Source organism: Curtobacterium sp. MCBA15_005 (genome assembly GCF_001864855.1).
In the GTDB taxonomy this organism is placed as follows: domain Bacteria; phylum Actinomycetota; class Actinomycetes; order Actinomycetales; family Microbacteriaceae; genus Curtobacterium; species Curtobacterium flaccumfaciens.
This window is the reverse complement of record NZ_MJGL01000013.1, coordinates 19,581-71,264: the sequence shown is the minus strand read 5'-3', so window position 1 is coordinate 71,264 and position 51,684 is coordinate 19,581. Positions and strand designations below refer to the sequence as shown.

Below are 51,684 nucleotides of genomic sequence, written 5' to 3'. Positions count from 1 at the left end.
TCGGGCGCGACCGGCGCCGCTCGTCAGGCGCGCTGGCTGAGTGCCGCGATCGGGCCCTCGCCGGCGCGGAACGCCGCGAGCACGGCCGCCGCGTCGTCGTACACCTCGACCGCGCCGGCACCGCGGAGCTCGTCGCCGCCGATGCCGCCGGTCATCACGCCGACGCACTGCACCCCCACCTTGCCGGCGGACTCGACGTCCCACATGGCGTCCCCGACCATCACGGCGTCGTCGGCCGAGACCCCGGCCTTGTCGAGTGCGACCCGGATGATGCCGGGGTCCGGCTTCGCCTGCTCGACGTCCTCGGAGCTGGTCTCGGCGGTGACCCACTCACCCGCGTCGAGCAGGTCGCGCAGGCGGGCGAGTTCGTGCTCGGGCGCGCTAGTCGCCAGGACCACGGCGTGCCCCGCTTCGGCGACGGCCTGCAGGAGCTCGCGTGCACCCGGCAGCAGCCGGAGCCGCGGCATCTGCTCGGCGTAGTAGGCGGTGTGGAACTGCTTCACGGTGTCGCGGGTCTCCTGGGACGCGTCCGGCAGCAGCGTCTCGAGCAGCTTCGCCGAGTCCATCCCGATCGCGCGGTGGATGCGCCAGGCGTCGACGGACTCCCCCGCCGCCAGGAACGCCCGCCACCACGCGTCGATGTGCGCGTAGTTCGAGTCGGCGAGGGTGCCGTCGATGTCGAAGAGGACTGCTGTCGTGGGTGCGTCGGCCATCCCACCATGCTGCTCGGGAGGCCCGGATCGCCTCCCAGGGGCCGCCCGCGTCCGTCAGACGGTGATCGTCTCCCCCGCCGGCAGGATCAGGACGGGCACCGGTCCGAGACCGTCCGGCCCGAGGAACCGCGCGGCGGACTGCTGGCCGAGCTCGCTCAGCATCGCCTCGTGGATCTGCACGGCCCGCTCCGGCGCCACGGCTCGCACGTAGTCGACGGCCTGGGCGGTGTTCGTCCACGGACCGCTCGTCGGCAGCAGCAGGGTCGGCACCGGGACACCGGGCTCGAGGTACGCGTCGCCCGGGTGGAACACCGCGTCGTCCACCAGGTAGCCGACGTTCGCGGTGGACGGGATGTCGGGGTGGATGACCGCGTGCTGCTCGCCGAAGACCCGGACGGAGAACGGTCCGACGGTGATCGTGTCGCCGGCGTGCACCGCTTGGACCCGGCCGTGGTGTTCGCCGAGCTGCTCGACGACGGTCTCCGGACCGCGGACGACGAGGTCCGGGTTCGCGGAGAGTCCCGCGCGCAGGGCGTCGATGTCGAAGTGGTCGGGGTGGTCGTGCGTGACGAGGACGCCCGCTGCTCCGCGGACGAGGTCGACGGCCTCGGGCGTGAACACCCCGGGGTCGATGACGAGGGTGACGCCGTCCTGCTCGAGGACGACGGTGGCGTGGTTGTACTTCGTCAACTCCATGCGCACAACTGTACAGCCGTGTTGTACTTCTCGGGCTCCCGGGAAGGTGAGGGAGCGTTCAGTCGGCCCGACGCGCAACCCGCTCGAACAGCTCGGGCAGACGGCGCAGCAGCGCACGCTCCTCGGCGTCGGTCTCCTCGCGGATCGCGTCGGCCAGCCAGTCCGTGCGGGCGTCCATGTCCCGCTGCAGTGCGGCCCGGCCGGCGTCCGTGATCCGGATGACCGACGCTCGGCGGTCGGTGTCCGACGCCGTCCGGTCGACGTAGCCGAGCTCGGCCAGTTCGCCGACCGTGCGGGACTGCCCCTGGTGCTTCACCCCGCGGCGGCGCGCGAGTTCCGCGATCGTCATCGGACCCTCGCGGTGCAGGAACCCGAGGGTGGTGGTGTGGGTGGCCGGCAGCGCGTCCGCCTCGCGTCGTGCGGCACGCACGACCCGGCCGATGGACTGTCGGAGCTCCGCAGCGAGCTCGTCGATCGGGTCCATGCCCGGAACGCTACCGCGTCAAGGACAGGAGGCGCGGTGCCAGCTGGCACCGCGCCTCCTGTCCGTCACGGGGTTCCGCTCAGCTGCTGCGGACGTCGTCCGCCGCACCCTGCGCGCTGTCCTTGACGTCGGACGCGGCCCCCTGTGCCTCGCCCTTGACCGCCTGCGCGGCGTCCTGCGCGGTCCCCTTGAGGTCCTGCGCGTGCTCCTTCGCCACGTCGCCGAGCTGCGAGCCGACGTCCTTCGCCTGCTCCTTGACCTCGTCGACGAGTGGTGCAGCCTTGTCCTTCAGCTCACCGGCGAGCTCTTCTTCCTTCTCGGTCGTCGGCAGGAGCGACGACACCAGCCAACCGGCACCGAACGCGATGAGGCCGACGGCCAGGGGGTTGCCCTTCGCCTTCTCGACGCCCTTCTGCGCGACGTCCTTCGCCTGGCCGGTCGCGCCCGAGGCGGAACCGGAGGCGCTCGAGCGGGCCGACTGGGCCGCGCCCATCACGGACTCGCGGACGTCCTGGAACCGGCCCTTCACCTTCTCGCTCTGGCGGTGGGCGATGGACGACGGGCTGACCTTGTCGGCGAGGGCGTCGACGTCGGAGCCGAGTTCGCCGCGGGTGCGCTCGATGTCGGCGCGGATCTCGTCTGGGGTGCTCATGGCTTCCTCCCGGTGTTGGGCTTGAGTGTCTCGGGGACTTCCTTGGCGGTCTCGACCGTCTGCGGGGCGCCCTTGATCTCCTTGATCTCCTTGCGCCCGCGGACGGCCAGGATCGCGGCGACGATCGCGTAGACGACCGCGATGATCAGGGCGGACCAGGCGTTGCCGATCAGGTAACCGAGGCCCCACCACGCGGCGATCGACAGGAACAGCAGGGCGAACACGGCGGTGAGTCCGGCGCCGCCGAACATCCCGCCCGCCTTGCCGGCCTTCTTCGCGGAGTCGGTCAGCTCGGCCTTCGCGAGGGCGACCTCCTGCCGGAACAGGCTGGAGAGGTCACGCGACACGTCGGACAGCAGCTCACCGAGCGGTGTGGTCGCAGCGCGCTCCTCGGGCGTCGGTTCGCCCAGGGGTGTCGCGCCGGGGACGGACTGGCTCATACGCCACTCCCCGATCCGGTCGTGCCGTCGCCGGCCTCCTTCTCGTGCTTGACCTCGGTCGCGAGCGCCTTGGTCAGGCGGCCGGCCAGCAGGCCCGCGCCCGCGGCGATCGCGATGAAGGTGCCGGGGCGCTTCGCGGCGAAGGTCTTCACCTCGTCGAGCAGCGAGCCCGGGTCGCGGTTCTCGAGGAACCCGGCGGCGGAGGTCGCGCGGCCCGACAGGTCGCGGACGACCTTCGAGGCCACACCCTGCTCGTCGTCGTTCTCGGCCATGCGCCCGAGCTGCGCACCGAGGGAGCGGAGTCCTCCGGCAGCGCGCTGCTGCTGCTCGCCGGCCTGCTGCTTGAGGTTCTCGGACGCCTGGCCGTAGAGCTGCTTGGCGTGGTCGGTCGCCTCGGAGGCGACCTTCGACGCCTGCTCCTTGGCGGTGCCCGCGACGTTCGCGGCCTTCTCCTTGGCGTCGCCGGCGACGTCCTGCGCGGCGCCCTTCGCCGCATCGGCCTTGCCGGAGCCACTGCCATCGCCGCTGGAGCTGCCAGCGCCGCTGGAGCCGCTGACGCTGCCGGCGGACGCGGCGGACGGGACGGCGGGGAGCTGCTCGTCGGCCGGGACGGCGTCGAGGGGCGCGTCGAACGGCACCTCGGCGGCGCTGTCGCCGTACGGGTCGTCGGTCCGGGGCGCACCGGGGTCGGTGGGTCGCGCGGCGGGGCTACCGCTGGCGTACGACGGCACGCTCACGCCGGGGGCGACCTCGTGCCCCTCGGAGGCTGCGGTGCGGTCGTGGATGGGCGTCCCGGAGTCGTTCCCGGGTGGGTTCGTGGTCATGGTCGGCCTTCCGGTTGTCGTCGCCCCCGGCGTGCACCGGGGGCGTTTCGCAACGAACCTGCGCCGTGCCCTCTTGGGCCTGTCCCAGGATCACCGGGAAACGCGGTCCGGCAATCCGCACAGGCGACAGTCGGTTGGATCGACGGGTGCCCCGTGTCTCGGTCGTGATCCCCGTGCGGGACGATGCCGTGCACCTGCGCCGGTGCCTCGCCGCCCTCGCGACCCAGACCCGGCCGGCCGACGAGGTCGTCGTGGTCGACAACGGCAGCACCGACGACAGCGCGGCGATCGCCCGGGACGCCGGCGCGGTCGTGGTCACGGAGCCGGTGCGCGGGATCGCCCGGGCCTCGGCGCGCGGGTACGACCGGGCGTCCGGCGACGTCGTCGTGCGACTCGACGCCGACTCCGTCCCACCGCCGTCCTGGATCGCCGACGCCGTCCGCCTGCTCGCCGACCCCGAGGTCGTCGCGGTCACCGGTCCGGGCCGGCCCCGGAACGGCGGCCCCGTGGTGCGCCGACTTTGGGATGCCGTGTACATGGGCCCGTACTTCGTGCTGATGTGGAGTGCGCTCGGACACCCACCGTTGTTCGGGTCCGCCATGGCGATGCGCCGGTCGACCTGGGCCGCGGTCGGGGGGCGAGCGCACCGGGACGACGCCGAAGTGCACGACGACGTCGACCTGAGCATGCAGCTCGACCCGGCCTGGCGGGTGGTGGCCGACCCCGTGCTCACGGTGCAGGTGTCCGCGCGACCGTTGTCGGGCCTCCCGTCCGTCTGGGTGCGGACGCGACGCGCCTTCCACACGTTCCGCGTGAACGGCCGGAGGGCCAACCCGGTGCGCCGGTGGGCACGGCGGCTGCGATCGCGGTCGCGGTCGCGGCGGTGGTGGCGCAGCCGCTGACGACGGCTTCGGTCAGCCGGTCACCGAGCGGGCCGGGACCGCACGTGCGCCCGCTCGCCCTGCGGTCCGTACAGGCACAGCACCTCGGTGACGGAGTCGGTCACGTTGCCCATCCAGTGCGGGGTGTGGGTGTCGAACTCGGCGACCTCTCCGGGACCCAGGTCGAGGTCGTGCTCCCCCAGCACCAGCCGGAGCCGTCCAGATAGCACGTAGAGCCACTCGTAGCCCTCGTGCGTCTTGAGCGACGGTTCCCCACCCGGGGTGTTCGGCGGGAACAGCTGCTTGAACGAGCGCACCCCGCCGGTCCGCTTCGTCAGCGGCACGACCACGCGGCCGCCGTGCACCTCGGGCTTCATGTGCACGCGCGGGTCGCCGGTCTGCGGTGCGCCGACCAGATCGTCGAGGGGTACCTGGTACGCCCGCGCGAGGGGCAGCAGCAGTTCCAGCGTGGGCTTCCGCTGCCCGGACTCGAGCCGCGACAGCGTGCTCACCGAGATCCCCGTCTGCTCGGACAGTGCCGCGAGCGTGACGTCGCGGTGGGCGCGCAGCGCGCGGAGTCGGGGGCCGACCCCGTCGACGACGTCGGCCGTCGTGCGCGCGACCGGTCCCGGGGTGCTGTGTGCCATGCGGGCCATGTTGCCACATCGGCAAACTTCGTTGCTGTTCACTCGTGACCGGCCGCATGATCAGCGCATGCCTGGACACTTCGACGTCATCGTCATCGGCGGCTCGGCCGCCGGCCTCTCCGCCGCCCTGATCCTCGGCCGTTCGCGGCGCTCGGTGCTCGTCGTCGACTCCGGCGAGCCCCGCAACGCTCCGGCGGCCGGCGCACACAACTACCTCGGACACGAGGGCGTCGCGCCCGCCGAACTGATCCGCATCGGTCGTGACGAGGTCGCCGCCTACGGCGTCCAGGTCATGGCCGGGAGGGTCGTGGCCACGTCCGCCACGACCGGTGACGGTCACGACCCGGTCGGCTTCTCGGTCACGCTGGACTCCGGCGCGGTCGTCACGGCCCGCAGACTGGTCGTCGCCTCCGGCGCCGTGGACGTCCTGCCCGAGGTCCCGGGCCTGGCCGAACAGTGGGGGCGCGGGGTCGTGCACTGCCCGTTCTGCCACGGCTGGGAGATCCGCGACCAGCGGATCGGGGTCCTCGTCACGACACCGAACGCCGCACACCACGCGCTCATGTTCCGGGCGCTGAGCGATCGGGTGACCGCGTTCCTGACGGATCCAGCACTGATGGACGACACCGCCCTGGCCGGTTTGGCGGCCCGCGGCATCTCGGTGGTTCAGGGTCCGGTCGCCGAAGTGGTCTCCGAGGGTGACCGGCTGACCGGGGTCCGGCTCGGCGACGGTTCCTTCGTCGAGCTCGATGCCCTGGCCACGGCGAGCCGGCCCGAGGCGCGGGTGGACTTCCTGTCCGGGCTCGGCCTCGTCGCCACCGACCAGTTCATGGGCGACCACCGCTTCGCGACCGCGCTGACCGTGGACGCCGCCGGGCAGACCGAGGTGCGCGGGGTGTCGGCGGCCGGCAACGTGACGGCCCCGATGGCGACGGTCATCGCGTCGGCGGCTGCCGGCACCCAGGTGGGTGCAGCGGTGCACGGCGACCTGGTGCAGGCCGACCTGGCCGCGGCGCTGGCCGGGGTCGGCGCTGGCGCTGTTTCGGGCGCTGTTTCGGGCTGAGCGACAGTTCGCGGGGCCGGTCGGGCGTGCAGTGTCGGTGAGCGCGAAACTCGGCGTGGGTCAGTCGACGCGGTAGCCGGCCTGCGCGGCCAGCAGCGGAGCGAGCGTGTACAGCTGGTCGGCGCCGATCGTGGCCCCGCGGAACCCCTCGAGCCGCTCGACCCGATCGAGGTCCGCTCCGCGCAGGTCCACGTGGTCGATGCGGGTGTTCGACCCCTCGGCGGCGCGGATGCTGCTGCCGTCGAACGACACCCGCAGCAGCTTCGCATCGGCGATGTCGAGCTCGTCGATGACGCAGTCACGGAACACCACGTCGGTGATCGTCGAGCCACGCAGGTTCACGAACCCGAACTTCATGCCGACGAACTCGACGCCGTTCAGTCCGGAGTCGTACAGCTCCGCCGAGCCGACCCGACCGCCGGAGACCCGGACCTCGCGCCACGAGCTGCTCGACGCCCGCAGGATCGGGGCGTCGAGCGAGTCGATGACCGATTCACGGACCCGGAGCCCACGGAAGTCCGCATCGTCGCCCCGGAACGTGTCGATGACACACTCCTCGATCTCCAGGTCGGGCAGCCGCTCGCCGGCCAGGTCGAGGACGTCGATGCGCTTGCCCTCGAGGCGGTCCCCCGTCAGGACGTCACCGGGAGCTGGCGCCCAGTCCTCGAGGTTCGTCGGTTCGGTCAGGGTGATGCGCGGGGCGTCGGTGCCGGAGGAGCGTGCCATGCCCCCAGTCTGGCGGTGACCGCCGACCCTGCGGGTCACGACCGCGGTCGGGTGAGGACGCTGTCCAGCCGGTAGTCCTTCGCCGGACCACGCGCTTCCCACCGCACCATCCAGCGGTCTTCGTCGCCGTCGAAGGCACCCGTGTAGTCGTCCGGAGCGCAGGCGTGGGCGACGCTCGTGCCCCAGACCCAGTCGTGGAAGACCCGACCGTCGGAGAAGTGCACGGTCCAGCCGCCGTCGGGACCCCGCCGGAGGAGGAGGGTCCGGGACACCGGCGTGGACCGGCCGTCGAAGGTCATCACGCCGGACTCGTCCCAGCGCACCTCGTCGTCGTCGACCCGGGTCAAGGTGGTGGTCCCGGTGACGGTCCCCGCGGCCCCGGTGCGGTGGTCGTGCACGGTGCGGTGGAGGTCCCACACCCCGAGCAGGTCCGTCGGCAGCAGCACCGGACCAGGCTAACCGCGCAGGGCCTCGGCCCGCGCGGCTCGGCGCTCGTCGTCGGTGATGACACCGCGGGCGTGCAGCTCGTCGAGTTCGAGGAGCCGCTGCTCCGGCGAGCTCCGACGGGCACCGTGGGGACGCCGACTGCGGACGACCGCGATGCACACTGCGACGATGACAACGACGACGACGAGCGCCATCAGCAGGGTCCAGACGAGGTCGTAGACCGGCGGGATCAGGGGGTTGCGGACGTCTTCGGAGGCGATCATCGTCCGCGCAGGGCCTCGGCTCGGGCGCTGCGGTGCTCCTCGTCGGAGATCACACCGCGCGCGTGCAGGTCGTCGAGTTCGGCGAGGCGCTGTTCGAGCGGCTTGTCCGGAGCGAACGTGCGGCTCTGCATCGCCTGGTACGCGATGTCCTCCTGCATGGTGAGCGGGTTCTGACCACGGTCGGCCATCCGCTTGCCCCGGTAGAGCGAGAGGATGACGATCGTCAGGGTCGTGAGGATCATCAGCGCCGCGACGACCCCGAACGCGATGCCGAACCAGCCGCCGAACAGGTCGGACATCCCCGACTCCCCCGGCCCCTCGAGCTCACTGAACGCGGACCAACTGAGCACCATCGCACTCCCCCTTCTCACAACGACGAGCGAAGCGTAGCGCGAGACGGGGAACACGAGCGGGCGTTCCTTCCCAGAACGCCCGCGATGGAATGTGGAACCGGGCGTACCTGGTCAGAACTTCCGACCCCGTACGCCCGAAAGCACCCGGTACGCCCGGGGCGACCAGGCAGCGCCGACCCCGGCCACCCCCAGCCCAAGCCCGGTCAGCCGCGGAGCGGCCCCGACCCCGGAACGTTCGCACCGTCCGCGAACCCGGCCACGAGTGCACGCAACGCTTCTTCGGAGGTGTGCCGGGCCTCCCATCCGAGCACCGACCGGGCACGGTCGGTCCGCATGATCGGCACCCCGGCCGCGATGTCGATCCACCCGGCGTCCGTCGGCTGCAACCGCAGCCGCCACGTCACCGTCACGATCCCGCGCAGCAACCGCAGCGGGATCCGCACGGCACCGAGCATGCCGAAGGCGCGCCAGTCGCGGCGGGTTGAGCACGGGCGACGCGGCGATGTTGAACGCCCCGGCTGCCCGTCGGTCGACCGCGCGCCAGTAGGCGTCCGCGACGTCGTCGGCGTGCACGGCCTGGAACACGAACGGGTACGGCAGCGGCAGCACGAGCCAGCGGATCCACCGCACGATCGACATCGGCACGAGGTGTCCGAGGAACAGCCCCCGGATCTCGGCGGCGGCGTCCCGCTGGAAGATCAGCCCCGGGCGCAGCCGGGTGACGGTCACGGAGGGGTGTTCGGCCTCGAACGCGTCCATCGCTGCTTCGTTGTCGGCCTTGTGGATCGAGTACGTCGCCGTCGAGATTCCGTCGGCGGGCCAGCTCTCGTCCACGGGGGTGTGCTTGCCGTCGACGTCCACCCCGCGGTAGGCGCCGACCGAGGACGCGACGACGACCTGGGGCACCTCGGCGCGCGCGACGGCGGCCAGGACGTTCGCCGTGCCGGTCACGTTCGTGCGGTGCTGCGCGGGGATGTCGTGCGTCGGCTGGAGGGCCCACGCCAGGTGGATGACGGCATCGGCGCCCTGGAACACGGCCGTGAGCTGGTCCACGGCGTCCGCGGCACCGACGTCGACCGCGTGCCAGACGGCGGCGGCGTACGGCTCCGCGCGGAGGTCCGGCAGGCGCCGGGCGACGCCGACGATCTGGACGCCGGCGGCGTCACGGGCGGCGTCACCGGCGGCGTGATGGCCGGCGTCACCGGCGGCGTGACGACCGGTGACACCGTCGTCGTCGGCGCGCACGGCCGCGAGCCGACGGAGCACCGCCGTCCCCACGTTGCCGGTCGCGCCGACGACGACGACGCGCATCAGGCCGCGGCCATCGCGGGGTCGAGCACGACCTTGACGCAGTTGTCCTGCTTCTTCTGGAAGACCTCGTACATGTGCGGGGCCTCCTCGAGCGAGACGCGGTGGGTGGTCAGGTCGAGCGTGCCGAGCGGGTCCGACGGGTCGGAGACGAGCGGCATGATGTCGTCGATCCAGCGCTTCACGTTGCACTGGCCCTCGCGGATGGTGATCTGCTTGTCGAACAGCGTCATCATCGGCATCGGGTCGGCCATGCCGCCGTAGACACCGCTCAGCGAGACGGTGCCACCGCGGCGGACCAGGTCGATGGCCGCGTGCACGGCGGCCAGCCGGTCGACACCGGCGGTCTCGATCGCCTTCTGCGCGAGCTTGTCGGGCAGCAGGCCGGCGGCACGCTGTGCGAAGCCCGCCATCGGGTTGCCGTGGGCCTCCATGCCGACGGCGTCGACGACCCCGTCGGGGCCGCGGCCGTCGGTCAGGTCGACGAGCTCGGGCACCAGGTCCTTCGTCAGGTCGAACACCTCGGCGCCGTGCTTCGCCCCCAGGTCACGGCGGACCTGCTCGGGGTCGACGGCGAGCACGCGGTAGCCGAGGTGCTTGCCGATGCGGGCGGCGAACTGGCCGACCGGGCCGAGGCCGAGCACGGCGAGCGTGCCGCCCTCGGGCACCTGGGCGTACTGCACGGCCTGCCACGCGGTCGGCAGGATGTCGCTCAGGAACAGCCAGCGGTCGTCGGGGGTGCCGTCGTCCGGCACGACGATGGGGCCGTAGTCGGCGTGCGGCACGCGCAGGTACTCGGCCTGGCCACCGGGGACCTGGCCGTACATCTTGGTGTAGCCGAACAGCGAGGCACCGGTGCCGTACTCGGTCACCTGGGTGGTCTCGCACTGCGACTGCAGGCCGTGCTGGCACATCCAGCAGTGGCCGCAGGAGATGTTGAAGGGGATGACGACCCGGTCGCCGACCTTCAGGTTCGTGACGCCGGATCCGACCTCTTCCACGATGCCCATCGGCTCGTGGCCGAGGACGTCGCCGCGGTCGATGTACGGGCCGAGCACGCGGTACAGGTGCAGGTCGGACCCGCAGATCGCCGTGGAGGTGATCCGCACGATCGCGTCGGTCGGCTCCTGGATGGTCGGGTCGGGGACGGTCTCGACGGACACCTTCTCGGTGCCCTGGTAGGTCAGTGCGCGCACGTTGCGTTCCTCTCGTGGTCGCTTCGAGCCGGCCTGGAGGCACGACTCGCGTTCCCCTCCTCGGTACGCGCCCGCCCCGTGGACGCTCTCAGCCCCGCGTCCCCCTCGCGCACGTCGGCGCGGGTGGGCATCCCCGCAGCACAGGCGCCGGGCCCCGGCACGGCGGTGGGACCGGTGCGCGCGGGCGGCCAGCGGCGCGGCGGACCCGCACCGGGCCTCCCGGCCGTCGCCTCAGGCGGGTTCTGCCAGCGCGAGCAACGCGTCGCGCGCGACCGCGAGCTGCGTCATCCGCGCAGCCGGTCACGCTCCCCCGGCGGCAGGTGCTCGGTCGCGGTCCGGCGGGCGGCCGGGCTGAGGAACCGGCCGCTCTGCTCGAGGAACGCCACGAGTGCCGGCTCGGACGCCCGCTTCCCCGTCTCGCGCAGGACCAACCCGAGCGCCGACTGCACCGTCTCGCTGCGCTCCCGAACCAGGCGCCCGGCGATCCCGAGCGGCACCTCGGCGTCGCCCTGCTTCACGAACGCCAGGGTCGCCACGACCGCGATCCGGCGCACCATCGCGACGTCGGACTTCGCCAGCGCGAACAGCGGGCCGGTCGAAGCGCCCACCAACGGGGCGCCGACGAGTTCCTCGGCGGCCAGGTCGACGAGCACCGGGTCCTCGAACCGCTCGGCCTTCGCCGCGGACAGGTACTCGTCGGTGAGCTCCGGATCCGGGTGCGCCCGCATCGCCTGCACGAGCAGCAGGACGGCGACGAGCTTCGCGCCGTCGTCCTCGCTCCAGAGCAGCGCCGAGCGCTCCCCCTCGTCGAGGTCGTGGAACTGCCGCGCGACCCGGCGGGCCGCGGCGACGTCGCCGGTGGTGCGGGCGAACGCCGCCAGCACGGCTTCCGCGTCGCGCCCTGCCGGGAGGCCCGTCACGCGACCTCCCCGTCGCTCGCGTCGTTCTGTGGTGCCCTCCGACGCCCGCGGCTGAGCACGATGACCGCGACGACCACCAGGAACGCCGCGAACAGCCAGGTGCCGACCTGCGGGTCGACCAGGCGCGCCAGCACGGCGCCGCCCGGCGAGCAGACGGCGGCGGTGATGCCGACCGTCAGCCCGACCCGCAGGTCGACCGCGCGACGCCGCAGGTTCGCGACCGTCCCGGACACCGACGTCGGCACCATCGTGAGGAGCGACGTGCCCTTCGCCAGCAGGTCGCCGGCGCCGAGCACGACCTCGAGCCCCGGCACGATGACGACCCCGCCGCCGACCCCGACGAGCCCGGACAGCACCCCCGACAGCAGCCCGAGCAGCAGCAGGACGATCGCCTCGACGACCCCGAAGTGCACCTCGCCGCCGCGGGTCGGCACCGTGGTGAACAGCGACACCAGCACGACGGCGATGAACCCGACGAAGATCCAGGGCAGCACGCGGAGCGGCAGGGCACGGAGCAGCCGGGCACCGATCGGCGCGCCGATGACGCTGCCGACCGCCAGGGTCAGGGCCGCCAGCCAGTGCACCTCGCCCTGCACGGCGTAGGTGACCGCGCCGACGACGGCGGCGGGGGCGATCGCCACGAGCGACGTGGCCGAGGCCCGACGCTGGTCCATCTGTGCGAAGGCCATGAGCGCCGGTACCACGATGACCCCACCGCCGACGCCGAACAACCCGGACAGGACCCCCGCCAGGACCCCGATCGCCACCAACACGAGCACCGTTCCGCCGCGCTTCCTCATCCTGCCCAGGCTATCCGCGCCGCGGGCGTGCTCTCGCACGGTGCGAGGTGGCCCGCACTTGGAGTGCAGGAATGGTCGGGTGCCCGAAGGCGACCCGACCATTTCTGCTCACGAAGCGAACGTCAGCTCGCGAATCGGGGCGTCAGGAGCAGTAGTCGGCCACCGGCTCGCCCGTGCCGGCCACGAAGACGGTCGCCACGCGGCCGCTCCCCTCGCCGACCTGGAACACGATGTACCGCTCGCCGGACCGAACCGCCCAGAACGTGTCACGGGTACCACCCGCCGCGTCCGTCCGGGTCTGGACCAGGTCCGGGTAGGCGCCCCTGACCTCGGCGAGGGTGCTGCCCAGACCGACCCCCTCGAGCGTCTTCGGGCCCACCTGCTGGCCCGGTGCGGCGTCCTGACCCTGCTGGATGACGACCGTACCGACCGTGCCGCCGGCGACGACCTCGACGACACGCTCGCCGCCGGGTCCGTCCCAGATCCTGGAGTTCGTGTTCGGGCAACCGAACGGGTAGATCACGGTCCCCTTGTCGTCGATCAGGGGCGGCGCGGGCGAGAACGCAGCTCGCAGTGCGGCGTCGTCTGCCCCGGCAGGGCTGCCGAGCGTCGCCGGTCCGACGGCATCCGCCGAGATCGTCCACGTCGACCAGTCCGTCGCCGAGTACGGCGGGGCGGTCGGCGTGGGCGTGGGGGTCGGTTCACCGACGACCGGCGCCGACGACGGCGTGACGGTCTGGCTCGGCTGGCTGGTGGCGCTCGGCGTGGGCTCGGGCTCGGTGGGCGACGTCGGGATGAGCCCGAGCGCGACGCCACCACCCGCCGTCCCCACGGCGAGCAGGGCGATGACGGTGATGACGATGCCGGTGCGACGTCCACGGCGCTTCCGCGGTTCGGCCCGCTCGAGCACGTTCTGCTTCATCGAGACGAGCATGCGCTGCAGGTCGTCTCCGATCGGGGGCTCGGAGTTCATCGCTGCACCTCCTTCGTCGCTCGGGACCCCCGCCGTGGCGTGGGTCCTTGCGGGCGGAGTCCGAGGTGCTGCGCGGCTTCCGACCACGTCCGACCCTCGACGAGACAGAGCTCGACGAGTCGTCGGTCGGTCTCGGGGAGGGCACGCAGGTCGTCCTCGACCCAGCGCAACGGCGCAGCGTCGCCGCTGTCGACGCCGTCCGCACCACTCGTCCGGGCGTGGGATCGGCAGACGGCCAGGAGCCACGGCAGCAGCAGACCGGTGGGCAGGTACAGGCCGTCGGCGTGCTGCCAGAGCGACAGGAACGACTCCTGCACGACGCGCTCGACGTCGGTCGGCGTCGCGGACACCGCCCACGCGTAGCGCGTCAGCACCGGGGCGAACCGGTCGAACGCGGTCGCCAGTGCGCTACGGTCCCCGGCGACCATCCGGCGCACGAGGTGTGAGTCATCGTTCGTCACAGCACTCCCTTCACTTCAGGAGTGTCGCGAGATCGGCGATCCTGACAGCCGAAGCGCCCGGTTCGGTCGCATCACCGGAAGTGCAGCACCGAGAGCGGGTCGATGAGCGAGCCGGCCTGGCGCACCTCGACGTGCACGTGGGCCCCGGTGGACTGCCCGGTGTTGCCGGACTTGCCCACCTCGTTGCCCTTCGACACGATCTGCCCCTGCTTCACGCCGATCTTGCTGAGGTGCGCGGTGAGGACGGTGGTGTTGCCGTACGTGACGACGACGTAGTTGCCGTAGGACGCGTGGTTCGCGACGGTGGTGGTGACCGTCCCGGTCCCCGAGGCGTACACGGGCGTCCCGGTCCCCACGGGCGAGTCGGTGCCCTGGTGGTAGCGCGGGACGTGTCCGACGCCGCGGTCGTCACCGTACCGGCCGGAGATCTTGGTGCTGGCGACCGGCCACAGCAGCCCGGTCACGGGGCGGGTCGACCACGCCCGGGTGTCGGACTTGCCGTAGAGCACGACGTTGCCGTCGACCTGCACGAGGAGCCGTCCGCCGCCGGCACGACTCGTGGCACTCGACCAGAGCCACTTGTCCGCGGCCGAGTAGACGGCGAAGTTGCCGTCGGCCTGCACCGAGGCGTAGGCCCCGACGTTCCCGGCGGTCTTCGTCGCCCAGACCTGCTTGCCGTTCACGACCTGTGCGAGCACCCCGTCGGCGCGCATGGTGAGCGTCCGGGCGTTGGTGCGGTCGGACCGCAGGACCGTCCCCGGCAGGATGAGGTTCCCCGCGGCGACGCTGTCCTGGTACGTGGGGAACTCCACGACGCTCTTGTTGGCCGTGTTGATCATGCGCATCGTGCCGTCCGGCCGGACCCCGAAGTTCCGGCCGACGTGCCCGGCGCCGCCCCAGAGCGCGATCCGCACGTTGTTGTGCACGATGGCGAGCGTGCCGTTCGCCCGGATCTGCGCGAAGGCCCCGGACTTGCCGGACGTGTTCGACGCCCAGAGCACCTTGCGACCGATGCCGTACTCGACGAGGTTGCCGTCGCCCTGCATGACGAGCTGGAACTGCCCGTTGTTCGAGGTCACCGAGTCGCCCGGCCAGAGCGTCTTGCCCGCGGCGACGGTGCCCGTGTAGACGATCGGAGCGGCGGCGGCCGGGGTGGCGGTGCTCACCAGCCCCGTCGCGACGGCGGCGAGCGCGACGAGCGCTGCGACGACCCGAGCGCGGACTGGGCGGAGGCGAGCCGAAGGCGACGAAGTGCGGCGCATGAGTTCCCTGAGCTGGGACCGCAGGGAGGCGGTCCAGGTGGCGGACGCGCCCCTGCGCGACCGTTCGGCGGCACGTCGGTTACGCGCCGCCGAACGATGGTCACCTTTTCCGGGAGGAGAAACAACCCCCTTGACGCGGTGGGGCAACCCCAGTTCCGGGGGTACGCGGCGGGGCAGGAGCCGGCGGCGGCAGGCTGCGGCAGCGCTCACCCGGGTGCCGGGACGCCGGGAGCGCGCAAGATGGTGGCATGCCGACGCCGAACCCCGCCTTCGTCCCGCCCGCAGCGCAGACCACCCGTCCGGACCTGCAGGGCACGTTCGGGATGGCGGCCTCGACGCACTGGATCGCGACGGCCACGGCCCAGTCGGTGCTCGAGCGTGGCGGCAACGCCTTCGACGCGGCCGTTGCCGGTGCCTTCGTCCTGCAGGTCGTGGAGCCCCACCTGAACGGCCCCGGCGGTGACCTGACGGCGGTCTTCGCGACGGCCGTGAACCCCGTGCCGACGGTGCTGGTCGGTCAGGGCCCCGCCCCCGAGGGCGCGACCCCGGAGCACTACCGCGCCGAGGGCCTCGACCTGGTCCCCGGCTCCGGCGCGCTGGCCGCGACCGTCCCCGGCGCGGTCGACGCCTGGCTGCTCCTGCTCCGCGACCACGGCACCTGGGAGCTGGCCGACGTCCTCGACCCCGCGATCGGGTACGCCCGCGACGGCCACCCGGTCGCACCTGCGGTGATCCGGACGATCACCGCAGTGCGCGAGCTGTTCGAGCAGCACTGGCCCACCTCCGCCACGCAGTGGCTGCCGGGAGGCACGGTGCCGGTCCCCGGGGACCTGGTGCGCAACGAGGCACTCGCTGCAGTGCTCGACCGGCTGGTCGACGCAGGCGCGGGTGCCGGCAGCCGGACGGGCCGCATCGATGCGGCCCGGTCCGAGTGGGCGGAGGGGTTCGTCGCCGAGGCGATCGACCGGTTCGTCCGCGAACCGCACCGGCACGCGTCGGGCACCGACCACGCGGGGGTGATCCGGGCGTCCGACCTGGCGGCGTTCCGCGCGTCGTACGAACCCGCGACGACCGCCGAGTTCCGAGGCTGCACGATCGCCAAGACCGGGCCGTGGGGCCAGGGGCCGGCGCTGCTCCAGACCCTGCGGCTGCTGGAACCGCTCGACGACGCCCTGCTCGACCCGTCGACCGAGCTCGGCGCGCACACGATCGTCGAGGCGCAGAAGCTCGCCCTCGCCGACCGTGAGGCGTTCTACGGCGACGGCGAGGTCCCGATGGACGTCCTGCTCTCCGACGCCTACGCCGACGAGCGCCGTGCGCTGATCGGCGAGCGGGCCTCGGCGGAGCTCCGGCCCGGAACGATCGCCGGGGTCGAGCACGCGCTGCCGCCGGTCCGGACCTCGTACGACTCCTCCGGTTCGGTCGGGGTGGGCGAACCGACCGTGCAGGTCGCCCGCGACACCGAAGCCGACGCCGAGGTCCCGCCGGCCGCTCCGCTCGAGGACCGCGGCGAGCCGTTCGTGACCCCCGACGGCGAGACCCGCGGCGACACGTGCCACATCGACGTCGTGGACCGCTGGGGCAACATCGTCAGTGCGACCCCGTCCGGCGGCTGGCTGCAGTCGTCGCCGACGATCCCCGAGCTCGGGTTCTGCCTCGGCACCCGCCTGCAGATGACCTGGCTCGAGCCGGACACAGCCTCGTCCCTGCGGCCCGGCGAGCGCCCCCGCACCACGCTGACCCCGACGCTGGTGCTCCGCGACGGGCAGCCGGTCGCCGCACTCGGTTCCCCCGGCGGTGACCAGCAGGACCAGTGGCAGCTGCTGTTCCTGCTGCGCTGGATCGTCGGTGGGTACTCCCCGCAGCAGGCCATCGACGCGCCGGCGCTGCACACCACGTCGTTCCCGGGGTCGTTTTGGCCGCGCACGTGGGAGCCCGCGGGCCTGGTCGTCGAGGACCGCCTGGGGGACGAGGTCATCGCGGCACTCGAGGCCCGCGGACACGTCGTGACCCGCAGCGGTGACTGGAGCCTCGGCCGGCTGTCGTGCGTCACCCGCGACCCGGACACCGGGATCCTCGGTGCCGCCGCGAACCCTCGGGGCGCGCAGGGCTACGCCGCGGGACGCTGACCGACGCCCGTTCCTTCCCAGAACACCCGCACTGGAAAGTGGAATCGGGCGTACCTGGTCAGAACTTCCGACCAGGTACGCCCGATTCGACCAGGCACGCCCGATCCGACCAGGTACGCCCGGTTCGACCAGGTACGCCCGGTTCAGAGCGTCGGGACGACCACCGCGCGGCCCGAGAGCTCCCCGGCCTCGAGCTTCCGGTACGCCTCGAGTGCGTCGGACAGCGCGTACCGCTCGACGTCGGGGACGATCTGGCCGGCGCGGTACATCGCGACGACCTCGTGCAGGTCCTCGATCGTGCCCCAGTAGGTGTTCGTGATCGTCGACTCGTACGGCGTCGCGAAGAAGTTCCACTCGGTCGTGCCGCCGGCGATCCCGACGACGGTGAACCGCCCGCCGACCGCCATCGACGCCTGCGCGACCTTGATCGTGGGGGTGGCACCGACGAAGTCGAAGGCCGCGTCGACGCCGCGTCCGCCGGTGATCTCGCGGATGCGCTCGGCCTGGTCCGGGCCGCCGGGGACGGTGATCGCGCCCCGGGCGGCGGCGCGGTCCATCGCGTCCTGCTTCATGTCGGTCGCGATGACCGTGGCGCCGGTGAGCGCCGTCAGGATCTGCACGGCGATCTGCCCGAGGCCACCGAGCCCGACGACGAGCGCGAAGCGACCGCCACCGGCCAGGTTCGGCAGGGAGTTCTTGATCGCGTGGTACGGCGTGAGCGCGGCGTCGCTGAGCGGTGCGGCGGCGATCGGGTCGGCGTCACCGAGCGGCACGAGGTTCCGCGCCGGGACGCTCACGTACTCCGCCATGCCACCGTCGCGCCCGAGGCCGATGCCCATGTACGGGTTCGTCGCGGCGTTCTCGCAGTACGTGTCCTGCCCCTTCGAGCAGTACGAGCAGTGCCCGCAGCCGACCGGCCCGTAGACCAGGTAGGCGTCGCCCTCGGCGAAGCCGGTGACGCCGTCGCCGACGGCCTCGACCCAGCCGGAGTTCTCGTGGCCGAGCACGAACGCGGGTGCCTGGGCTCCCGGCTGCCCCTGCTGGAACTCCCGGTACACGGCGACGTCCGAGTGGCAGGCGCCGGCGCCGGCGACCTTGAGCAGGACCTCACCGGGCCCGGGTGCGGGCTTCGGGACCTCGGTCAGGGACGGGAAGGTCTGGTACTGCTCGAACACGACGGCGCGCATGGGGTTCTCCTTTGATCACCCTTCACGCTACACCTGTCGTTGAGGACGACATGTGTCGTCCAGTCGCCTCGAGACCACGCCGTCCGGCGAACAGTCCGCGGTCGAACCGTGCTCCACCGGGACGCGACGACCGCGCCACCATGACACCCAGCACGACCGCACCGAGCGGCCCGGTGAACACGAGGAGCAGGATCCACAGCCCGGTGTGGTCCCGGTCGTGCAGTCGCCGCACGAGCAGCGACCACCGGGGCACGATGGTCACGATCGTCGGGACGAGGATCGCCAGGTCCCACGCGTCCGGCCAGACGTCCCGCCCACCGCTGCCCCAGCCGAACCACGCCCCCTGCCCGCGGTCGATCAGGTGGAACGAGACCCGCGGTGACGGGAGCGCTCCGAACGGGTCGACGTACAGTTCCCACCGCCCTCCGGTCCCGTGCGTGCCGACGACCCAGAGTGCGGCCCCGGCCAGCGCGAGCTCGAGCGCGATCACCCACCAGAACTCCGAACGACTCGCCCGCCCGTGGAACCGCCACCCCTGGGTCCAGAACCGGAGCCAGGCGACCACCGGGTTCGTCACGTCGGCCGGACCCTGCTCGAGCACGGCCCCACGGAAACCCGTCACGCTGCTGTCCCCCATGTGCCAGATCGTAGGGCAGACCTGCGTCTTCGCCGTGAGCCCGTTGCGAGAACGATCGTTCTCCGATTGACTCAGGAGCGGCGGTCCCGTTCGGGGCCGCTCCCCCACACGAAAGGAGCGGGCATGCCCACTCGCACCGCACGCACCGCCTGGAACGGCGGCCTCGAGGACGGTTCCGGCCAGGTCGAGCTCTCGAGCTCGAAGGTCGGCACGTACGACGTCTCGTTCCCGAAGCGCACCGCCGAGGACGCCGGGGGCACCACGAGCCCCGAGGAGCTCATCGCCGCCGCACACTCGGCCTGCTACGCCATGCAGTTCTCCGCCGTCCTCGGCGAGGCCGGCGGCACGGTCGAGGCCCTCGACGTCAAGGCCGACGTCTCGCTCGGCCCGGACCCGGCCGGCGGCTTCCGTCTCACCGGCATCGTCCTGACCGTCAGCGGCGAGGTCTCCGGCATCGACGAGGCGGCCTTCCTCAAGGCCGCCGAGGACGCCAAGGCGACCTGCCCCGTGAGCAAGGCGCTGACCGGCGTCGAGATCACGCTGCACGCGACCTTCGAGCAGTAGGCGCGGAACGCAGGAACCGTCACCACCTGACGGACTGGAGGCCCGTGGCGACCCCGCCACGGGCCTCCAGTCCGTCGTCCACCTACGCTGGGTGCCGTGCCCCGATTCCTCGCCACCCCGACCTTCGTCGCCCTCTGGCTCGGCCTGCTGGCCCTCGTCGTCGGGATAGTGGTCGCGCTGACGGCTCCAACGTCCACGTTCGGCTTCGCCGCCTTCGCGCCGGAGACCGACTACGCCTTCGTCGCGGGGATCCGCCCCTGGCAAGCGACGGTGGGGCCGGTCCTCGTGCTGGTGGGCGCGGTCGTCGCGGCCTTCGCCCTCGGTCGTCTCAGCACGCGCCGCCGCGGCTGATCCGGACGCGTCCAGCGGACGTCCGGACTCGGCCGCCGTCGACTGGCACCATGGCGTGATGGCCGAGCAGCACCCCCCGGGCCCGCACAAGCCGGGCCGCCCGCCCCGGCCACGCCGCCGCAGTCTGGCGCAGCACGACCTGCGCGACGCACGGGCCCGCCTGCGCGGGACGATCTACGAGCACGTCGAGCCCGACGCCAAGGGGCGCGACCAGTACACGGCGACCCAGATCGTCGACTTCTGCCTCGACCTGGCCGAGGTCATGCTCGCCTCCGGTGCCGACACCCGCAGCGTCGAGACGGCCGTCGTCGCGGTCTCGACGAAGTGGAACCTCGCACCGCTCGACCTGGACTTCTCCGGCAGCTCGGTGACGATCCAGTACGCCCCGGCCGACGTCCCGCCGCTCGTCAAGGTCCGTACCGTGCGCTCGGACGGCTCCGACCTCGACAAGCTCGCGCGGGCGAACCAGATCGTCGACGACCTGATCCACGACGACCGTGACATGACCTCGGCGGTGAACGCCCTGGTCGCCGTGCTGCGGCTCCCGCCTCGGTGGCCGATGTGGCTGTCCGACGTCGGCCTGTCGATCCTCGGCATCTCGATCGCCGTGCAGGCCGGAGGTGGCTGGCGTGCCGGACTCGGGGCGTTCGTGCTGATGCTCGGGATCATCGTCTCCGGACGCTGGCTGACCGACCGGGGGTACCCGCAGTTCTTCGTGTCCGGGGCGCAGGGCGCGGTGGCGTCGGCGATCGGCACCCTGGCCATCTGGGCCGGCGTGCTCAACGCGAACGGTGCCGCGACGATGGTGGCGGCGCTCGTGGTGCTCCTGCTGCCGCACCCGTCCCTGGTGACCTGGGCGCAGGACGCCATCTCGGGGTTCCGGGCGATGGCCGTGGCCCGGGCGTTCTACATCGGGCTGGTCATCGCGGCGATCGTGGTCGGGGTGCCGGCCGGGATCGCGATGACGCACTGGCTGCAGATCGAGGTCGACCCGTCCGGCATCGTGACGCAGACCCTGCCGCTCTGGGCGTCGCTGTCCCTGACCGTGGTGTCGGCGGGCGCGAACTGCTTCGTGCAGCAGGCGAGCGCCCGGGTGATCCCCGTCGCCGTGGTGTTCTCCGTCGCCGCCGGTGCCGCGCTGTGGGCACTGCGGCAGGCCGGGCTGCCGCTGCTCGGGGCGACGTTCCTGGCGGCGGTGCTGCTCGGGGTGCTCTCGACCTACGCGGCCGTCCGGATGCGCACGGCCGTGGCGGCGATCGCGGTGCCGGCGTTCTGCGGGGCACTGCTGCCCGGTGTCGCCGTGTCGAACGCCCTGCTGAACTTCATGTCCGGGTCGTCGAGCGCCGCGCTCGACTTCGTGGCGGCGGTGTCCGTGGCACTCGGGATCGGCGCGGGCCTGGTGCTCGGCGGGCTCTTCGCGACGCCCGGTGCCCGTCGAGCGCTCCGCCGGACGCGTCGGGTCGTCGTGCACTCGGTCCACAACGACACCACGGCGCTGCGCGTCATCCGTGACACCGGGTACGACCCCGGCGACGGGTCGGTGCCCCGCGGGTCGCGCTCCGGGGGCACTTCGTGAGCTGAGCCGGCCGGGAGCCGGCGGCGCTTCGTGAGCAGAAGCGGTCGAGTGCGGTCCACGCACCCGACCGCTTCTGCTCACCGAGTGGGCGTGCCGCGCTCAGCCGGCGTCGGACACCGCGCTCGACACCGCGGTCGGGGCGTCGTACTCGCCGTCCGGGATCGCGCGGAGCGCCTCGAGGACGTCGTCCGGGGCGCCCTCCTGCTCGGCCGTCGAGACCACGTCGTCCTTGGACGCCGGGTAGTCGATGCCGCTCAGGTACTTCTGGACCTGGATGGGGTTCGGTGCTGCCATGTCGGTTCCTTCCGTCAGGTTGCGCCTCCCGGAGTACCCGCGGGGCGCTGCACGACGGTGCGGGGAACGCGCTCTGCGGACGAACCGCCGGTCAGATCTCCCAGCTGCCCGAGTCGTCGTCGTCCCACATCGCCAGACGGCGGGCGGCCTGCGGCTCGTACCGCTCCATCCAGCCACGCTCGAGCCGGGCGACCGCGCGGTCGAACGCAGCCACCAGGTCGAGCTCGGCGCGCAGCAGGGCCTGCAGCTGCAGCCCCTCGTACAGGGCGATGAGCTGCTCGGCGCCGCGGCGGGGGTCCATCGTGTGCGGGGCACGGCCGATCGCGATGTCGTGCTCCAGGCCGCGCTTGATCTGGGCGAAGAAGAGCTGGTACCGCGACCGCAGGTAGGTCGCCATCGGGTGCGCCGGGTTGCCCGCGACGGACAGCAGGGCGACGAGCAGGCGCATCAGGGCCGGGTCCTCGGCGTTCGAGGCGACGATCGCGCGGAGCAGGTCCACGGTCGAGCCGTCACCGACCTCGTGCGTGACCTCGTCCATCCGGGCGCCGTTCCAGCGGTCGAGCGCGGCGAGGACCAGGCCGTCCCACGACGGGAAGTGCTGCTCCAGCTCGGCGACGCTGATACCCATCCGCTCGGCGACCTGCACGGGCCGGGCTTCGTGGAAGGGGACGTCCCGGAGCAGGTCGACGGTGGCACCCACGATCGTGATCCGCAGGTGCAGCGTGGCCGCCGCGGCCGCAGCGGCCTGCGTGTCGGCGCTGGTGTGTTCGAGCATCGTGCCCTCCGTCGTCCCCGGACGTCCTGTCCGTGTCACCCCGGGTCCGGGGCACCTCCATCCAAACGCAGAACGGGGGACACCAGAATCCCCGGTACGGGTGTCGGCACAAGGGGGGACAGGCCACGACGTCGAGCCGGTTCGCGGCCGTCCGTGCGACCATGCCGGCATGACCCCGAACGACCCCACTGCCCAGGGACTCGCGACCATGGCCTCGACCGGCTTCGAGTTCGGCGGCGACCCCGACCAGGTGGCGCACGACGTCCGGGCCATGTGGGAACAGCTCGGCCGTCCCGCCGGTGCGTTCGAGGCGGCGGCGCGAGCCATCGCCGTGCTGCCCCAGCGCCCCGAGGTGCCGATCGCCGACCAGGCCCGCCGTCGCGCCTTCGAGCAGGCGATCGGCATCAACCCCGTCGAGGTCGAGCTGGCCGCCGCGATGTCGGCACGCGAGCTCCTCGAGCGGATGGCTCGCTCCGTCAGCTGCTGACGCCACGACCCGGATCCGGAGCGGACCCGGCGACGCGACCAGGAGCCGCCGACGCGACCAGGAGCCGTCGACCCGACCACACGGACGACGGGAGGCGCGATACCCGCCGGCACCGCGCCTCCCGTCAGGTCCCCGTCAGGGGCAGGAGCCCTACGGCGTCGGCATCCCGCCGTCGACGTGCAGCGTCTCGCCCACGACGTACGACGACTCACCGCTCGCCAGGAACACGTAGGCCGGCGCGAGCTCGGCGGGCTGCCCCCAGCGACCCAGGTAGGTCTGCTCGCCCGCGCTCGGCAGCGCCTCCGGCGGCTGGCCGCCGGCCGGCTGCAGCGGCGTCCAGATCGGGCCGGGGGCGACCGCGTTGACACGGATCCCCTTCGGCGCCAGCTGCGCCGCCAGGCCCTTCGCCAGGTTGTTCACGGTCGCCTTCGTGGCCGCGTAGTGCACCAGGTGCGGCGACGGGGCGTACGCCTGGATCGACGTCGTGTTGATGATCGTGGAGCCGGGCTGCAGGTGCGGCACGGCGGCCTTCGTGATGCGGAACGTCGCGTAGGCGTTCGTCTTGAAGGTCTCGTCGAACTCCTCGTCGGAGATCTTGGTGATGTCGTCGACGTTCTGCTGCTTGCCGGCGTTGTTCACCAGGATGTCGAGGCCACCGAGCTGCTCGACCGCGTCGGCCACGAGCTGCTCGCAGACCTCGAGCGAGGTGATGTCACCCGGCAGCGCCACGGCCTTGCGACCGGCGGCCTCGATGAGCCCGACGATGCGGTCGGCGTCCTCCTGCTCCTCGGGCAGGTACGAGATCGCGACGTCCGCACCCTCGCGGGCGTAGGCGATGGCGACGGCGGCACCGATGCCGGAGTCGCCACCGGTGACGAGCGCCTTGCGGCCGGTCAGACGACCCGAGCCACGGTAGGTGTCCTCACCGTGGTCGGCGGGGACGTTCTGCGCCATCTCCGATTCGGTGCCGGCACCCTCGAGGTACTGCTCGTCGGGCTTCTTGTCGGCGTACATCTTCGTGGGGTCCTGCATCACGTACTGGTCAGGCCCGGTCTGGTCGTTCTGCTGGTCCGTCATGTCGCCGACGGTACGCAGGGGGTCGCTGCGGGCCGTCCAGGAGGCTGTCCCCCGTTGCGCGGAGCGGCCTGCGCCCGCCGGCCGCCCCGTTCCAGGGCCGCAGGTGCGTGATCCTCGTTTGTCACGGTCCGGTGACGGGCAGGCTCCGATTCGGTAACACCTGTCGTTCTGTCCCGGTCGAGGCCCTACCGTCGAACGGTGACTCCTCGGACCCTGCTGGCGCTCGGCGCCGCCGTGCTGGCCTTCTCGGCCGGTGCGCTCGCGTTCGACGGCACCACCGGGCTCGGGGCGGACGTCGCCGTGGCCGCCGAGACCTCGCACGACGCCGCTCCGGTGCACGTGACGAAGGCGGAACTCCGCCGGGTGGACTCGATCGAGCTCGACGCCGAGGCCCTGGTGCTCCGGAACGGCGATGACACCGTGGTGAAGTCCTCGATGCGCGACTCCGGACTCACCGTGAGCGTGCTGAACCGCCTGCTCGGCACCCCCTCGCGCACACAGACGGCCGAGGGCGACGGCGGGGCGTGTTTCCCCGCCAGCACCACGTACACCTGGGGCGGCGCCCTCCGCGTGGCCGCCCTGCGCTCCGACGCCCGAGCGGGCAACGCCGTCGAGGTCCGGATCCTGCGTGACTCGGTGCGCAGCCGCTCGGGTGCCCGGATCGAGTTGACCGGCCCCGACGGCGTCCAGGTGGGCGACGACCTGGACGAGCAGATCGCCGACGCACCCCGGTCGCACCGGGTGTCCTACGGCTCCGACGACTCCCGCGCCTGGCAGCTCCTGCTGCGGCAGGGCTGGGACGCGGCGCCCGCGACGGACGACGACGCCCAGGACGCCACGGACGCCGGCACGAACGGGGTGTCCGCACTGACGAACGACACGACGGTCACGGTGATCGGGTCCCCGATGCCCGTCCACGCACGCCGGAGCTGCTGACGCGGGTCAGACGCGCAGGGTCGCCACCACCGGGAAGTGGTCGCTGGCGAACCAGGTCTCCGGGCCGTCGTGGTCGATCACGACGCGGTCCACGCCGCTGACGCCGCGGGTGAGCACCCAGTCGATCCGTTCCCCGGAGTCGACCGGTGGCTGCCAGTCGTTGAACGTCGCGGTCCGGTCGGACGGATCCCCCGCGGTCAGCCAGGCATCGGCGAACCCGGCCTCCGAGAACACCCTCGACGCGGTGCCGCTCCCCGCGGGCTCGTTGCAGTCGCCCGCGAAGACGACCGGACCGGTCTCCCCGGCGAGCCGTTCCACGATCAGGGCGGCGCTCCGGCCCCGGACCTCGTCACCGTGGGGTCCGGGCTCGTGGTCGAGGTGGGTGGTGAGCAGGGTGAACGCGGGCCCCTCGGCGTCGAGGAACCGGGCGTGGTTCGCGATCCGCGGGTACAGGCTGCCCCAGGTGTTCGAGACCGGCTCGTCCGGGGTGTCCGACAGCCAGAACGATCCCTCGTCCGACGGGCGGAACCGGTCGCGGCGGTAGAAGACGGCCGCGTGCTCCCCGGCGTCGCCGCCCTCGCGCCCCTGCCCGACGTCGGCGTGGTCGGGCAGCCCGGCGCGCAGGTCGTCCATCTGGTGCCCGAACGCCTCCTGCACACAGAGCAGGTCGGGGTCGTGCCGGCGGATCACGTCGAGCACGACCGGCAGGCGGGCCGGCCAGTCGTGCGCGGGGTCCGGGTTCTTGATGTTGTAGGTCATCAGGACGATCGGGCGTGCGGCGCTGGTCACTCCACGAACCTACCGACGCCCCGCCTGGCCGGTTCCCATCAGTTGATGCAGGTGCCCTCGGTGCCGTAGTTGTGCACGTCGGTCGACTTCGGCGACGGTTCCTTCGCGGGCTGCTCCGCCGGCTTCGAGCCCGAGCCGGTGTCCGCCGGCGTCGAGGGGGCCGCGCTCGGCTCGGTCGCGACCGGCTTCGCGGTCTTGCCGTCGGTGCCGAGCACCAGTGTGACGCCGGTGACCGTGTTGGTCCGGACGGCGACGGCACCCGGCACGACGGCCGCGACGGCCTTCGCCTGCGACTCCTGGCCGGCCGGGTACTGCACCTGCGTGACCTTCGTGGTGGGCGAGGACCCGGCCGGCGCGACCTGGAAGCCGCGAGCCGTCAGGACCTGACCGGCGGCGGTGGCCGCTCCCTGCACGCCGCTGCCGTTCAGCACGGTGACCGACGTGTTCGCCGGTTGCGCCGGACCGGCAGCGGTGTAGGCCTCGGGCTCACCGACCAGACCCTGCACGAAGGCCGGCAGACCAACGGTGTCCACCTCGACGATGGACAGCGGCGATCCGTTGACGGAGATCGTCGGGGTCCCGAGGGTCGGGATCGTGGCCGACTGGATGTTCGCGGGCCGGAGGTTCGCCATCTGCGACGCGAGGTCGATCAGGTTGGTGTCGGTCTGGATCGATCCCCCGACGGCCTGCAGGATGTTGCCCATCTTCACCGGGTTGAGCAGCGTGCCCGCCGACGTGACCTTCCGGGCCTCCTGGGACAGGAAGTACTGCTGCCGGATGTTGCGGTCCAGGTCACCGTTCGGCAGCCCGTGGCGCTGTCGCACGAAGGACAACGCCTCCTTCGCGTCCAGCGAGGACTTGCCCGCCGGCAGGTTCACCCCGGAGAACGGATCGTTCGCAGCTTGGTTGAGGCACACCTCCACCGGCCCGAGTTCCTTCACGACCTGGTAGAAACCGAGCAGCGAGACCCGGACGTAGTGGTCGATCTGCAGCCCGCTCAGGTTCTCGATGGTCTTGATGAGCATCTTCGCACCGCCGGTGTCCCCACCGCCGTTGAGCGTGCCGTAGTAGAACGCGCTGTTGAGCTTGCCCTTGCCGACGTCCGGGATGTCCACGTACGAGTCGCGGGGGAACGAGATCATCGTCGCCTGGCTGCCGTCGGCGTTGATGTGCAGCACGATCATCGTGTCGGTGTTCGTCGCGCCGCCGTCCTCCTCGGTGCTGAGCTCGGCGAGCTGCTCCGGGGTGGCGTTGTCCGGTCGGTGGTCGTCGCCGACGAGCAGGATGTTCTGCGCCGTGCCGTCGACGTCGTCCTTCTTGTCCTTGCCGCCGGTGATCGCGTTGACGATCGTGACGCCGTCGGACAGCTGGTGGTACGCGTACGCCGCGTACCCGCCGCACAGCAGGAGGGCCATGGTGAGCACGCCCGCCACCGCCGGGAACACGACGCCGGCCCGTCGCTTCTGGCGCCCGTGGCGCGGCGTCGCGGCACCGCGGTGTGCGGGCTCGGTCGTCTGCTCGGGTTCGTTGCTCACCGGGAAACCATAACCGGCGCGCGCACGACGGACATGGGATGCGCCTGGCAGGTCACCCCATGCCCGCTGTCGTGTTCCTCACCGGGCGACGAGGCCCTGCTTGTTCGTCTCACGGGCCCGCAGCACGGTGATCCCCGTGATCGCCGCAGCCGCCATGACGTAGAAGGCGGGCGCGAACGTGTTGCCCGTGGCACTGATGAGCCACGTGGCGAAGTACGGCGTGATGCCACCGAAGAGCGCGACGCTGATGTTGTAGGCGATGCCCATCGACCCGTAGCGGATCGCGGTCGGGAACAGTTCGGCCATCGCCGCGCTGACGGCACCGTCGAACGCCGCCATGAACAGGCCGAGCAGCACCATCGCGGCCGCGGCCGCCCAGAAGTTGCCGGCGTCCATGAGCATCAGCGTCGGGTAGGTCAGCACCAGGAAGCCGGTACAGCCGGCGAGCATGACGGGCTTCCGGCCGATCCGGTCCGACAGCAGGCCGAAGAACGGCACGAGTCCCGCGATCACGAGGAAGCCGATCACGACGACCCCGTACGACACCAGCGGCGAGTACCCGAGGTCGGCCTGCAGGTACGACGGCATGAAGGTCTGCAGGATCCAGTGGCCGACCGCCTTGAGGACGACGAAGCCGATGCAGAACAGCAGGGCCTTCCACCCGGTGCGGAGCGAGCGACGCAACGGGTTCGCCGCGACCTCGCCCTTCGCCTTGAGTGCGCGGAACTCGGGGGTGTCCTCGAGCCGGTTGCGGAGGTACAGGCCGACCAGTCCGAGCGGGACCGCGATGAGGAACAGGACGCGCCACCCCCACGTCTCGAGCGCGTCGTCGCCCGCGAGCGCGGTGAACAGGAACACCAGCCCGCCACCGACGATGAAGGCCGCGAACCCGAAGACGTCGATGAAGCTCGTCACGAAGCCCCGCCGGTTCGAGGGCGCGAACTCGGCCAGGAGCGTCGTCGCGCCGGCACCTTCGCCACCGGCGGCGAAGCCCTGCACGAGCCGGACCAGCACGAGCAGGATCGGTGCGAGCAGCCCGACGCTCTGGTAGGTCGGCAGGATGCCCATCACGGCCGTCGCTCCGCTCGTGATGAGGATGACCGTCGCGAGCGTGGTCTTCCGGCCGACCCGGTCCCCGAGCGAGCCCCAGAACAGCCCGCCGAGCGGGCGCATCACGAAGCCGGCACCGAACACGGCGAACGCGGAGAGCAACGCCACCTGGGGGTCGCCCTGCTTGAAGAAGTACAGCGAGATGACCGTGGCCAGGGTGCCGTAGAGGCCGAAGTCGAACCACTCGACGAAGTGGCCGACGCCCGCGGCGACGATCACCTTCCGCATGCCCTGCCGGCGCGCGTCGTCGCCCAGTGCTGCCTGGACGTCCGGGGGGCCGGCGGCGTCCGCGCTCGTGCGCGTTCGGGTTCCGTCGCTCATGGGGTGACCTCACACTTCGTTGTCGAGAGTTCGTTGACGATAGCACTTGCCGGGCACACTTTGCCACACAGTGGGAAGGCAGCGCCAGAGAGTGATACCGTCACCGCCATGCAGTCCCGTGAACAGCACCACGACGTCGTGGTCGTCGGAGGCGGTCTCGCCGGTGTGTGCGCCGCGGTCGCCGCCGCACGCCTCGGCTCCAGCGTCGCCCTCGTCACCAACCGTCCCGTCCTCGGCGGGAACTCCTCGAGCGAGATCCGGGTGTGGGTGGTCGGGGCGACCGCGCACGGAACCCATCGGTTCGCCCGCGAGACCGGGATCATGGGGGAGCTCTTCCTCGAGAACCAGTACCGGAACCCGCAGGGCAACGCGGTCTACTGGGACCAGGTCGTGCTCGACCTCGTGCGCGCCGAACCGAACGTGCACCTGCACCTCAACACCGACGTGCGCACCGTCACGACCGCCGACGACGACGGCGCCACCCGGATCACCTCCGTCACGGGGTGGACGATGGGGTCCGAGATCGAGACGACCTTCACCGCACCGGTGTTCCTCGACTGCACGGGCGACGGCCTCGTCGGCGCACTCGCCGGGGCGTCGTTCCGGATCGGCCGCGAGGGACGCGCCGAACACGGGGAGGCGTGGGCGCCGGAACAGCCCGACGACGAACTGCTCGGGAGCTCGATCTTCTTCTCGACGCACGACACCGGCCGGCCCGAGAAGTTCGTGCCACCGTCGATCGCCGTCGACCTGAGGACGACACCGATCCTGGCCAACCGGGCCATCAAGACCGGGGACAACGGCTGCAACTACTGGTGGATCGAGTGGGGCGGTGCGCTCGACACCGTCACCGAGAACGAGCGGATCCGCGACGAGCTGTGGGGCGTCGTCTACGGGATCTGGGACCACATCAAGAACTCCGGCGCCTTCGACGCCGAGACCCTCACGCTCGACTGGGTGGGTGCGATCCCCGGCAAACGGGAGTACCGCCGGTTCATCGGCGACCACACGCTCACCCAGCAGGACCTGCTGTCGCAGCGGACCTTCCCCGACGCGGTGGCGTTCGGCGGCTGGTCGATCGACCTGCACCCCGTCGAGGGCGTGTACGCCGAGACCGCCGGCGCGCAGCAGCGGTACACGGACGGCACCTACGACATCCCGTTCCGTTCCCTCTACTCCGCGGACGTCGCGAACCTGCTCTTCGCCGGCCGGAACATCTCCGCGTCGCACGTGGCATTCGGCTCCACGCGGGTGATGGCCACGTGCGCCACCCAAGGCCAGGCCGCCGGCACCGCCGCGCACCTCGTCGCCCGGCACGCCACGACGCCCCGCACGCTCGGCAACGACCACGTCGAGATGCTCCAGCAGACGCTGCTCCGCGAGGACGCCCCGCTCATCGGGGTCCGGGCCGTCGACGGTGCCGACCTGGCCCACCTGGCGACGATCACCGCGAGCAGTGAACTCACCTCGATCGACACCACCCCGTGGGCGACCGCCGACACCTTCGCACTCGATCGCGACGTCGCGATCGTCCTGCCGGCCGACCCGGCGCTCGGCTCCTTCGCGCTCCGGACCGTCGTCGACGACGGCACCGCGGCCGAGCTCACGATCGAGCTCTGGACGACCGGCAAGCCGCAGAACTACGCCCCGATCGAGCACGTCGCCACCCACACCGCTGCGGTGACTGCCGGATCCGGGGAAGCGGTGGTGGACCTCGCGTTCCGTCCCGAGGAGCCGTGCAACGCGGTCGTCGTCGTCCGTCGTGCCCCGGGCGTCCGCCTGGTCCTGACCGACGGGCACCCGTACGGGGTGCTGGCCCTCCGTGCCCGCACGGCCGACGACGAGCAGTTCGACGACCACATCCCCGAGGAGTCCGACCAGCCGGTGACCGACTGGGAAGCGCGCGCCCTGCGCGGACGGTCCTTCGCGTTCACCGCAGCCGGCGCTTCGGACGCGTGGCGGGCCTCCAGGGTGGCCGACGGGTACCAGCGTCCCTTCGGCGGCCCGCACCTGTGGTCGTCCGAGGCCGGCGACGGCCGAGCCGCCCTGACACTCGACTGGACGGAGCCGGTCGACGTGCGCCAGGTGCGGATCGTGTGGAACGACGACGTCGACGCCGACCTCATCAACCTGCACCACCACCGCACCCACTGGGACGCCGTCCCGACGCTCGCCCGTGACTACCGCATCGAGGTGTCCGTCGACGGCTCGTGGCGGCAGCTCGAGACCGTCACGGACAACCGGCACCGGCATCGCGTCCACGACCTCGCCCCGGTGCGGACCGACTCGCTCCGCATCGTCGTGACCGCCACGAACGGGTCGCCGTTCGTCACGGCGAGCGCCGTGAAGGTCTACTGACCCACCTGCAACACCGACAACGATCAAGGGAGATCGCCATGCGCCTGCGCGCACACACCATCGCGACGGTCATCGCGCTGTCACTCGCCGCCGTCGGCACGTCCGGGCCGCACGGCGCGGCTGCGGTCGCGGACACCGCCGCCACCCCGTCAGCGGTCACCGCCGGCACCGCCACGATCCAGCCCAACCCGGGGAACCCCACCTCGCCCGCCGCGACCGCGCACTCCGTCTCGGCGAACGGGACGGCCGTGCCGGTCAGGGCCGAGTCGGTCAGCGGCACCTCGCACGACGTCGCGATGTTCGCCAAGGGGACCGGTACGGCGACCGTCAGCGTCACCATGCCCGGCCTCGCCGCGTCGGCCACACCCGTCGTGACACCACGGACGCTGTCGATCGCGACGACCCGCTCCGGTTCCACCATCACGTTCACGATCCGCGACGCACACCCGCTCGTGATCGAGACGCCCGGCGTTCGCGCGCTGTTCCTCTTCGTCACACCGGCCGAGACGACCGTGCCGTCCGCCGCCGACCCCTCGGTCCGGTACTTCGGCCCGGGCGAGCACGACGCCGGAGTCATCCGCCCGACGTCCGGGCAGACGATCTACCTGGCTCCCGGCGCCCTGGTGCACGGTCGCATCGACGGTGACGGCGTCACCGGCGTGCGGGTGCTCGGCCGTGGGATCCTCGACGCCGGCGATGACACCTCGCGCACCGCGAAGACGATGGCGATCCGGTTCCGCGACAGCTCCGACGTCACGGTCTCCGGCATCGGCGTCCGGAACGCACAGTGGTGGCAGACGCTGTACATCCGGTCGTCGGGCATCCACGTGTCGTGGACGAACCTGATGGGCACGCTCATCAACAACGACGGCATCGACACCGACGGCGTGCAGGACATGGCGGTCGAGCACAACTTCGTGATGAGCGGCGACGACGGGTTCGGCTGGCACGCCCTCGACGCCGCCACGAACGGCGAACCCGAGACCCGCGGGCTGCACGCACTCGACACCACCTTCTGGAACGTCACCGGCGGCAACCCCGTCCGGTTCGGCTCCTCGATGGAGACATCGCTGTTCACCGACATCTCGATCACGCAGTCGTACGTGCTCCGCGCCAAGGAGGTCGCCCTGAAGTTCGACGTGCAGGACTGGGCGACGGTCTCCGACGTCACGGTCGACGGTTTCCACGTGGAGTCGCAGCCGGTCGGGAAGCGAGCGATCGTGCTGCAGGTCCTCAAGGGGCAGTACTCGAACGACACCGGCTACCGCGACGAACGCGGTCGGATCACGGGCATCACGATCCGCGACTTCACCGACGTCACGGCGGACTCGGTGACGCTGTCCGGCTGGGACGCCGCCCACGGGATCTCGGGCGTCGCGTTCCAGGACGTCGTGCTCGGCGGGGTACCGCTGACAGCGGCGCAGGTGCGCTCGAACGCGTTCGTCAGCGGCGTCACGGTGTCCTGATCGCCGTCGCAGACCAGAATGAGGGGATGACGACCACCCCTCCGAACCAGAGCGTCGAGCGCGCCGCGGCGGTCCTCGGCGCGCTCGGTGCTGCTGACGGGCCGATGCGTGCCTCCGACATCGCGCGGGCGATCGGCCTCGGGACGTCGACGACGGGCCGGCTCCTGGCGACGCTCGAGTCGCTCGAGTACGTGCGTCGCGATCCTGATTCGCAGGGGTACTCGGTCGGTCGCGCCGTGCTCGAACTCGCCAGCCAGGGACTCAACCACAACCCGGTGCACCGGGAGAGCCGGGCCGCGGCGCAGGAACTCGCGCACCGGATCGGCCTCACCGCGAACGTCGGGGTGCGCGACGCCGCCTCGTGCATCTACCTCTGCCACTTCGAGGGGTCGCTGGCGCCGAAGTCGCACACGATGATCGGCATGCGACAGCCGCTGCACGCGTCGGCGCTCGGCAAGGCCCTCATGCTCGACCTGTCACAGGTGGACCGGGAGCGGCTCCTCGGTGCGGACCTCGCGCGGTACACCGACCACACCATCACGTCGCACGACGCCCTGACGGCCGACCTGGCCGTCTCGGCGAAGCGCGGCTGGACCGAGGAGAACCAGGAACTCGCGCTCGGGCGGTTCTGCATCGCCGCGCCGATCCGGAACGCCTCGGGGGACACCGCGGCCGCGCTCTCGATCTCCGGACGCCTCACGCAGCTCCGCGACCGTGACCTCGGGTCCCTGGCCGAGGACCTCATCGAGGTCGCGGACCGCATCAGCGTCGGTCTCGGGATGATCAGCGCCGTCGCGCACTGACGGCTCGCCTCGTCGTGTGGTGACGCAGTGACGGCCTGGAGGCGCGTGGCGGAGTCGCCACGGGCCTCCAGGCCGTCTTCTGGTCGCGCTGGTCCCGCTAGTCGCGCGACGGGAGCAGGTGGATCGCCTCCATGGCGAGCTCGGCAGCGATGGGGTCCTTCGCGACGACGGCGTCCTTGAGCTTCGTCAGCTCGGGCAGGATCACGTCGGCCGGCAGGAGCTCCGCGAGCTCCGGAACGCGGAGCTTGAACGAGAGCCCGTCCGTCGTCGAGTTGCAGAGCTGCACGAGCGACGGGTTGCCGCACGCGTCGGCCCACATCGAGTAGATGCCGGCGCCGTCGCGCGCGACCTGGTCCTGCTCGTCGGCGCTCACCCGCGCGTGCACGTCGTCGAGCATCTTCACGATCTTCTTGCGCTGCGCGTCCGTGAACCGGGGCACCGCGAGCCGCACGACACCGCCGTAGATCACGCCGAGGGTGCGGTACGCGTCGAGGAGCTCTTCCTTCGTCGGCGCCGCGACCCGGGTGTAGCGGTTCGGCGCCATCTCGATGAGTCCGGCACGGGCGAGTTCGGCGAGGGCCTCGCGGATCGGCGTCCGGGAGACACCGAGCCAGGCGATCAGGTCGTCGTCGTTGAGCCGTTCCCCGGGCTCGAGCGTGCCGTCCATGATGGCGTCTCGGATCTTGTCCTGCACCGTGTCACGGAGGAGCTTGCGCTCGGCAGCGGGCTGCGTCGAGGGAACTGGCATGGGTCCAGCGTGTCACATGTCAGGGGTCGTGCGCGAGAGGCGCGACGGCCACCAGGCCCGGCGCCCGAGGTCGTAGGCCAGCGCCGGCACGAGCAGCGAACGGACCACGATCGTGTCGAGCAGGACGCCGAACGCGACGACGAACGCGATCTGCACGAGGAACAGGATCGGGATCACGCCGAGGGCGGCGAACGTGGCGGCGAGCACGACGCCCGCCGACGTGATCACCCCGCCGGTGACGCCGAGTCCGCGCAGGACGCCCTCGCGTGGACCGTGCCGCAGCGCTTCCTCGCGCACCCGTGTCATGAGGAAGATGTTGTAGTCCACGCCGAGCGCCACCAGGAACACGAACGAGTACAGCGGCACGCTCGGGTCCGCGCCCGGGAAGTGGAACACGTGGTCGAAGACGAGCGCTCCGACGCCGAGGGCCGCCGCGAAGGACACGATCACGCTGCCGATCAGGACGAGCGGCGCGACGATGCTGCGGAGCAGGAGCATCAGGATCAGCAGGATGACGACGAGCACCACGGGGATGATCACCGTGCGGTCGCGGATCCCGGTGTCGTTCGTGTCGACCGCCGTCGCGGTGACGCCACCGACGATCGCTCCCGGGTCGACCCGTTCGACGGCGGTCCGGAGGTCACGGACGGTCTGCTCGGCGGCGTCCGAGTCTGCGGCGTCGGACAGCGTCGCCTCGAGCAGGACGTCACCGCGGGAGACGGTCGGCGTGCCGCTGCCCGCGGCGTCCCCGGTCACCGGGACGGTGCCGGCGGGGCTGTCCTTCGCTGCGGCGACCACCCCGTCGACCCCGTCCACCGCGGTGATCGCGTCGACGAGCTGGTCGAGGTCGCGCTCCGCGCCGATGACCTGCGCAGGGCTGCCGGAACCGCCCGGGAAGTGGTCGGCCAGCACGTCCTGACCGTCACGGGCCTCGGACGACCCGATGATCAGGTCGCTCTGCGGCACCCCGTCCGCCTTGAGCCCGAACAGGCCGGCGCCCATCGCGAGCAGGCCGACCGTGCAGACGATCCACACCACCCGGGACCGCCGGGCGACGAGCCGGCCGACGCGCGCCCAGATGCCGCGGGCGCCCGGACCCGTGAGCTCGGGGTGGGCGCTGCCGAACGCGGGACGCAGCGGCCAGAACGCCGCACGGCGGAACGCGAGCAGCAGCGCGGGCAGGAGGGTCAGGGCGGCGAGCAGGCTGAACGCGATGCCGATGGCCGCGACCGGGCCGAGCGCCTTGTTCGAGTTGAGGTCGGAGAGCAGCAGGCAGAGCACCCCGACGATCACCGTGCCGCCCGAGGCCAGGATCGGCTCGAGGCTCCCCCGCAGGGCGGCCTTCGTCGCGTCCCAACCGGTGCGGTGGTCGCGCAGCGCCTCGCGGAAGCGCGAGGTGTACAGGAGCGCGTAGTCCGTCGCCGCACCGATCACCAGGATCGACAGGATCCCCTGCACCTGCCCGTTGACCGTCACGATGTCGGCCTTGGCGAGCCACCAGACCACGAGGATCGAGGCGCACAGGGCGAAGGTGGCGGTCCCGAGCACGAGGACGGGCAGCAGGGGTGATCGGTAGACGATGATCAGGATCACGAACACCGCGGCGAGCGCCACCCCGAGCAGCAGTCCGTCGATGCCGGCGAAGGCCTCGGTCAGGTCCGCGGTGAACCCGGCGGGACCGGTGACGGAGCCGCGCACACCGGACGGGAGCGCATCGTCGACGTCGGCGCGGATGGCCTCGACCGCGTCCCCGGTCTCGGCGTCCTGCGTGAGCGTGGCGACGATCTCGACCGCGTCGCCGTCCTCGCTCGGGATCACCGGGCTGACGGCCTCGACGTCGGCGCGGTCGGACAGCGTCGTGGCGAGTGCCTTCGCGTCGGCGAGGTCGGTCGACGTCAGGCCGCCGTCGCGCTCGAGGACGATGATCGCGGGCGCCCCCGACTCGTCGCGGAACTCGGAGGACCGTTCCTGCACCTTCGTGGCGTCGGCCGAGGCCGGCAGGAACGAGGTCTGGTCATTGGTGGAGACCTCGGAGATCTTGCCGAAGAAGGGACCGCCGACGGAGGCGATGCCGAGCCAGACCACGATGACGAGCGCGGGGAGGACGATGCGGAGGAAGCGGGACACGTCGGTGAGCGTACACCGATCGTCAGCATGCTGATTACTTGACGGTCGAGCGCACCTGCCGACCATAGAATCACGACATGCAGGACACGACCGAGCAGTGGCCCCTCGGGCGCCTGCTGTCCGCGGCCGCGCGGGCGGTCGAACGGGACTGGGATGAACGCCTCCGCGCCATCGGGCTCTCGCACGCCGCGGTCGTCGCGATCGACATCCTCATCCGGACCGGACCGACCGGCGCCGACACGATCGCCCGCACGGCCCGTGTCCAGCCGCAGACGATGTCCCGCACCCTCGAGCGGATGGAGCGGGACGGTCTCGTCGAACGCACCCCGCACCCCGCCGATCGTCGGCGCCGTGTGGTCAGCGTGACGCCCGCCGGCCGGTCCGCGTGGGAGACCGCGCGCCACATCGAGCGCGAGGTCCTGCCGGAGGACCCGGCGCTCCGGACGGCACTGGGCGAGCTACTCGCCGGACCGCCGTTCGAGTGACACACTGTTCTTGAAATACCACATGCGATAAGATCCTGTGGTCGGTGCGTGCCGACCTGACCACAGGAGTCCCGCATGTCCGAACGCCGAGCCGCCCGGGCGGCCGCAGCACACCCCCTCCGCGCACCCCGTCGCGGCACGCGGCGACGTCGACCGTTCCTGGTCGCCCTGGTCGCGACGCTCGGCTCGCTCGTCGGTGTCGCCCTGGTCCTCGCCGTCGTGGCGAGCGTCTTCGTCGGCGGACTCGCGCGGAGCTTCGACGCCGGTCGCGACACCATCGCCGACCCGTTCCCGAGCGGTGCGCGGCCGAGCACGTCCAGCGGTGAGAACATCCTGCTCATCGGGTCCGACGCTCGCGCGCAGGGCGGCCCCGAGGGCGCGCGGCCCGAGCTCGGCGGGCGCTCCGACACCCTGATGCTGGCGCACGTCCCCGCCGATCGACAGCACGTGTACCTCATGTCGATCATGCGCGACTCGTGGGTCGAGGTCCCCGGACACGGGCGCGCGAAGATCAACGCGGCCTACTCCTGGGGTGGGGTCGCCCTCACCACCGAGACCGTCGAACAGCTCCTGGACATCCGGATCGACCACGTGGCGGAGATCGACTTCGCCGGGTTCGAGGACATGACCGATGCCCTCGGCGGCGTCACGGTCGACTCCCCCCGGGCGTTCTCGGCACGCGGCCACGACTTCACAGCCGGGGCGAACCGGCTCGACGGGGCCGCAGCACTGGCCTTCGTCCGGGAGCGCTACTCCTTCGTCGACGCCGACCACACCCGCGTCCGCAACCAGCAGGCGTTCATGCGCGGCGTCGTGAACGGGCTGCTGTCCCGTGGCACCGTCACCAACCCCGGGCGCATCCAGGACTTCGTCGCCGCGACGAGTGCGCACCTGTCGGTCGACGCCGGGTTCTCGTTCACTCGGATGGCGGAACTCGGGTGGTCGCTCCGAGCGGTCCGGGCCGACGACCTCGTGACCTTCACCGTGCCGACCGCGGGCTCCGGGACGGCACCGGACGGGCAGTCGATCGTGAACCTGAACGAGCTCGCCGTCGGGTCCCTGTCCCAGGCGCTCCGGTCCGACGACGTGGCGGGCTGGCTCGCCGACAACCCGCAGTAGTCCGGCACCGCGAGGCCGCACGCACGACGACGCCCCACGACTCGAGGTCGTGGGGCGTCGTCGTGTTCGGTCTGCGGAGAGATCAGGCGGGGAGCTGGAGCTCCTGGCCGGCGTAGATCAGGTTCGCGTCGTCGATGGTCGACGTGTTCGCGGCCCAGAGCTGCTTCCAGCCGCCGTCGATCCCGAGCTTCGTCGCGATCGTGTCGAGCGTGTCGCCCGAGGTGATCTTGTACGTCTTGCCGCTCGTCTTGACCGGGGCCGGCTTGCTCGGCGTGGTCGCTGCCGGGGCGGGCGCCGCTTCGGTCGTGCTCGGCTGCGGGGCGGCCTGCTCGGCAGGAGCCGGTGCCGGTGCGGCGGGCTGCGGGGCGGCCTGCTGTGCGGGGGCCGGAGCCGGTGCGGGGGCCGGAGCCGCCGCGGCGGGGGCCGCACCGCTGGTCCCGCTCAGCCCGAGCTGGGCGGAGCAGGCGGGCCATGCGCCCCAGCCCTGCGAGGCGAGGACACGCTCGGCGACGGCGATCTGGGCCTCGCGGCTGGCGGAGGCGGGGTTGCCCGCGCCACCGTTCGCCTGCCAGGTGCCGAGGTTGAACTGCAGGCCGCCGTAGTAGCCGTTGCCGGTGTTGATGGCCCAGTTGCCACCGGACTCGCACTGCGCGAGCTGGTCCCAGGTCGAACCGGACGCTGCGTTCGCGGGGGCTGCCGCGAGGCCGACACCGGTCGCGGCGATGCCGGCGAACGCCAGGCCACCGACGATGGTGCGGGTACGGGAAAGCTTCTTCATGTGATTGCTCCACCGGGGTCACGAGCCGCATCTGCTGCGGAATCCACTGCCCACCCCGACCGATCGCGGTCAGTTGTGGGGGTGCGCCACCGGGGGCAGTGGTCATCGGGCCGGCGGCACCTCGGTCGGCAACCATAGGAAACTCTTGACCGTTATCAAACCGAGACAAACGGTTCTACCCGTGCATGCTATGTACCCCTACCCCGAACCTGAACGTGCGGATCCCCATGGCCATGGTGATCGAGCCGTACCCGGGTACGTGTCCTTGGCAATTCCCTGGCAATGCCGATCGGCGCTCGGGATCAGCCCCGCGTGAGCAGGGTCACGGCCTCGAGGTGACCGGTCTGCGGGAACATGTCGAGCACCCGGGCCCGAAGCAGCCGGAACGACGGCATGCGTGCCAGGTCCTTCGCCAGGGTCACGGGGTTGCAGCTCGAGTACACGACGTGCTGCACGTCCGACTCCTCGAGCCAGGTCGACAGCCGCTCGCCGATCCCGCGACGCGGCGGGTTCACGACGACGAGCTCGGGCACCGCGTCCGGACGGGCCCGGAGTGCGTGCTCGGTCGCGTCGTCAGCGGCGAACCGGAGCCCCTCGAGGCCGGCCTCACGAGCGGACTGCTCGGCGGAGCGGATCGCCTCGGCACTCGTCTCGATGCCGGTCACCACGCGGCCGGGGCGGGCTGCGTGCAGCGCGAACCCGCCGACGCCGCAGTACAGGTCCCACATCGACGCGGGTTCGAGCTCGTCGATCCAGGCCGTCGCCTGCGCGTACAACTCGGTCGCGACACCGGTGTTCGTCTGGAAGAAGCTCTGCGGCCGCAGGTGCATCGTGATCCCGCCGAGCCGCATCGGCAGCGTCTCCTGCTCGGTCAGCACGATCTCGCGGTCGCCTTCGGTGACGGCCTTGTGCTCGGGCAGCAGGTTGACGGTCACCACGACCGCGTTCGGCAGCGCGGCGCGCAGGGCGGCGAGGTGCTGGCGGAGCCGTGGCAGCTGCCCCTCGGAGCGCAGGACGAACCGGATCATCAGCTCGCCGTCGGGCGACTCGGTCACCAGGACGTACTTCAGCTCCCCCCGGCGGGCGGCGACGTCGTACGGGACCAGCCCCGCGGTCGAGACGAACTCGGCGAGCACGGGCAACGCGTGCCGGATGCCGGGCGTGCAGATCCCGCAGTGCCGCAGGTCCACGCCGCGCTGCCGGTGGTCGAGGATCCCGACGGTGGGGTGCTGGACGGATCCGCCCACGACCATCTTCGCCTTGTTCCGGTACCCGGACTCCGGGCTGGTGATCGCGGGCGACCAGGAGACCGCTCCGGGGCCACCGGCAGCCTCGACCGCGTCGTGCAGGAGCTCGCGCGTGCGGAGTTCCTTGTCGAGGACCTGGTCGGCGTAGGGCTGGCCCATGAGCGTGCACGACCGGCACACCCCGCGGTCGAAGTAGTCGCACTGCATGGCCGAGTCAGGATACGGCAGCGTCCCGCGTCGTCGTGGCGATCCGGTACACCGACGTGGTCGCGGTCAGGAACAGGGTCGTGCCGTCGTCGCCGCCGAAGCACAGGTTCGACGTGACCTCCGGCACGGCGACCGCTCCGATCCGGGCTCCCTCGGGGTCGAACACGACGACGCCGTGGTGGGAGGACGACCAGACGTTGCCGTGCACGTCGACCCGGATGCCGTCCGGCGCACCCTCTCCGGGTTCGAGCCGCGCGAACACGCGGCCGTTCTTCAGCAGGTCGCCACGGCGGTCGTAGGCGCGGATGACCGGCTCGTCGCCCGACGAGCTCGCGATGTACAGCACCCGCTCGTCCGGGTCGAACGCCAGGCCGTTCGGCTCGTCCAGGTCGGTCGCCACGGGTCGCAGGTCCTCGCCCTCCGGTCCGCACCGGAACACCCAGTGGTCGCCGTACTCGCGCACACCCGGGTGCCCCTCACGCGGCTGGGTGATGCCGTAGGCCGGGTCCGTGAACCAGACGCCGCCGTCCCGCGCGACCACGACGTCGTTCGGGGAGTTGAAGCGGCCCCCGTCCCACACGTCGACGATCGGCGTGACGACGCCGTCGCGGTCACGCTCGACCCGACGCAGGCCGTGCGAGCACTGCACGACGCTGCCGTCCCGATCGAGCGTGCGGCCGTTGGTGAACTCGACACCGTCCGCGTACACCGAGGCCTCCCCCGAGTCGGCGTGCCACTGCAGGATCCGGTCGCCGGGGATGTCGGACCACCGCAGCGTGCGCGTCGACGGGATCCAGCAGGGCCCCTCGGCCCAGGTGCTGCCGGTGGCGATGCGCTCGAGCGCGTCGCGGTCCGGCACGAGGTCGTCGAACAGCACGGGTTCTCCTTCGAACGGGGTGCCCACCCTACGTTCGTCAGGCCGCGGCCGCCGCCTCGGTGCGTCGTCGCACGGCCTTCTCGATCGCGGAGATCGCCAGCCCGAGCAGGATCGACGCCACGACCGCGAGGGTCGTGACGAGGAACGGCTGCTCGCGACTCCAACGACCGGTGGCCGAGGCGATGCCGACGCAGTACGCCGCCCAGACGACGTCGGCGAGCACGCAGCTGAGCAGGAACCGCCGGAGGTCGAGCCCGCTGTCCGCGCCGACCAGGTTCGTCGTCAACCGGCCCATCGGGATGAAGCGTCCGAGCACCGCGATGCGCCCGGGAGCAGCACGGTAGCGGCCGTCGATGGCGTCCCGGGCCGCGCGGACCTTCGGACGCGAGAACCACGACCTCGAGCCGAGGTCGACGGAACGCGCCAGGTGGTAGAGCCCGAGGTCGCCGAGGATCATGCCGATCGACGCCGCGACGACGAGGAACAGGACCGGCAGGAGACCGCCGTCACCGCCCACCAGGAGCGTGCCGATCGCGACGACGAGTGCCTGGCTGGGCAGGAACACCGCGACGCTGCCCACGGCGAGCACGAGGCCGACCACGAAGAACGCCCACGGGGTGCCGACGAGCTGGACGACCAGGTCCTGTGCTGCGTCCACGACTCACCCTCCACGGGCACCGGAGGGGCGCACCGGGGTCCATCCTCGCAGGTCCGGGGCGCTCCGCTCACGTGCGGTCGACGATCGCCCGCATCGTCGAGGCCGCCTCGTCCGGGCGACCGTCGAGGACGGCATCGGCGAGTGCGAGGTGGAGGCCGACGTCGTGCCGGTCCGGGCGGACGCTCCCGCGTTCGCGCAGCACCTGACCGACCACCTGGTGCAGTCGTCGGTACAGCGCGTTGCCGGACAGGTCGAGCACGAGCGCGTGGAACCGCACGTCCGCGGCCACGAAGTCGGGGCGGTCGTCGCGGGTCGCGGCGGCGGCGAGTTCGTCCGCGGTGGTGCGGAGGGCCTCCCGTCGGTCCGCGAACTCGTCGAGCGCCACCCGCCGGGCTGCTGCGGCAGCGGCGGCGGGCTCGACCGCCGCACGCAGCTCACGGAGCTCGACCGCCACGCGGTCGGCGTCCGGGCCCCGCAGACGCCACCGCACCACGCGCGGGTCGAGGACGTCCCACTCCCGCACGCCGAGCACGGTCACGCCGACCCGCTGCCGCGCGGTGAGCAGGCCGAGGGCGACGAGGACCCGGACGGCCTCGCGCACGATGCTGCGGCTGGCACCCGTCCAGGCCACCAGGTCGTCGATGCTCCGGCGGCTGCCCACGGCGACGGCACCGGAGACGACGGCGGCACCGACCTGGTCGAGGACCCGTTCGAAGGTGCTCGTCACCGCTGCGCGACCGGCGACACCACGAGCTCGTCGATGCGCACGTGCGCCGGCACCCCGAGCACGAAGGCGACCGTCCGCCCCACGTCCTCCGGCTGGAGCATGCGCTGCCGGGCGGCCGCATCGGGGACCTCCGGCCGCTGGTCGAGGAAGTCCGTCGCCACGTCACCCGGGCACAGATGCGTGGCACGGACGCCGTGCTCGGCCTCCTGCTGGTTGAGCGTGCGGACGACCGACGCGAGCGCGGACTTGCTCGCCGAGTACGCGACACCCGCCCCCGGCTGGAAGGACCACCCGGCGTACGACGACACCACGACGACCACGCCGCCGGCCGCGCGGAGTGCCGGCAGCGCGGCGTCCACCAGCGTGACGACGGCGGTGAGGTTCGTGTCCACGATCGCGCGGAAGTCGGTGAGCGACTGGTCGTCCCACCGGCGTCGCGGGGCGTTGAGCCCGGCCGCCAGCACGAGCCCGTCGAGGCGGCCGTGCCGCTCGAGCACGGCGTCCCGCGCGGCGGTGACGGCGTCGGGGTCGTTCGCGTCGAGGGGCAGGACGTGCGCGGTTCCCCCGGCGCCGCGGACGGTGCGCGCGACCTGCTCGAGCCGGTCGGCACGACGTCCGCTGAGCACCACGGTCCAGCCGTCCCGCGCCGCCGCCTCGGCGCTCGCGGCTCCCATGCCGCTGCCCCCACCCGTGACCCAGAGCACACGCTGATCCGTCATGCTCGAATAGTATGCCTATTGAAGCCACTGACGACGGGAGCAACGATGCACCTCGACCTGACCGACCGCGTGGTCGTCGTGACCGGCGCAGCGCGCGGGATCGGCCGCCCCCTCGCCGACCGCTTCGTCAGCGAGGGGTGCCGAGTCGTCGCGCTCGACCTGGCCTTCGAACCGGACTTCCCGCTCGACCACGTCGTGTGCAACGTCGCCGACCCGCAGTCGGTGCACGACGCCGTGGACGAGGTCGTCGGGCGGCACGGCACGATCGACGTGCTGGTCAACAACGCCGGCATCAACGTCACGGGCACCGTCGCCGAACTGGAGTGGGACGCCTGGCGACGCTGCATGGACGTCAACCTCGGCGGCACGTTCCTGATGAGCCAGGCCGTCGCTCCGGTGATGCAGGCGGCCGGACGCGGTCGGATCATCAACGCCGCCTCGTTCGCGGCGATCGTGCCCAGCGTCGGGAGCGCGGCCTACGCGGCGTCGAAGGCCGCCGTCGTCTCCTTCACCCGGGTCCTGGCGTCGGAGCTCGGCCCGTGGGGGATCACCGTGAACGCCTACGCACCGGGCATGGTGCCGACGGCGATGAACGGCTTCGCGACGATGCCGGCCGAGGCGCAGGACCGCCTGCTCGACACGCTGTCGCTTCGCCGGTGGGAGACGCCGGACGACGTCGCCGACCTGCTCGTCTTCGTGGCGAGCGACGCTTCCGGGTACATCACCGGCACCCTGCTCGACGTCTCCGGCGGCAAGCTCGCGACGCAGATCCCCGCCCGAGCGCACGGCCGGACCTGAGCGGACTGCTGTCCGGCCGCTCAGGTTCTCCACATGGCCTCCTCCGTAGGCTGTGAAAGCCCAGTGAGCCGGACTGCAGCCCGACCCCGAGGAGGTGCCCGATGGTCCTCGTCCTCGTCGCGTTCGCGATCGTCGCCCTGATCGTCCCCGCCCTGACCCCCGTCCTCGGCCGCCGCGTCTTCACCGTAGCGGCCCTCGCCCCCGCCGCGGCGGCGGCGCTGACGATCGCCCAGACCGACGCCGCCCTGCACGGCAGCGTCGTCGAACGGCACCGGTGGGTCCCCCAGCTCGACCTCGACGTCGCGCTGCGGATGGACGCCCTGTCGTGGGTGCTCGCACTGGTCGTGTCGATCGTCGGCGCGTTGGTGCTGGTCTACTGCGCCTCGTACTTCGCGCGGGACGAACCCGGGCTCGGTCGGTTCGCCGGGGTCCTGACCGCCTTCGCCGGCTCGATGTACGGCCTCGTGATCGCCGACGACGTGATCGTGCTGTTCGTCCTGTGGGAGGCCACGACGGTCTTCTCCTACCTGCTCATCGGGCACGACGCCGCGAAGCGTGCCAGTCGCGCCGCCGCCATGCAGGCCCTCGTGGTGACCACCGCCGGTGGCCTGGCGATGCTCGCGGGCCTCGTGATGCTCTCGGTCACGGCGGGCACGACCTCGCTGTCCGCGATCGTCGCCGATCCCCCGAGCGGCACGATCGTCTCGGTGTCGGTGGTCCTGGTGCTGCTCGGCGCGCTGACGAAGTCGGCGATCGTGCCGTTCCACTTCTGGCTCCCCGCCGCGATGGCCGCACCCACCCCGGTCAGCGCGTACCTGCACGCCGCCGCGATGGTGAAGGCCGGCATCTACCTGGTGGCCCGGCTCGCCCCGGCGTTCGCGCTGCTCGACGGCTGGCGCGAGACGATCACGCTGCTCGGCGTCGCCGGGATGCTCGTCGGCGGGTACCGGGCACTGCGGCAGACCGACCTCAAGCTCCTGCTCGCCTACGGCACCGTGGCCCAGCTCGGGTTCCTCGTGCTCGCCGCCGGTTGGGGTGCCCCCGCGGTCGCCCTCGGCGGGGTCGCACTCCTCGTGGCCCACGCCGCCTTCAAGTCGACGCTCTTCCTCGTGGTCGGCGCGATCGACCACGTCACGGGCACGCGTGACCTCGACCGGCTCAGCGGACTCGGGCGTGCCCGCCCGTGGCTGGCGGCCGTCGCGGTGCTCGCGCTGGTGTCGATGGCCGGGATCCCACCGACGATCGGGTTCGTCGCGAAGGAAGCCGTGCTGACCGGGTTCACCGAGTCCCTGCACGGCCCCGACGCCGGCTGGGCCTGGTTCGCCCTGATCGGCGTGACCGTCGGTTCGGTGCTGACCGTGGCCTACTCGCTGCGGTTCCTGTGGGGTGCCTTCGCCCGGAAGCCCGGCGTCGCGACCACCGAGCCGCACGCCCTGCACGGCCTCGCCGTCGTGCCCTCGGTGCTCGCGCTGGCCGGGCTCGCACTCGGCCTGTTCACGCCGCTGGTCGCGCACGGCATCGAGCCCGCTGCGACGACCGCGGCGCTCGGCGGACACGAGGTCCCGCACCTCGCGCTCTGGCACGGCCTCGAACCCGCACTCGGCCTGTCCGCGATCACCCTGGTCGGCGGCCTCGCACTGTTCGCCCTGCGCCGCCCGGTCGAGGCACTCCAGCACCGGCTCGCCGGGTTCCCGAGTGCCGCGGGCACGTACCGGCACGGCATGCGACTGCTCGACCGCGGAGCGACCGGACTCACCGCGAGCCTGCAGCGCGGCTCGCTCCCCTACTACCTGACGGTGATCCTGTCGGTCTTCGTCGCCGGGGCGCTCGCCAACCTGGTGCTCGGCGGGCCGTGGGAGTTCCACGTCCGGTTCGCCGACTCCTGGGGCCAGATCCCGGTGATGATCGTGATGTCGATCGCCGGCATCGCGGTGCTCACGGCAAAGACCCGGTTCGCCGCCGCGGTGCTGGTCGGCGTCACCGGCTACGGCCTCTCGGTGCTGTTCGTCCTGCACGGCGCCGTCGACCTCGCCCTGACGCAGCTCGTGGTCGAGACGGTCACCCTGATCGCCTTCGTCCTGGTCCTCCGACGGCTGCCCCCGCGCATCGCCACGACCAACCCGTCGCGGTTCCGGGTCGTGCGGGCGCTCTTCGCCGGTCTGGCGGGGCTGACACTGGCGATCGTCGTCGTCGTGGCCGCCTCCGCCCGCACGGCCCGCCCCCTCTGGCCCGACCTGCCCGCGCTGACGAGCTCGTTCGGGCACGGTCTGAACGTCGTGAACGTCGCCCTCGTCGACCTGCGCGGCTGGGACACCCTCGGTGAGCTCACCGTCGTGGTCGCCGCGGCCACCGGCGTCGCGAGCCTGATCTTCGTGAACTCGCGCGAGGACACCCTGCCGCGACTGCGTGACCTGCCGGAGACCCTGACCGCGAACGGCGAGCGCACCGACGGTGAACCCCGCGCCTGGCTGCCGACGAGCGCCGCGATCCCGACCGGCCGCTCGGCCCTGCTCGACGTGGTCGTCCGACTGCTGTTCCACGGCCTGATCGTGCTGTCGCTCTACCTGCTCTTCGCCGGCCACAACTCGGCCGGCGGCGGGTTCGCCGGGGGCCTGGTCGCCGGCATCGCCCTCGCGGCCCGCTACCTGGCCGGCGGTCCCGCCGAACTCGGTGCAGCGGCCCCGGTGCGTGCCGGTCGCCTGCTCGGTCTGGGGGTCGCGACGGCCGCCGTCACGGCGATCGTGCCGCTGTTCTTCGGTCGCGAAGCCCTGTACTCCGAGTTCTTCGAGGCCACCGTCCCGATCCTCGGACACGTCGAGTTCGTCACCGCCACGTTCTTCGACATCGGCGTGTACCTGGTCGTCGTCGGCCTGGTGCTCGACGTCCTCCGCAGCCTCGGCGCCGAGGTCGACCGGCAGCGCCTCGAGGACGCCTCGACCCCGACCCGCGACACCACCGAGGGGTCCGTCAGCGACGCCCTCGATGCCCCCACCCCGGAAGGGAGCGCCACATGACCGTCACCCTCGTCCTCGTGATCGCCATGGCGGTGCTGTTCTCGTGCGGCGTCTACCTGCTGCTCGAACGCTCCCTGACCCGGATGCTCCTCGGCTTCCTGCTGCTCGGCAACTCGCTCAACCTGCTGCTGCTGGTGATGTCCGGCGCCGCGGGCGACCCGCCGATCGGCAAGAGCGCCGAGGGCATCACCGATCCGCTCCCCCAGGCGTTCGCCCTGACCGCGATCGTGATCACCTTCGCCGTGAGCGCGTTCCTGCTGGCCCTGATCCACCGGTCGTGGCAGCTGTCCCGCGCCGACGAGGTCGAGGTCGACGAGGCCGACGCCGCGATCGGCCGTGACCGTGACGAGCCGGCCGACGAGGACCCGGAGACCACCACCGACGCAGAACAGGAGGCGAACCGATGACCTGGCTCGTCCCGCTCCTCGTCCTCGTCCCGCTGCTCGGTGCCGCGGTCGCGCTCGGACTCCTCCGCCACCAGAAGCTCCAGCGTGCGATCACCGTCGTGGTGCTCGTCGTGGCCCTGGCCGTGGCCGCCACGCTCATGGTCCTGGTCGACCGGCACGGCACGATCGTGGTGCAGGTCGGCGGCTGGGACGCCCCGTACGGCATCTCGCTCGTCGTCGACCGGCTGAGCGCCCTGCTGCTCACCGTCAGTGCGAGCGTCCTGCTGCTCGTCCTGCTGTTCTCGATCGGCCAGGGTCTGGCCGCCGACGACGAGGACGCCCCGGTCACGATCTTCTACCCGACGTACCTGGTGCTCGCCGCCGGCGTGCTCGACTCGTTCATCGCGGGCGACCTGTTCAACCTGTACGTCGCGTTCGAGATGCTGCTGGTGGCGAGCTACGTGCTCATCACGCTGGGCGGCAGCGAACAGCGCGTCCGGGCCGGCACGACGTACATCGTCACGAGCCTGATCGCGTCGGCGATCTTCCTCGCCGCCATCGGTCTGGTCTACGGCGCCACCGGCACGGTGAACATCGCCCAGATCAGCGAGCGCGTCGCCGACCTGCCGGAGCACGTCCAGCTGCTCCTGCACACGATGCTGCTGATCGGGTTCGGCATCAAGGCGGCAGTGTTCCCGCTGGCGTTCTGGCTGCCGGACTCGTACCCGACGGCCCCGGCACCGGTCACCGCGGTCTTCGCGGGCCTGCTGACCAAGGTCGGCATCTACGCGATCATCCGACTCGAGACGGTGATCTTCCCGCGACCACAACTCAACGAGGTGCTGCTCGTCGTCGCCGCACTGACGATGGTGGTCGGGGTGCTCGGCGCGGTGTCGCAGACCGACGTGAAACGGCTGCTGTCCTTCACGCTGATCAGCCACATCGGCTTCATGGTGATGGGCGTCGGACTCGGCACCGTCGCGGGGACGGCGGCAGCGGTGTTCTACACGGTGCACCACATCGTCGTGCAGACCACGCTGTTCCTGGTGTCCGGCCTGATGGAACGCGTCGGCGGGACGACCTCGACCCGGTCGCTCGGCGGACTGCTGAAGGCCGCACCGCTGCTGGCCGCCCTGTACCTGATCCCCGCGTTCAACCTGGGCGGGATCCCGCCGTTCTCCGGCTTCATCGGCAAGCTCGGCCTGTTCCGCGCCGCCGCCGAGGACGGTTCCCCGATGGCGTACGTCACCATCGGCGCCGGCGTCGTCACCTCGCTGCTCACCCTGTACGCGCTCATGCGGGTCTGGGACGCCGCATTCTGGCGGCCGAAGCCGGCGGCCGAGGCCGCCGCCCCGCACGCGACGAGCGCGGAACCGCACGCCCACCTGCGGTCGCCGGAACCGGCTCCCCTCACCGTCTCCGAGGAGACGGGCGAGGCCTACCACCCGGGAGGCTCGGTGACGGTCACCGACGCACCGCACGCAGCCACCGCCTCCAGTCCGACCACCGGCGCGACCGAGGCGGTCGGCGAGGCTCCCGAGAAGGTGCGCCTCCCGCGCATGCTCGTCGGGGTGACGACGATCGCGGTGCTCGGGTCCGTCGCGCTGACCGTCGTCGCCGGCCCGCTCTACGGCTACGCGACCCGCGCAGCGGAGTCGCTGGAGTCGCCCGACCGCTACGTGCAGGCCGTGCTCGGAGGTGAGCGATGACCGACGTCCGCCGCATCTCCAACGCCCGGCGGATCGCGCTGGCGTGGCGCTACGACGTGCCCCTCGTCGCGGGACTCACCGTGCTCTGGGCGCTGCTCTGGGGGTCGTGGACCCCGCTGACGCTGCTGTGCGGCATCGTCGTGGCGCTCCTCGTCACCCAGGCGCTGCCGCTCCCGCCGGTCCCGCTGTCCGCACGGTTCTCGATCGTGCACGTGCTGCGGTTCCTGGTGGTCTGGTCCGGGCTCGTCGTCGTGGCGTCCTTCCGGGTCGCGTGGGTCGCGTTCCGTCCCCGCGGTGTGCGGCGCAGCTCGATCACGCTCGTACAGCTGCACTCCACGTCCGAGATGACCTTCACGCTGGCCACGCTCGCGATCTCGCTCGTGCCCGGCTCGTACGTCGCCGACGTGGACCTGCGGCGCCGTCGCCTGCTGCTCCACGTGCTCGACACCGAGCGCCCGGAGCAGGTCGAGGACGAACGCCGCGTCGCACTCCGGATCGAGGCCATGGTCATCCGCGCACTGGGCTCCAAGCAGGACGTCTCCGAACTGTCCGAGCCGCTGCCGGAGGTGACCCGGTGAGCCCCGCCGTCGTCGTGATGGGCATCGCCGTCGCGCTCGTGCTCGCGCTCCTCGGGGCGACGTTCGCCCTCGCGGTGTTCCGGATCGTGCGCGGCCCGACCATCCTCGACCGCATGATCGGCTCGGACATGGTGCTGACCACCGTGCTCGTGGTGATCGCGGCCGCGATGGTCATCCGCCAGGACCTGACCGGCATCCCCGTGCTCGTGGTGATCTCGGCGACGAGCGTGTTCGCCACGGTCGCCGTGGCCCGGGCCGTCACACCCTCGGCGGACCCGTCCGACGAGGGACTGACCGTCACCACCCCCGAGCGCGCCGAGGAGGACCAGCCGTGATCGAGATCATCGAGTCGTTCGTCGACGACGCCGGCATCCGCGCCTGGATCGCCATCGGGCTGCTGCTCGTCGGGTCGCTGCTGTCGCTCGGCGCCGGGGTCGGCATCGTCCGGTTCCCGGACCCGCTCGTCCGTCTGCACGCGATGGCGAAGCCGCAGGTGCTCGGGCTCGCACTCGCGCTGGCCGCCATCGTCGTCGCGGTGTGGACGTGGACGGCGTTCTGGGTCGTCCTGCCGATCATGGTGTTCCAGCTGTTCCTGGTGCCCGTGTCGACGCACATGATCGCCCGCGCCGGCCTGCGCGCCGACGACTACCGGCACGAGGACCTGCTCGTCGACGACACGGAGTCCTGACGCACCGGTCTGACGGAGCGGAGGCCCGTGGCGGCGTCGCCACGGGCCTCCGCTCCGTCAGGCGCTCCCGTTCGCGCTCAGGCGGTCGCGACCCGACGCGGGAGCAGCAGGTTGAGGACCGCGGCGACCACGACGATCGCGGCGGAGGCCGCCGGCAGCAGCATCGCCGCGGCAGTGCCGTGGTGCTCGGCGACGTCACCGGTGATGGCGGAGGCGATCGACTGGCCGACGATGACGGCGGACCCGAGGATCGTCATCGTGGTGGCGGAGCGGCCGACGGGTGACCGGTCCGAGCCGAGGCTGTACTGGGCGACCAGGGTGGGTCCGATCCCGATGCCCATGACCGCGAGGACGACGCCCGCGGCGACGACGGAGTCGGCGCTGGCGAACGCGACCGCACCGGCGAGGAGCACGACGCCGAAGACGAGCCAGCGCCAGCCGAGGCCGAAGGCCCGGGGGAACGCCGCCGACCCGAGTGCCAGCCCGGCGGACCCGATGCCCATCAGGCCGTAGAGCAGGCCGGCCTGCGAGGCCTCGCCGTGGGTCTCCATGAACGCCGTCAGCGAGGTGAGCGTCGAGCCGAAGAACAGCCCGATGCCGAGGATGCCGACGACCACGACGACGAGCCGCGGACGCAGGAGCTGCCGCGCGGGTGCCTGCGTTGCCTCCGCGTGCTGGCCGACCACGAGCTTGCCGGTCGGGTGCAGCGCGAACGCCGTGACGAACACGAACGTCAGGACCGAGGCGCCGGCGACGGCCACCCACGGGGCGATCGCGCTGGCGAGGATGCCGACCAGGAACGGGCCGATGATGAACACGGTCTCGTCGGCGGCGGACTCGTAGGCCATGGTGCCGCTGAGGGTCTTCTCGCGCCGCGCCGGGGCCATGCGCTGCCGGATGATCGCGACGAGCCGCGTGCGGGACATCGGGGCGACCTGCGGGGCCGAGGCGCCGATGCAGAACGCGACCGCGAGGACGGCGAGGTCGGGCGCGGTGCCGCTGACGACGAACGGGAAGAGCCCGAGCAGCGCCGCGTTCACCAGGCCGACGGGGACGAGCACCGCGCGCTGTCCGAAGCGGTCCGCGGCGGCGCCGACCATCGGGCCGAAGATCGCGGAGCCGATGCCGACGGCGGCGGAGTTGATGCCACCGAGGGCGACGGAGTCACGGGCGGCGACGACCAGGGTCAGGACGCCGACCACCATCATCGCGAACGGGAGCCGGGCGATGAACGCCACGGGGAAGTACCAGCGTCCGGCGAGGGAGACGAGCGAGCGGTCCGGAGCGGGCGGGGCGTCGCCGGTGGCGGGGGTGT

Annotated in this window: 55 protein-coding genes; 20 read left to right on the top strand and 35 right to left on the bottom strand. The window is 72.0% G+C overall.

What is annotated here, in order from left to right:
• Positions 1–23: 23 nt before the first annotated feature.
• The 6 genes from BIU89_RS08735 to BIU89_RS08710 form a co-directional block, all read right to left on the bottom strand.
• The gene (locus BIU89_RS08735) at positions 24–713 is read right to left on the bottom strand and encodes an HAD family hydrolase (RefSeq protein WP_071245887.1); all 690 of its coding nucleotides are present in this window, start codon (positions 711–713) and stop codon (positions 24–26) included.
• 54 nt (positions 714–767) lie between these two features.
• Positions 768–1,409, bottom strand: coding sequence for an MBL fold metallo-hydrolase (locus BIU89_RS08730; RefSeq protein ID WP_071245885.1), 642 nt, complete (start codon positions 1,407–1,409; stop codon positions 768–770).
• A gap of 58 nt (positions 1,410–1,467) precedes the next feature.
• On the bottom strand, positions 1,468–1,893 hold the full coding sequence (locus BIU89_RS08725) for a MarR family winged helix-turn-helix transcriptional regulator (protein WP_071245883.1): 426 nt from the start codon (positions 1,891–1,893) through the stop codon (positions 1,468–1,470).
• A gap of 79 nt (positions 1,894–1,972) precedes the next feature.
• Positions 1,973–2,545 (bottom strand): DUF3618 domain-containing protein, encoded by a 573-nt coding sequence (locus BIU89_RS08720; protein ID WP_071245880.1) that lies wholly within the window; start codon positions 2,543–2,545, stop codon positions 1,973–1,975.
• Positions 2,542–2,985 carry a phage holin family protein gene (locus tag BIU89_RS08715; RefSeq protein WP_051597109.1) on the bottom strand — a complete coding sequence of 148 codons (444 nt, stop codon included), beginning with the start codon at positions 2,983–2,985 and terminating at the stop codon, positions 2,542–2,544. The genes BIU89_RS08720 and BIU89_RS08715 overlap by 4 nt, the downstream gene beginning before the upstream one ends.
• A complete protein-coding gene (locus tag BIU89_RS08710; RefSeq protein ID WP_071245878.1) occupies positions 2,982–3,809 on the bottom strand; it encodes a hypothetical protein in 828 nt (275 codons plus the stop codon). The genes BIU89_RS08715 and BIU89_RS08710 overlap by 4 nt, the downstream gene beginning before the upstream one ends.
• 146 nt (positions 3,810–3,955) lie before the next feature.
• On the opposite strand from BIU89_RS08710, the gene BIU89_RS08705 reads away from it, so the two are divergent.
• Entirely contained in the window at positions 3,956–4,711 is a 756-nt protein-coding gene (locus BIU89_RS08705; RefSeq protein ID WP_083404264.1) for a glycosyltransferase, read from the top strand.
• A gap of 20 nt (positions 4,712–4,731) precedes the next feature.
• On the opposite strand, the gene BIU89_RS08700 is transcribed toward BIU89_RS08705, so the two are convergent.
• Positions 4,732–5,337 (bottom strand): helix-turn-helix domain-containing protein, encoded by a 606-nt coding sequence (locus BIU89_RS08700; RefSeq protein WP_071245872.1) that lies wholly within the window; start codon positions 5,335–5,337, stop codon positions 4,732–4,734.
• A gap of 67 nt (positions 5,338–5,404) precedes the next feature.
• Here BIU89_RS08700 and BIU89_RS08695 point away from each other — a divergent pair, with 67 nt between their 5' ends.
• Entirely contained in the window at positions 5,405–6,400 is a 996-nt protein-coding gene (locus BIU89_RS08695) for an NAD(P)/FAD-dependent oxidoreductase (protein ID WP_071245871.1), read from the top strand.
• 60 nt (positions 6,401–6,460) lie between these two features.
• Here the strand turns inward: BIU89_RS08695 and BIU89_RS08690 are convergent, their stop codons facing one another.
• From BIU89_RS08690 to BIU89_RS08640, 11 genes are all read right to left on the bottom strand, one after another.
• Positions 6,461–7,126, bottom strand: coding sequence for a pentapeptide repeat-containing protein (locus tag BIU89_RS08690; protein ID WP_071245869.1), 666 nt, complete (start codon positions 7,124–7,126; stop codon positions 6,461–6,463).
• Between the two features lie 35 nt (positions 7,127–7,161).
• Entirely contained in the window at positions 7,162–7,572 is a 411-nt protein-coding gene (locus BIU89_RS08685; RefSeq protein ID WP_071245867.1) for a DUF6314 family protein, read from the bottom strand.
• Between the two features lie 9 nt (positions 7,573–7,581).
• On the bottom strand, positions 7,582–7,836 hold the full coding sequence (locus BIU89_RS08680) for a hypothetical protein (protein WP_071245866.1): 255 nt from the start codon (positions 7,834–7,836) through the stop codon (positions 7,582–7,584).
• Positions 7,833–8,189 (bottom strand): SHOCT domain-containing protein, encoded by a 357-nt coding sequence (locus BIU89_RS08675; protein WP_027467158.1) that lies wholly within the window; start codon positions 8,187–8,189, stop codon positions 7,833–7,835. Before BIU89_RS08675 ends, BIU89_RS08680 begins: the two co-directional genes overlap by 4 nt.
• A 111-nt stretch (positions 8,190–8,300) precedes the next feature.
• Positions 8,301–9,500, bottom strand: a complete 1,200-nt coding sequence (locus tag BIU89_RS08670) for an NAD-dependent epimerase/dehydratase family protein (protein ID WP_254791545.1) — start codon at positions 9,498–9,500, stop codon at positions 8,301–8,303.
• Entirely contained in the window at positions 9,500–10,693 is a 1,194-nt protein-coding gene (locus BIU89_RS08665) for a zinc-dependent alcohol dehydrogenase (RefSeq protein WP_071245864.1), read from the bottom strand. Before BIU89_RS08665 ends, BIU89_RS08670 begins: the two co-directional genes overlap by 1 nt.
• A 284-nt stretch (positions 10,694–10,977) precedes the next feature.
• On the bottom strand, positions 10,978–11,613 hold the full coding sequence (locus BIU89_RS08660; RefSeq protein WP_071245862.1) for a DNA alkylation repair protein: 636 nt from the start codon (positions 11,611–11,613) through the stop codon (positions 10,978–10,980).
• Positions 11,610–12,413, bottom strand: coding sequence for a sulfite exporter TauE/SafE family protein (locus BIU89_RS08655; RefSeq protein ID WP_035809644.1), 804 nt, complete (start codon positions 12,411–12,413; stop codon positions 11,610–11,612). The genes BIU89_RS08660 and BIU89_RS08655 overlap by 4 nt, the downstream gene beginning before the upstream one ends.
• A 142-nt stretch (positions 12,414–12,555) precedes the next feature.
• A complete protein-coding gene (locus tag BIU89_RS08650) occupies positions 12,556–13,386 on the bottom strand; it encodes a hypothetical protein (RefSeq protein WP_071245861.1) in 831 nt (276 codons plus the stop codon).
• Positions 13,383–13,847 (bottom strand): RNA polymerase sigma factor, encoded by a 465-nt coding sequence (locus BIU89_RS18090; RefSeq protein WP_139178888.1) that lies wholly within the window; start codon positions 13,845–13,847, stop codon positions 13,383–13,385. The genes BIU89_RS08650 and BIU89_RS18090 overlap by 4 nt, the downstream gene beginning before the upstream one ends.
• A 71-nt stretch (positions 13,848–13,918) precedes the next feature.
• Entirely contained in the window at positions 13,919–15,013 is a 1,095-nt protein-coding gene (locus BIU89_RS08640) for a peptidoglycan DD-metalloendopeptidase family protein (protein WP_175474993.1), read from the bottom strand.
• A 419-nt stretch (positions 15,014–15,432) separates the two neighbouring features.
• Between BIU89_RS08640 and BIU89_RS08635 the strand changes: the two genes are divergently transcribed.
• Positions 15,433–17,238, top strand: coding sequence for a gamma-glutamyltransferase family protein (locus tag BIU89_RS08635; RefSeq protein WP_217642820.1), 1,806 nt, complete (start codon positions 15,433–15,435; stop codon positions 17,236–17,238).
• Between the two features lie 143 nt (positions 17,239–17,381).
• On the opposite strand, the gene BIU89_RS08630 is transcribed toward BIU89_RS08635, so the two are convergent.
• A complete protein-coding gene (locus BIU89_RS08630) occupies positions 17,382–18,425 on the bottom strand; it encodes an NAD(P)-dependent alcohol dehydrogenase (RefSeq protein ID WP_071245854.1) in 1,044 nt (347 codons plus the stop codon).
• 22 nt (positions 18,426–18,447) lie between these two features.
• Positions 18,448–19,062: a DUF805 domain-containing protein gene (locus BIU89_RS08625; RefSeq protein WP_071245852.1), complete on the bottom strand. Its 615-nt coding sequence runs from the start codon at positions 19,060–19,062 to the stop codon at positions 18,448–18,450.
• Between the two features lie 123 nt (positions 19,063–19,185).
• Here BIU89_RS08625 and BIU89_RS08620 point away from each other — a divergent pair, with 123 nt between their 5' ends.
• The 3 genes from BIU89_RS08620 to BIU89_RS08610 all read left to right on the top strand — a co-directional run bounded on the left by BIU89_RS08620 (position 19,186) and on the right by BIU89_RS08610 (position 21,553).
• Positions 19,186–19,626 carry an OsmC family peroxiredoxin gene (locus BIU89_RS08620; protein ID WP_027467170.1) on the top strand — a complete coding sequence of 147 codons (441 nt, stop codon included), beginning with the start codon at positions 19,186–19,188 and terminating at the stop codon, positions 19,624–19,626.
• Positions 19,627–19,722: 96 nt separating this feature from the next.
• Positions 19,723–19,977 (top strand): hypothetical protein, encoded by a 255-nt coding sequence (locus tag BIU89_RS08615; RefSeq protein WP_071245850.1) that lies wholly within the window; start codon positions 19,723–19,725, stop codon positions 19,975–19,977.
• A gap of 58 nt (positions 19,978–20,035) precedes the next feature.
• On the top strand, positions 20,036–21,553 hold the full coding sequence (locus BIU89_RS08610) for a threonine/serine ThrE exporter family protein (protein ID WP_035809647.1): 1,518 nt from the start codon (positions 20,036–20,038) through the stop codon (positions 21,551–21,553).
• A gap of 99 nt (positions 21,554–21,652) precedes the next feature.
• Here BIU89_RS08610 and BIU89_RS08605 read toward each other — a convergent pair whose 3' ends face one another.
• Together BIU89_RS08605 and BIU89_RS08600 are read right to left on the bottom strand one after the other, a co-directional pair.
• Positions 21,653–21,847 (bottom strand): DUF2795 domain-containing protein, encoded by a 195-nt coding sequence (locus tag BIU89_RS08605; RefSeq protein WP_027467172.1) that lies wholly within the window; start codon positions 21,845–21,847, stop codon positions 21,653–21,655.
• Between the two features lie 91 nt (positions 21,848–21,938).
• Positions 21,939–22,622: a TetR/AcrR family transcriptional regulator gene (locus tag BIU89_RS08600; RefSeq protein ID WP_071245848.1), complete on the bottom strand. Its 684-nt coding sequence runs from the start codon at positions 22,620–22,622 to the stop codon at positions 21,939–21,941.
• Between the two features lie 169 nt (positions 22,623–22,791).
• Between BIU89_RS08600 and BIU89_RS08595 the strand changes: the two genes are divergently transcribed.
• Positions 22,792–23,109, top strand: a complete 318-nt coding sequence (locus tag BIU89_RS08595) for a hypothetical protein (RefSeq protein ID WP_027467174.1) — start codon at positions 22,792–22,794, stop codon at positions 23,107–23,109.
• Positions 23,110–23,259: 150 nt separating this feature from the next.
• Here BIU89_RS08595 and BIU89_RS08590 read toward each other — a convergent pair whose 3' ends face one another.
• Positions 23,260–24,186, bottom strand: a complete 927-nt coding sequence (locus BIU89_RS08590; protein ID WP_071245846.1) for an SDR family oxidoreductase — start codon at positions 24,184–24,186, stop codon at positions 23,260–23,262.
• Between the two features lie 198 nt (positions 24,187–24,384).
• On the opposite strand from BIU89_RS08590, the gene BIU89_RS08585 reads away from it, so the two are divergent.
• Positions 24,385–25,122, top strand: coding sequence for a hypothetical protein (locus BIU89_RS08585; protein ID WP_071245844.1), 738 nt, complete (start codon positions 24,385–24,387; stop codon positions 25,120–25,122).
• A gap of 6 nt (positions 25,123–25,128) precedes the next feature.
• Here the strand turns inward: BIU89_RS08585 and BIU89_RS08580 are convergent, their stop codons facing one another.
• The 3 genes from BIU89_RS08580 to BIU89_RS08570 all read right to left on the bottom strand — a co-directional run bounded on the left by BIU89_RS08580 (position 25,129) and on the right by BIU89_RS08570 (position 28,877).
• The gene (locus tag BIU89_RS08580) at positions 25,129–25,911 is read right to left on the bottom strand and encodes an endonuclease/exonuclease/phosphatase family protein (RefSeq protein ID WP_071245843.1); all 783 of its coding nucleotides are present in this window, start codon (positions 25,909–25,911) and stop codon (positions 25,129–25,131) included.
• Positions 25,912–25,949: 38 nt separating this feature from the next.
• Entirely contained in the window at positions 25,950–27,446 is a 1,497-nt protein-coding gene (locus BIU89_RS08575; RefSeq protein WP_071245841.1) for an LCP family protein, read from the bottom strand.
• A gap of 78 nt (positions 27,447–27,524) precedes the next feature.
• Entirely contained in the window at positions 27,525–28,877 is a 1,353-nt protein-coding gene (locus BIU89_RS08570; RefSeq protein WP_027467178.1) for an MFS transporter, read from the bottom strand.
• Positions 28,878–28,985: 108 nt separating this feature from the next.
• On the opposite strand from BIU89_RS08570, the gene BIU89_RS08565 reads away from it, so the two are divergent.
• The 3 genes from BIU89_RS08565 to BIU89_RS08555 are packed head-to-tail and all read left to right on the top strand — an operon-like array spanning position 28,986 to position 33,504.
• Positions 28,986–31,235, top strand: a complete 2,250-nt coding sequence (locus BIU89_RS08565) for an FAD-dependent oxidoreductase (protein ID WP_071245839.1) — start codon at positions 28,986–28,988, stop codon at positions 31,233–31,235.
• Between the two features lie 38 nt (positions 31,236–31,273).
• Positions 31,274–32,701: a hypothetical protein gene (locus BIU89_RS08560; RefSeq protein WP_071245838.1), complete on the top strand. Its 1,428-nt coding sequence runs from the start codon at positions 31,274–31,276 to the stop codon at positions 32,699–32,701.
• A gap of 26 nt (positions 32,702–32,727) precedes the next feature.
• Positions 32,728–33,504: an IclR family transcriptional regulator gene (locus BIU89_RS08555; protein WP_027467181.1), complete on the top strand. Its 777-nt coding sequence runs from the start codon at positions 32,728–32,730 to the stop codon at positions 33,502–33,504.
• 97 nt (positions 33,505–33,601) lie between these two features.
• Here BIU89_RS08555 and BIU89_RS08550 read toward each other — a convergent pair whose 3' ends face one another.
• A complete protein-coding gene (locus tag BIU89_RS08550; RefSeq protein WP_051597115.1) occupies positions 33,602–34,252 on the bottom strand; it encodes a GntR family transcriptional regulator in 651 nt (216 codons plus the stop codon).
• A 12-nt stretch (positions 34,253–34,264) separates the two neighbouring features.
• Positions 34,265–36,379, bottom strand: a complete 2,115-nt coding sequence (locus tag BIU89_RS08545) for an MMPL family transporter (RefSeq protein ID WP_071245836.1) — start codon at positions 36,377–36,379, stop codon at positions 34,265–34,267.
• A 77-nt stretch (positions 36,380–36,456) separates the two neighbouring features.
• On the opposite strand from BIU89_RS08545, the gene BIU89_RS08540 reads away from it, so the two are divergent.
• Together BIU89_RS08540 and BIU89_RS08535 are read left to right on the top strand one after the other, a co-directional pair.
• Positions 36,457–36,864 (top strand): MarR family winged helix-turn-helix transcriptional regulator, encoded by a 408-nt coding sequence (locus tag BIU89_RS08540; protein ID WP_071245834.1) that lies wholly within the window; start codon positions 36,457–36,459, stop codon positions 36,862–36,864.
• 75 nt (positions 36,865–36,939) lie between these two features.
• Positions 36,940–37,983 carry an LCP family protein gene (locus tag BIU89_RS08535; protein WP_071245832.1) on the top strand — a complete coding sequence of 348 codons (1,044 nt, stop codon included), beginning with the start codon at positions 36,940–36,942 and terminating at the stop codon, positions 37,981–37,983.
• 82 nt (positions 37,984–38,065) lie between these two features.
• Here the strand turns inward: BIU89_RS08535 and BIU89_RS19045 are convergent, their stop codons facing one another.
• From BIU89_RS19045 to BIU89_RS08505, 6 genes are all read right to left on the bottom strand, one after another.
• Positions 38,066–38,761 carry a LysM peptidoglycan-binding domain-containing protein gene (locus BIU89_RS19045; RefSeq protein ID WP_071245830.1) on the bottom strand — a complete coding sequence of 232 codons (696 nt, stop codon included), beginning with the start codon at positions 38,759–38,761 and terminating at the stop codon, positions 38,066–38,068.
• A gap of 302 nt (positions 38,762–39,063) precedes the next feature.
• Positions 39,064–40,215 (bottom strand): 23S rRNA (uracil(747)-C(5))-methyltransferase RlmC, encoded by a 1,152-nt coding sequence (rlmC, locus tag BIU89_RS08525; RefSeq protein ID WP_071245828.1) that lies wholly within the window; start codon positions 40,213–40,215, stop codon positions 39,064–39,066.
• Between the two features lie 7 nt (positions 40,216–40,222).
• Positions 40,223–41,089: an SMP-30/gluconolactonase/LRE family protein gene (locus BIU89_RS08520; RefSeq protein WP_071245922.1), complete on the bottom strand. Its 867-nt coding sequence runs from the start codon at positions 41,087–41,089 to the stop codon at positions 40,223–40,225.
• 40 nt (positions 41,090–41,129) lie between these two features.
• Complete coding sequence (locus BIU89_RS08515) at positions 41,130–41,750, bottom strand: DedA family protein (protein ID WP_071245826.1); 621 nt, start codon at positions 41,748–41,750, stop codon at positions 41,130–41,132.
• Positions 41,751–41,817: 67 nt separating this feature from the next.
• Positions 41,818–42,477 carry a FadR/GntR family transcriptional regulator gene (locus BIU89_RS08510; protein ID WP_035809653.1) on the bottom strand — a complete coding sequence of 220 codons (660 nt, stop codon included), beginning with the start codon at positions 42,475–42,477 and terminating at the stop codon, positions 41,818–41,820.
• A complete protein-coding gene (locus BIU89_RS08505) occupies positions 42,474–43,196 on the bottom strand; it encodes an SDR family oxidoreductase (RefSeq protein WP_071245823.1) in 723 nt (240 codons plus the stop codon). The genes BIU89_RS08510 and BIU89_RS08505 overlap by 4 nt, the downstream gene beginning before the upstream one ends.
• Before the next feature lie 45 nt (positions 43,197–43,241).
• Between BIU89_RS08505 and BIU89_RS08500 the strand changes: the two genes are divergently transcribed.
• The 7 genes from BIU89_RS08500 to mnhG all read left to right on the top strand — a co-directional run bounded on the left by BIU89_RS08500 (position 43,242) and on the right by mnhG (position 50,369).
• On the top strand, positions 43,242–43,994 hold the full coding sequence (locus BIU89_RS08500) for an SDR family NAD(P)-dependent oxidoreductase (protein ID WP_071245820.1): 753 nt from the start codon (positions 43,242–43,244) through the stop codon (positions 43,992–43,994).
• Positions 43,995–44,095: 101 nt separating this feature from the next.
• Positions 44,096–47,008, top strand: a complete 2,913-nt coding sequence (locus BIU89_RS08495) for a Na+/H+ antiporter subunit A (protein WP_071245818.1) — start codon at positions 44,096–44,098, stop codon at positions 47,006–47,008.
• Positions 47,005–47,415, top strand: coding sequence for a Na(+)/H(+) antiporter subunit C (locus BIU89_RS08490; protein ID WP_071245816.1), 411 nt, complete (start codon positions 47,005–47,007; stop codon positions 47,413–47,415). Before BIU89_RS08495 ends, BIU89_RS08490 begins: the two co-directional genes overlap by 4 nt.
• Positions 47,412–49,103: a Na+/H+ antiporter subunit D gene (locus BIU89_RS08485; protein ID WP_027467192.1), complete on the top strand. Its 1,692-nt coding sequence runs from the start codon at positions 47,412–47,414 to the stop codon at positions 49,101–49,103. The genes BIU89_RS08490 and BIU89_RS08485 overlap by 4 nt, the downstream gene beginning before the upstream one ends.
• Complete coding sequence (locus tag BIU89_RS08480; protein WP_051597117.1) at positions 49,100–49,681, top strand: Na+/H+ antiporter subunit E; 582 nt, start codon at positions 49,100–49,102, stop codon at positions 49,679–49,681. The genes BIU89_RS08485 and BIU89_RS08480 overlap by 4 nt, the downstream gene beginning before the upstream one ends.
• Positions 49,678–50,016, top strand: a complete 339-nt coding sequence (locus BIU89_RS08475) for a hypothetical protein (RefSeq protein WP_083404260.1) — start codon at positions 49,678–49,680, stop codon at positions 50,014–50,016. The genes BIU89_RS08480 and BIU89_RS08475 overlap by 4 nt, the downstream gene beginning before the upstream one ends.
• Positions 50,013–50,369 (top strand): monovalent cation/H(+) antiporter subunit G, encoded by a 357-nt coding sequence (gene mnhG / locus BIU89_RS08470; RefSeq protein WP_071245814.1) that lies wholly within the window; start codon positions 50,013–50,015, stop codon positions 50,367–50,369. The genes BIU89_RS08475 and mnhG overlap by 4 nt, the downstream gene beginning before the upstream one ends.
• 77 nt (positions 50,370–50,446) lie before the next feature.
• On the opposite strand, the gene BIU89_RS08465 is transcribed toward mnhG, so the two are convergent.
• Positions 50,447–51,684 (bottom strand): MFS transporter (locus BIU89_RS08465; RefSeq protein ID WP_071245812.1); only part of this gene is annotated, 1,238 nt, incomplete at its 5' end.

Coding starts and splice junctions, on each gene's coding strand:
- BIU89_RS08735 (WP_071245887.1), bottom strand. CDS start 713: ATGGCCGACGCACCCACGACAGCAGTCCTCTTCGACATCGACGGCACC.
- BIU89_RS08730 (WP_071245885.1), bottom strand. CDS start 1,409: ATGGAGTTGACGAAGTACAACCACGCCACCGTCGTCCTCGAGCAGGAC.
- BIU89_RS08725 (WP_071245883.1), bottom strand. CDS start 1,893: ATGGACCCGATCGACGAGCTCGCTGCGGAGCTCCGACAGTCCATCGGC.
- BIU89_RS08720 (WP_071245880.1), bottom strand. CDS start 2,545: ATGAGCACCCCAGACGAGATCCGCGCCGACATCGAGCGCACCCGCGGC.
- BIU89_RS08715 (WP_051597109.1), bottom strand. CDS start 2,985: ATGAGCCAGTCCGTCCCCGGCGCGACACCCCTGGGCGAACCGACGCCC.
- BIU89_RS08710 (WP_071245878.1), bottom strand. CDS start 3,809: ATGACCACGAACCCACCCGGGAACGACTCCGGGACGCCCATCCACGAC.
- BIU89_RS08700 (WP_071245872.1), bottom strand. CDS start 5,337: ATGGCACACAGCACCCCGGGACCGGTCGCGCGCACGACGGCCGACGTC.
- BIU89_RS08695 (WP_071245871.1), top strand. CDS start 5,405: ATGCCTGGACACTTCGACGTCATCGTCATCGGCGGCTCGGCCGCCGGC.
- BIU89_RS08690 (WP_071245869.1), bottom strand. CDS start 7,126: ATGGCACGCTCCTCCGGCACCGACGCCCCGCGCATCACCCTGACCGAA.
- BIU89_RS08680 (WP_071245866.1), bottom strand. CDS start 7,836: ATGATCGCCTCCGAAGACGTCCGCAACCCCCTGATCCCGCCGGTCTAC.
- BIU89_RS08675 (WP_027467158.1), bottom strand. CDS start 8,189: ATGGTGCTCAGTTGGTCCGCGTTCAGTGAGCTCGAGGGGCCGGGGGAG.
- BIU89_RS08670 (WP_254791545.1), bottom strand. CDS start 9,500: ATGCGCGTCGTCGTCGTCGGCGCGACCGGCAACGTGGGGACGGCGGTG.
- BIU89_RS08655 (WP_035809644.1), bottom strand. CDS start 12,413: ATGAGGAAGCGCGGCGGAACGGTGCTCGTGTTGGTGGCGATCGGGGTC.
- BIU89_RS08650 (WP_071245861.1), bottom strand. CDS start 13,386: ATGAACTCCGAGCCCCCGATCGGAGACGACCTGCAGCGCATGCTCGTC.
- BIU89_RS08635 (WP_217642820.1), top strand. CDS start 15,433: ATGGCGGCCTCGACGCACTGGATCGCGACGGCCACGGCCCAGTCGGTG.
- BIU89_RS08630 (WP_071245854.1), bottom strand. CDS start 18,425: ATGCGCGCCGTCGTGTTCGAGCAGTACCAGACCTTCCCGTCCCTGACC.
- BIU89_RS08625 (WP_071245852.1), bottom strand. CDS start 19,062: ATGGGGGACAGCAGCGTGACGGGTTTCCGTGGGGCCGTGCTCGAGCAG.
- BIU89_RS08620 (WP_027467170.1), top strand. CDS start 19,186: ATGCCCACTCGCACCGCACGCACCGCCTGGAACGGCGGCCTCGAGGAC.
- BIU89_RS08610 (WP_035809647.1), top strand. CDS start 20,036: ATGGCCGAGCAGCACCCCCCGGGCCCGCACAAGCCGGGCCGCCCGCCC.
- BIU89_RS08605 (WP_027467172.1), bottom strand. CDS start 21,847: ATGGCAGCACCGAACCCCATCCAGGTCCAGAAGTACCTGAGCGGCATC.
- BIU89_RS08600 (WP_071245848.1), bottom strand. CDS start 22,622: ATGCTCGAACACACCAGCGCCGACACGCAGGCCGCTGCGGCCGCGGCG.
- BIU89_RS08595 (WP_027467174.1), top strand. CDS start 22,792: ATGACCCCGAACGACCCCACTGCCCAGGGACTCGCGACCATGGCCTCG.
- BIU89_RS08590 (WP_071245846.1), bottom strand. CDS start 24,186: ATGACGGACCAGCAGAACGACCAGACCGGGCCTGACCAGTACGTGATG.
- BIU89_RS08570 (WP_027467178.1), bottom strand. CDS start 28,877: ATGAGCGACGGAACCCGAACGCGCACGAGCGCGGACGCCGCCGGCCCC.
- BIU89_RS08565 (WP_071245839.1), top strand. CDS start 28,986: ATGCAGTCCCGTGAACAGCACCACGACGTCGTGGTCGTCGGAGGCGGT.
- BIU89_RS08560 (WP_071245838.1), top strand. CDS start 31,274: ATGCGCCTGCGCGCACACACCATCGCGACGGTCATCGCGCTGTCACTC.
- BIU89_RS08555 (WP_027467181.1), top strand. CDS start 32,728: ATGACGACCACCCCTCCGAACCAGAGCGTCGAGCGCGCCGCGGCGGTC.
- BIU89_RS08550 (WP_051597115.1), bottom strand. CDS start 34,252: ATGCCAGTTCCCTCGACGCAGCCCGCTGCCGAGCGCAAGCTCCTCCGT.
- BIU89_RS08540 (WP_071245834.1), top strand. CDS start 36,457: ATGCAGGACACGACCGAGCAGTGGCCCCTCGGGCGCCTGCTGTCCGCG.
- BIU89_RS08535 (WP_071245832.1), top strand. CDS start 36,940: ATGTCCGAACGCCGAGCCGCCCGGGCGGCCGCAGCACACCCCCTCCGC.
- BIU89_RS19045 (WP_071245830.1), bottom strand. CDS start 38,761: ATGAAGAAGCTTTCCCGTACCCGCACCATCGTCGGTGGCCTGGCGTTC.
- rlmC (WP_071245828.1), bottom strand. CDS start 40,215: ATGCAGTGCGACTACTTCGACCGCGGGGTGTGCCGGTCGTGCACGCTC.
- BIU89_RS08505 (WP_071245823.1), bottom strand. CDS start 43,196: ATGACGGATCAGCGTGTGCTCTGGGTCACGGGTGGGGGCAGCGGCATG.
- BIU89_RS08500 (WP_071245820.1), top strand. CDS start 43,242: ATGCACCTCGACCTGACCGACCGCGTGGTCGTCGTGACCGGCGCAGCG.
- BIU89_RS08495 (WP_071245818.1), top strand. CDS start 44,096: ATGGTCCTCGTCCTCGTCGCGTTCGCGATCGTCGCCCTGATCGTCCCC.
- BIU89_RS08490 (WP_071245816.1), top strand. CDS start 47,005: ATGACCGTCACCCTCGTCCTCGTGATCGCCATGGCGGTGCTGTTCTCG.
- BIU89_RS08485 (WP_027467192.1), top strand. CDS start 47,412: ATGACCTGGCTCGTCCCGCTCCTCGTCCTCGTCCCGCTGCTCGGTGCC.
- BIU89_RS08480 (WP_051597117.1), top strand. CDS start 49,100: ATGACCGACGTCCGCCGCATCTCCAACGCCCGGCGGATCGCGCTGGCG.